Annotated in this window: 50 protein-coding genes and 2 rRNA genes (1 of these 52 only partly in view); 30 read left to right on the plus strand and 22 right to left on the minus strand. The window is 64.2% G+C overall.

All coding sequences use genetic code 11. From position 1 onward, the window contains the following. The 6 genes from PSELUDRAFT_RS08045 to ylqF all read left to right on the plus strand — a co-directional run. A 23S ribosomal RNA gene (locus PSELUDRAFT_RS08045) occupies window positions 1-2,701 on the plus strand (it extends 187 nt beyond the left edge of the window). Window positions 2,702-2,827: 126 nt separating this feature from the next. Beyond that, window positions 2,828-2,940 (plus strand): 5S ribosomal RNA (gene rrf / locus PSELUDRAFT_RS08050). A 392-nt stretch (window positions 2,941-3,332) separates the two neighbouring features. Next, window positions 3,333-3,860, plus strand: a complete 528-nt coding sequence (locus PSELUDRAFT_RS08055; RefSeq protein ID WP_088966353.1) for a hypothetical protein — start codon at window positions 3,333-3,335, stop codon at window positions 3,858-3,860. A 14-nt stretch (window positions 3,861-3,874) separates the two neighbouring features. Further along, window positions 3,875-4,225 carry a hypothetical protein gene (locus PSELUDRAFT_RS08060; RefSeq protein WP_179947577.1) on the plus strand — a complete coding sequence of 117 codons (351 nt, stop codon included), beginning with the start codon at window positions 3,875-3,877 and terminating at the stop codon, window positions 4,223-4,225. A 61-nt stretch (window positions 4,226-4,286) separates the two neighbouring features. Then, entirely contained in the window at window positions 4,287-4,499 is a 213-nt protein-coding gene (locus PSELUDRAFT_RS08065) for a DUF3820 family protein (protein WP_088966354.1), read from the plus strand. A gap of 3 nt (window positions 4,500-4,502) precedes the next feature. Next, the gene (gene ylqF / locus PSELUDRAFT_RS08070) at window positions 4,503-5,441 is read left to right on the plus strand and encodes a ribosome biogenesis GTPase YlqF (RefSeq protein WP_088966355.1); all 939 of its coding nucleotides are present in this window, start codon (window positions 4,503-4,505) and stop codon (window positions 5,439-5,441) included. 85 nt (window positions 5,442-5,526) lie between these two features. On the opposite strand, the gene ruvX is transcribed toward ylqF, so the two are convergent. Then, window positions 5,527-5,958: a Holliday junction resolvase RuvX gene (ruvX, locus tag PSELUDRAFT_RS08075; RefSeq protein WP_088966356.1), complete on the minus strand. Its 432-nt coding sequence runs from the start codon at window positions 5,956-5,958 to the stop codon at window positions 5,527-5,529. After that, the gene (locus PSELUDRAFT_RS08080) at window positions 5,951-6,511 is read right to left on the minus strand and encodes a YqgE/AlgH family protein (protein WP_088966357.1); all 561 of its coding nucleotides are present in this window, start codon (window positions 6,509-6,511) and stop codon (window positions 5,951-5,953) included. The genes ruvX and PSELUDRAFT_RS08080 overlap by 8 nt, the downstream gene beginning before the upstream one ends. 128 nt (window positions 6,512-6,639) lie before the next feature. Between PSELUDRAFT_RS08080 and smc the strand changes: the two genes are divergently transcribed. The 17 genes from smc to PSELUDRAFT_RS08165 all read left to right on the plus strand — a co-directional run bounded on the left by smc (window position 6,640) and on the right by PSELUDRAFT_RS08165 (window position 26,699). Next, complete coding sequence (gene smc / locus PSELUDRAFT_RS08085; RefSeq protein ID WP_088966358.1) at window positions 6,640-10,122, plus strand: chromosome segregation protein SMC; 3,483 nt, start codon at window positions 6,640-6,642, stop codon at window positions 10,120-10,122. After that, a complete protein-coding gene (locus tag PSELUDRAFT_RS08090) occupies window positions 10,122-10,985 on the plus strand; it encodes an energy transducer TonB (RefSeq protein ID WP_088966359.1) in 864 nt (287 codons plus the stop codon). Before smc ends, PSELUDRAFT_RS08090 begins: the two co-directional genes overlap by 1 nt. Window positions 10,986-11,081: 96 nt before the next feature. Continuing rightward, window positions 11,082-12,218 carry a cell division protein ZipA C-terminal FtsZ-binding domain-containing protein gene (locus tag PSELUDRAFT_RS08095; RefSeq protein ID WP_088966360.1) on the plus strand — a complete coding sequence of 379 codons (1,137 nt, stop codon included), beginning with the start codon at window positions 11,082-11,084 and terminating at the stop codon, window positions 12,216-12,218. A gap of 68 nt (window positions 12,219-12,286) precedes the next feature. Further along, complete coding sequence (gene ligA / locus PSELUDRAFT_RS08100) at window positions 12,287-14,722, plus strand: NAD-dependent DNA ligase LigA (RefSeq protein ID WP_088966361.1); 2,436 nt, start codon at window positions 12,287-12,289, stop codon at window positions 14,720-14,722. 198 nt (window positions 14,723-14,920) lie between these two features. After that, entirely contained in the window at window positions 14,921-15,793 is an 873-nt protein-coding gene (galU, locus tag PSELUDRAFT_RS08105; RefSeq protein ID WP_088966362.1) for a UTP--glucose-1-phosphate uridylyltransferase GalU, read from the plus strand. 213 nt (window positions 15,794-16,006) lie between these two features. After that, the gene (locus tag PSELUDRAFT_RS08110; RefSeq protein ID WP_088966363.1) at window positions 16,007-16,549 is read left to right on the plus strand and encodes a hypoxanthine-guanine phosphoribosyltransferase; all 543 of its coding nucleotides are present in this window, start codon (window positions 16,007-16,009) and stop codon (window positions 16,547-16,549) included. 104 nt (window positions 16,550-16,653) lie between these two features. Beyond that, window positions 16,654-17,889, plus strand: a complete 1,236-nt coding sequence (fliB, locus tag PSELUDRAFT_RS08115; RefSeq protein ID WP_088966364.1) for a flagellin lysine-N-methylase — start codon at window positions 16,654-16,656, stop codon at window positions 17,887-17,889. An 18-nt stretch (window positions 17,890-17,907) separates the two neighbouring features. Next, a complete protein-coding gene (locus PSELUDRAFT_RS08120) occupies window positions 17,908-18,642 on the plus strand; it encodes an S-methyl-5'-thioinosine phosphorylase (RefSeq protein ID WP_088966365.1) in 735 nt (244 codons plus the stop codon). Between the two features lie 258 nt (window positions 18,643-18,900). After that, window positions 18,901-20,388, plus strand: a complete 1,488-nt coding sequence (locus PSELUDRAFT_RS08125) for a flagellin (protein WP_088966366.1) — start codon at window positions 18,901-18,903, stop codon at window positions 20,386-20,388. Between the two features lie 71 nt (window positions 20,389-20,459). Next, window positions 20,460-20,867 carry a flagellar protein FlaG gene (locus PSELUDRAFT_RS08130; RefSeq protein WP_088966367.1) on the plus strand — a complete coding sequence of 136 codons (408 nt, stop codon included), beginning with the start codon at window positions 20,460-20,462 and terminating at the stop codon, window positions 20,865-20,867. Window positions 20,868-20,882: 15 nt separating this feature from the next. Next, entirely contained in the window at window positions 20,883-22,922 is a 2,040-nt protein-coding gene (gene fliD / locus PSELUDRAFT_RS08135) for a flagellar filament capping protein FliD (protein WP_088966368.1), read from the plus strand. 8 nt (window positions 22,923-22,930) lie between these two features. After that, window positions 22,931-23,371, plus strand: a complete 441-nt coding sequence (gene fliS / locus PSELUDRAFT_RS08140) for a flagellar export chaperone FliS (protein ID WP_088966369.1) — start codon at window positions 22,931-22,933, stop codon at window positions 23,369-23,371. A 22-nt stretch (window positions 23,372-23,393) separates the two neighbouring features. After that, the gene (locus PSELUDRAFT_RS08145) at window positions 23,394-23,681 is read left to right on the plus strand and encodes a hypothetical protein (protein WP_157725064.1); all 288 of its coding nucleotides are present in this window, start codon (window positions 23,394-23,396) and stop codon (window positions 23,679-23,681) included. A gap of 92 nt (window positions 23,682-23,773) precedes the next feature. Continuing rightward, window positions 23,774-24,148, plus strand: coding sequence for a DUF2802 domain-containing protein (locus PSELUDRAFT_RS08150; protein ID WP_088966371.1), 375 nt, complete (start codon window positions 23,774-23,776; stop codon window positions 24,146-24,148). Then, window positions 24,145-25,479, plus strand: coding sequence for a flagellar hook-length control protein FliK (locus PSELUDRAFT_RS08155; protein ID WP_157725065.1), 1,335 nt, complete (start codon window positions 24,145-24,147; stop codon window positions 25,477-25,479). Before PSELUDRAFT_RS08150 ends, PSELUDRAFT_RS08155 begins: the two co-directional genes overlap by 4 nt. Further along, window positions 25,460-25,798: an EscU/YscU/HrcU family type III secretion system export apparatus switch protein gene (locus PSELUDRAFT_RS08160; protein WP_088966373.1), complete on the plus strand. Its 339-nt coding sequence runs from the start codon at window positions 25,460-25,462 to the stop codon at window positions 25,796-25,798. The genes PSELUDRAFT_RS08155 and PSELUDRAFT_RS08160 overlap by 20 nt, the downstream gene beginning before the upstream one ends. A 31-nt stretch (window positions 25,799-25,829) precedes the next feature. Continuing rightward, on the plus strand, window positions 25,830-26,699 hold the full coding sequence (locus PSELUDRAFT_RS08165) for an NAD(P)-dependent oxidoreductase (RefSeq protein WP_088966374.1): 870 nt from the start codon (window positions 25,830-25,832) through the stop codon (window positions 26,697-26,699). A 200-nt stretch (window positions 26,700-26,899) separates the two neighbouring features. Here the strand turns inward: PSELUDRAFT_RS08165 and PSELUDRAFT_RS08170 are convergent, their stop codons facing one another. Beyond that, entirely contained in the window at window positions 26,900-27,430 is a 531-nt protein-coding gene (locus tag PSELUDRAFT_RS08170) for a hypothetical protein (RefSeq protein ID WP_088966375.1), read from the minus strand. Window positions 27,431-27,857: 427 nt separating this feature from the next. Here PSELUDRAFT_RS08170 and PSELUDRAFT_RS08175 point away from each other — a divergent pair, with 427 nt between their 5' ends. Next, window positions 27,858-28,205, plus strand: a complete 348-nt coding sequence (locus PSELUDRAFT_RS08175; RefSeq protein WP_088966376.1) for a hypothetical protein — start codon at window positions 27,858-27,860, stop codon at window positions 28,203-28,205. A gap of 140 nt (window positions 28,206-28,345) precedes the next feature. On the opposite strand, the gene PSELUDRAFT_RS08180 is transcribed toward PSELUDRAFT_RS08175, so the two are convergent. Next, complete coding sequence (locus PSELUDRAFT_RS08180; RefSeq protein WP_088966377.1) at window positions 28,346-29,212, minus strand: YicC/YloC family endoribonuclease; 867 nt, start codon at window positions 29,210-29,212, stop codon at window positions 28,346-28,348. A gap of 76 nt (window positions 29,213-29,288) precedes the next feature. On the opposite strand from PSELUDRAFT_RS08180, the gene PSELUDRAFT_RS08185 reads away from it, so the two are divergent. The 3 genes from PSELUDRAFT_RS08185 to rph are packed head-to-tail and all read left to right on the plus strand — an operon-like array spanning window position 29,289 to window position 31,832. After that, window positions 29,289-30,239 carry a serine/threonine-protein kinase gene (locus PSELUDRAFT_RS08185; RefSeq protein WP_088966378.1) on the plus strand — a complete coding sequence of 317 codons (951 nt, stop codon included), beginning with the start codon at window positions 29,289-29,291 and terminating at the stop codon, window positions 30,237-30,239. Then, complete coding sequence (locus tag PSELUDRAFT_RS08190) at window positions 30,236-31,069, plus strand: PP2C family serine/threonine-protein phosphatase (RefSeq protein ID WP_088966379.1); 834 nt, start codon at window positions 30,236-30,238, stop codon at window positions 31,067-31,069. Before PSELUDRAFT_RS08185 ends, PSELUDRAFT_RS08190 begins: the two co-directional genes overlap by 4 nt. A gap of 46 nt (window positions 31,070-31,115) precedes the next feature. Continuing rightward, on the plus strand, window positions 31,116-31,832 hold the full coding sequence (gene rph / locus PSELUDRAFT_RS08195; RefSeq protein ID WP_088966380.1) for a ribonuclease PH: 717 nt from the start codon (window positions 31,116-31,118) through the stop codon (window positions 31,830-31,832). Between the two features lie 96 nt (window positions 31,833-31,928). Here rph and PSELUDRAFT_RS19600 read toward each other — a convergent pair whose 3' ends face one another. The 6 genes from PSELUDRAFT_RS19600 to PSELUDRAFT_RS08220 form a co-directional block, all read right to left on the minus strand. Next, window positions 31,929-32,102, minus strand: coding sequence for a hypothetical protein (locus tag PSELUDRAFT_RS19600; protein WP_164497424.1), 174 nt, complete (start codon window positions 32,100-32,102; stop codon window positions 31,929-31,931). Between the two features lie 89 nt (window positions 32,103-32,191). Next, window positions 32,192-33,490, minus strand: a complete 1,299-nt coding sequence (gene rstB / locus PSELUDRAFT_RS08200; protein ID WP_088966381.1) for a two-component system sensor histidine kinase RstB — start codon at window positions 33,488-33,490, stop codon at window positions 32,192-32,194. A 3-nt stretch (window positions 33,491-33,493) separates the two neighbouring features. Next, a complete protein-coding gene (gene rstA, locus PSELUDRAFT_RS08205; protein WP_088966382.1) occupies window positions 33,494-34,198 on the minus strand; it encodes a two-component system response regulator RstA in 705 nt (234 codons plus the stop codon). A gap of 109 nt (window positions 34,199-34,307) precedes the next feature. Next, window positions 34,308-36,461 (minus strand): hypothetical protein, encoded by a 2,154-nt coding sequence (locus PSELUDRAFT_RS08210; protein ID WP_231895335.1) that lies wholly within the window; start codon window positions 36,459-36,461, stop codon window positions 34,308-34,310. Window positions 36,462-36,721: 260 nt separating this feature from the next. Further along, the gene (locus PSELUDRAFT_RS08215; RefSeq protein ID WP_088966383.1) at window positions 36,722-37,762 is read right to left on the minus strand and encodes an ABC transporter substrate-binding protein; all 1,041 of its coding nucleotides are present in this window, start codon (window positions 37,760-37,762) and stop codon (window positions 36,722-36,724) included. 152 nt (window positions 37,763-37,914) lie between these two features. Further along, complete coding sequence (locus PSELUDRAFT_RS08220; RefSeq protein ID WP_088966384.1) at window positions 37,915-38,517, minus strand: helix-turn-helix domain-containing protein; 603 nt, start codon at window positions 38,515-38,517, stop codon at window positions 37,915-37,917. Window positions 38,518-38,669: 152 nt separating this feature from the next. Between PSELUDRAFT_RS08220 and PSELUDRAFT_RS08225 the strand changes: the two genes are divergently transcribed. Beyond that, window positions 38,670-40,625, plus strand: coding sequence for an FAD-dependent oxidoreductase (locus tag PSELUDRAFT_RS08225; RefSeq protein WP_088966385.1), 1,956 nt, complete (start codon window positions 38,670-38,672; stop codon window positions 40,623-40,625). Between the two features lie 155 nt (window positions 40,626-40,780). Here the strand turns inward: PSELUDRAFT_RS08225 and PSELUDRAFT_RS08230 are convergent, their stop codons facing one another. The 12 genes from PSELUDRAFT_RS08230 to PSELUDRAFT_RS08285 form a co-directional block, all read right to left on the minus strand. After that, window positions 40,781-41,722, minus strand: a complete 942-nt coding sequence (locus PSELUDRAFT_RS08230) for a p-hydroxyphenylacetate 3-hydroxylase reductase component (protein WP_088966386.1) — start codon at window positions 41,720-41,722, stop codon at window positions 40,781-40,783. Window positions 41,723-41,870: 148 nt separating this feature from the next. Further along, window positions 41,871-43,040: a p-hydroxyphenylacetate 3-hydroxylase oxygenase component gene (locus tag PSELUDRAFT_RS08235; RefSeq protein WP_088966387.1), complete on the minus strand. Its 1,170-nt coding sequence runs from the start codon at window positions 43,038-43,040 to the stop codon at window positions 41,871-41,873. Between the two features lie 348 nt (window positions 43,041-43,388). Then, entirely contained in the window at window positions 43,389-44,726 is a 1,338-nt protein-coding gene (locus PSELUDRAFT_RS08240) for an MFS transporter (RefSeq protein ID WP_088966388.1), read from the minus strand. A gap of 328 nt (window positions 44,727-45,054) precedes the next feature. Further along, window positions 45,055-45,858 carry a 4-hydroxy-2-oxoheptanedioate aldolase gene (gene hpaI, locus PSELUDRAFT_RS08245; RefSeq protein WP_088966389.1) on the minus strand — a complete coding sequence of 268 codons (804 nt, stop codon included), beginning with the start codon at window positions 45,856-45,858 and terminating at the stop codon, window positions 45,055-45,057. A 10-nt stretch (window positions 45,859-45,868) separates the two neighbouring features. Beyond that, entirely contained in the window at window positions 45,869-46,672 is an 804-nt protein-coding gene (hpaH, locus tag PSELUDRAFT_RS08250; RefSeq protein WP_088966390.1) for a 2-oxo-hept-4-ene-1,7-dioate hydratase, read from the minus strand. 55 nt (window positions 46,673-46,727) lie between these two features. Further along, the gene (locus PSELUDRAFT_RS08255) at window positions 46,728-48,200 is read right to left on the minus strand and encodes an NAD-dependent succinate-semialdehyde dehydrogenase (RefSeq protein ID WP_088966391.1); all 1,473 of its coding nucleotides are present in this window, start codon (window positions 48,198-48,200) and stop codon (window positions 46,728-46,730) included. A gap of 10 nt (window positions 48,201-48,210) precedes the next feature. Beyond that, window positions 48,211-49,428: a Bcr/CflA family multidrug efflux MFS transporter gene (locus tag PSELUDRAFT_RS08260; RefSeq protein ID WP_088966392.1), complete on the minus strand. Its 1,218-nt coding sequence runs from the start codon at window positions 49,426-49,428 to the stop codon at window positions 48,211-48,213. Window positions 49,429-49,439: 11 nt separating this feature from the next. Further along, window positions 49,440-49,826 (minus strand): 5-carboxymethyl-2-hydroxymuconate Delta-isomerase, encoded by a 387-nt coding sequence (locus PSELUDRAFT_RS08265; protein ID WP_088968435.1) that lies wholly within the window; start codon window positions 49,824-49,826, stop codon window positions 49,440-49,442. 123 nt (window positions 49,827-49,949) lie between these two features. Then, window positions 49,950-50,798 (minus strand): 3,4-dihydroxyphenylacetate 2,3-dioxygenase, encoded by an 849-nt coding sequence (gene hpaD, locus PSELUDRAFT_RS08270; RefSeq protein ID WP_088966393.1) that lies wholly within the window; start codon window positions 50,796-50,798, stop codon window positions 49,950-49,952. 196 nt (window positions 50,799-50,994) lie between these two features. Beyond that, complete coding sequence (gene hpaE / locus PSELUDRAFT_RS08275) at window positions 50,995-52,455, minus strand: 5-carboxymethyl-2-hydroxymuconate semialdehyde dehydrogenase (protein ID WP_088966394.1); 1,461 nt, start codon at window positions 52,453-52,455, stop codon at window positions 50,995-50,997. A gap of 152 nt (window positions 52,456-52,607) precedes the next feature. Further along, complete coding sequence (locus tag PSELUDRAFT_RS08280; RefSeq protein ID WP_088966395.1) at window positions 52,608-53,375, minus strand: fumarylacetoacetate hydrolase family protein; 768 nt, start codon at window positions 53,373-53,375, stop codon at window positions 52,608-52,610. Then, window positions 53,372-54,136, minus strand: a complete 765-nt coding sequence (locus PSELUDRAFT_RS08285; protein WP_088966396.1) for a fumarylacetoacetate hydrolase family protein — start codon at window positions 54,134-54,136, stop codon at window positions 53,372-53,374. The genes PSELUDRAFT_RS08280 and PSELUDRAFT_RS08285 overlap by 4 nt, the downstream gene beginning before the upstream one ends. Window positions 54,137-54,395: 259 nt before the next feature. Here PSELUDRAFT_RS08285 and PSELUDRAFT_RS08290 point away from each other — a divergent pair, with 259 nt between their 5' ends. Then, a complete protein-coding gene (locus PSELUDRAFT_RS08290; protein WP_088966397.1) occupies window positions 54,396-54,830 on the plus strand; it encodes a heme-binding protein in 435 nt (144 codons plus the stop codon). Between the two features lie 3 nt (window positions 54,831-54,833). Beyond that, window positions 54,834-55,742, plus strand: a complete 909-nt coding sequence (hpaA, locus tag PSELUDRAFT_RS08295) for a 4-hydroxyphenylacetate catabolism regulatory protein HpaA (RefSeq protein WP_088966398.1) — start codon at window positions 54,834-54,836, stop codon at window positions 55,740-55,742. The last annotated feature ends 636 nt before the right edge of the window (window positions 55,743-56,378 follow it).

Below are 56,378 nucleotides of genomic sequence, written 5' to 3' on the forward strand. Positions count from 1 at the left end.
TGAAACATCTAAGTACCCCGAGGAAAAGAAATCAACCGAGATTCCGTCAGTAGTGGCGAGCGAACGCGGAAGAGCCTGTATGTGATAAGGATTGCGATAGTGGAACACTCTGGAAAGTGTGGCCATAGTGGGTGATAGCCCCGTACACGAAATTGCATTCCTGGTACTGAGCATACGAGAAGTAGGGCGGGACACGCGAAATCCTGTCTGAAGATGGGGGGACCATCCTCCAAGGCTAAATACTCGTGATCGACCGATAGTGAACCAGTACCGTGAGGGAAAGGCGAAAAGCACCGCGGGAGCGGAGTGAAATAGAACCTGAAACCGGATGCATACAAACAGTGGGAGCCCCTTCGTGGGGTGACTGCGTACCTTTTGTATAATGGGTCAGCGACTTACATTCAGTGGCAAGCTTAACCGAATAGGGGAGGCGTAGGGAAACCGAGTCCGAATAGGGCGTCTCAGTCGCTGGGTGTAGACCCGAAACCGAGTGATCTATCCATGGCCAGGATGAAGGTGCGGTAACACGCACTGGAGGTCCGAACCCACTAGTGTTGCAAAACTAGGGGATGAGCTGTGGATAGGGGTGAAAGGCTAAACAAACTCGGAGATAGCTGGTTCTCCCCGAAAACTATTTAGGTAGTGCCTCATGTATCACTTCCGGGGGTAAAGCACTGTTATGGCTAGGGGGTCATTGCGATTTACCAAACCATGGCAAACTCAGAATACCGGAAAGTGTGAGCATGGGAGACAGACGGTGGGTGCTAACGTCCATCGTCAAGAGGGAAACAACCCAGACCGCCAGCTAAGGTCCCAAATGATCAGTTAAGTGGTAAACGAGGTGGGAAGGCCTAGACAGCCAGGATGTTGGCTTAGAAGCAGCCATCATTTAAAGAAAGCGTAATAGCTCACTGGTCGAGTCGTCCTGCGCGGAAGATGTAACGGGGCTCAAACTGATAACCGAAGCTGCGGATGCGCCGTAAGGCGCGTGGTAGGGGAGCGTTCTGTAGGTCTGTGAAGGTGTGTCGAGAGGCATGCTGGAGATATCAGAAGTGCGAATGCTGACATGAGTAGCGATAAAGCGGGTGAAAAGCCCGCTCGCCGAAAGCCCAAGGTTTCCTACGCAACGTTCATCGGCGTAGGGTGAGTCGGCCCCTAAGGCGAGGCTGAAAAGCGTAGTCGATGGGAAACGGGTGAATATTCCCGTACTTTCGTATAGTGCGATGTGGGGACGGAGAAGGTTAGGTCAGCGGCCTGTTGGAATAGGTCGTTTAAGCCGGTAGGTGGTTAGGGTAGGCAAATCCGCCCTTTCATTCAACACCGAGAAGTGATGACGAGGGTCTACGGACCTGAAGTGACTGATACCACGCTTCCAGGAAAAGCCACTAAGCTTCAGCTATACGAAAACCGTACCGCAAACCGACACAGGTGGGCAGGATGAGAATTCTAAGGCGCTTGAGAGAACTCAGGAGAAGGAACTCGGCAAATTGACACCGTAACTTCGGGAGAAGGTGTGCCCCGGTAGCTTGTAGGAGAACATCCGAAGGGCGAAGGGGTCGCAGAGAATAGGTGGCTGCGACTGTTTAACAAAAACACAGCTCTGTGCCAACACGAAAGTGGACGTATACGGAGTGACGCCTGCCCGGTGCTGGAAGATTAAATGATGGGGTGCAAGCTCTTGATTGAAGTCCCAGTAAACGGCGGCCGTAACTATAACGGTCCTAAGGTAGCGAAATTCCTTGTCGGGTAAGTTCCGACCCGCACGAATGGCGTAACGATGGCCACACTGTCTCCTCCTGAGACTCAGCGAAGTTGAAATGTTTGTGAAGATGCAATCTACCCGCTGCTAGACGGAAAGACCCCGTGAACCTTTACTGTAGCTTTGCATTGGACTTTGAACAGGCTTGTGTAGGATAGGTGGGAGGCTATGAAGTACGGTCGCTAGATCGTATGGAGCCGTCCTTGAAATACCACCCTGGTGTGTTTGAGGTTCTAACCTTGGTCCGTGATCCGGATCGGGAACAGTGCATGGTAGGCAGTTTGACTGGGGCGGTCTCCTCCCAAAGTGTAACGGAGGAGTTCGAAGGTTACCTAGGTACGGTCGGAAATCGTGCTGATAGTGCAATGGCAAAAGGTAGCTTAACTGCGAGACCGACAAGTCGAGCAGGTGCGAAAGCAGGACATAGTGATCCGGTGGTTCTGAATGGAAGGGCCATCGCTCAACGGATAAAAGGTACTCCGGGGATAACAGGCTGATTCCGCCCAAGAGTTCACATCGACGGCGGAGTTTGGCACCTCGATGTCGGCTCATCACATCCTGGGGCTGTAGCCGGTCCCAAGGGTATGGCTGTTCGCCATTTAAAGTGGTACGTGAGCTGGGTTCAAAACGTCGTGAGACAGTTTGGTCCCTATCTGCAGTGGGCGTTGGAAGTTTGACGGGGGCTGCTCCTAGTACGAGAGGACCGGAGTGGACGAACCTCTGGTGTACCGGTTGTGACGCCAGTCGCATCGCCGGGTAGCTAAGTTCGGAAGAGATAACCGCTGAAAGCATCTAAGCGGGAAACTTGCCTGAAGATGAGACTTCCCTGGACCCTTGAGGTCCCTGAAGAGTCGTTCGAGACCAGGACGTTGATAGGTCGGGTGTGGAAGCGCTGTGAGGCGTGAAGCTAACCGATACTAATTGCTCGTGAGGCTTGACTCTATCATTTGAGGTGCTTTGCGCAGGCGAAGTGACAACAAATAGGGTGTGTGCGAGATACAAGATTCTACCGGCCGGGGAAACAAGAAATTCCCTGGTAAGGCTTCGACAGTTTGATGACAGTTTATGTCTGGTGGCCATAGCGAGGTGGTCCCACGCCTTCCCATTCCGAACAGGACCGTGAAACGCCTCAGCGCCGATGATAGTGCGGATACCCGTGTGAAAGTAGGACACCGCCAGACTCCCCCACAGAAAGCCCAGCTTGAGAGATCAAGCTGGGCTTTGTGCTTTGTGGCGTGTGCCAGCATCCACCCCGCTGCCCGCGCTTCCTGCCTGACAACACTCCCACCACTCTTGCGGCCAACGTTGGCCGCATGATTCGATAGCGTGCTGCGATTGCAGCGGCTCGCGCTGATTATTGTTGACGGTTGCGGCCGGATTGCCGCATGATAGCTATATGAATACGTTCAGCCGCATCGTTTCCGTTGCTTATTATTATGGCTACCGCACCTCACTGGCGGCGCCAGGAAACCCTGTGTCCTGAACACACCGAATTTCCAACAATGCCGCCGTAACTGGCGGCATTGGTCTTTGCAGGTTGGCTGATTTCCCGGTTGCGGCTCAAGGAGCGAACATGATGGAAAACAGCCGTACCTGGTCGAATGCCTTGCCTGCTCAATTGCCGGCCGTTAGCCTGAATATCTTCTGTGATGTGGAGCGCCTGGCCGCGCATGCCGCTGGCAGCGTACTGTCCACGCTGGCACAGTGGCAGCAGCGGCAGCTGCCCTGCATCATGGAGTCGCTGTTCCCGGAAGTGCGCACCCTGGCGCACCTGGCAGCCGGCAGCCAGCGCCCGTCGGCTGCCGACTGGTTGGCCGCACGCGTGGTGGTGTTCCAGCTGGAGCACCTGATGCTGGGTTGCAGCGAACTGCAGCTGATGGACGCGGTGAATGCCAGCCTGAAGCGGCTGGGCAAGCGCCTGGGGCTGGAGCTGGCGTCGCTGCAGTCGTTTGCGATCAGCGTGACCAACGGGCCGGCAGTGGCGGCTACCGGCCGCTTTGCCCTGCAGGCCAAGCTGCCATCGCCGGTGGCGCAATCGCTGCAACTGCGCCGCGACCTGGCGCCGCACCTGGCGCGCCTGCACACTATGTTGACTAGATAAATAAGGATGCCGTGATGCGTGATGGCTATATCGAGCGGATGCCGCGCGAAGAAGATTCGATCCGTACCCTGACCCAGGTGGTCTACATCCTGCAGGCCTGCAGCCTGCTGGTGGGGGTGACGGCCATCGTGGCCGTGATCATCAACTACGTGAAGCTCGACGATGCGCGCGGAACGCGCTGGGAGAGCCACTTCCGCTGGCAGATCCGCACTTTCTGGTGGGCGCTGCTGGGCTACATCATTTCCGGCCCGCTGTTCATTCTGTTCGGCCTCGGCGCGGTGCTGGCCTTCGGCGTCTGGGTATGGAGCATCTACCGGGTGGTGAAAGGCTACCTGGCGTTCAACGATGGCAAGGATTTGCCCTGATTCTGCTGCCAAGTCGATGATTTTTTGGCACAATGCGCGGCTTCACACGGAATGACCCGCCATGGATGCCGAACACCTGCAGCTATTGCTGACCCGCACCATGCCCTATGGCAAGTACAAGGGGCGGGTGATTGCCGATTTGCCCGGACACTACCTGAACTGGTTTGCGCGCGAAGGCTTCCCGCCCGGCGAGATCGGCCGCCTGCTGGCGCTGATGCATGAACTGGATCACAACGGGCTGAGCCATCTGCTCGACCCCCTCAGAAAGCGATAGCCAATGGCCATTCAATGGTTCCCTGGCCACATGAACAAAGCCAAGAAGGAGCTGGAAGAGCGCCTTGGCAGTATCGATGTGGTAATCGAAATGCTGGATGCCCGCCTGCCGGGTTCCAGCGCCAATCCGATGATTGCCCGCCTGGCGCGCGGCAAGCCGGCGTTGAAGGTGCTGAACAAGCAGGATCTGGCCGACCCGGCGGCAACCGAGCAGTGGCTGCAGTGGTATCGCAAGCAGCCGGGCACCCAGGCCATTGGCCTGGATGCCTCCGACAGTGCACCGGCGCAGAAGCTGGTGGCTGCCTGCCGCGAACTGGCGCCCAATCGCGGCGGCATCGACAAGCCCTTGCGCGTGGTGATCTGTGGCATCCCCAACGTGGGCAAGTCCACGTTGATCAACAGCCTGATGGGTAAGCGCATCGCCAAGACCGGCAACGAGCCGGGCATCACTAAGGGCCAGCAGCGCATCATGCTGGCCGACGATATCGAGCTGTTCGACACCCCCGGCATGCTGTGGCCGAAGATCATCGTGCCGCAGGGTGGCTTCAACCTGGCTGCCAGCGGCGCCGTTGGCCGCAACGCGCTGGATGAAGAAGAAGTGGTGCTGGAGCTGCTGCTGTACCTGATGAAGCGCTACGCCACCGAACTGGACGCGCGCTACAAGGTGGGCGAGATCGCCGACCTGCAGGACTGGCAGCTGCTGGAGCTGATCGGCAAGAAGCGCGGCGCGGTGCTGTCCGGCGGGCGCATCAATATCCAGAAGGCGGCCGAAATCGTGCTGACCGACTTCCGCGACGGCAATATCGGCCGCATCTCGCTGGAGCGCCCTGAAGAGTGGGCGGCGTGGGAAAAAGCCGCCAAGGAGCACGAGGTGCTGCGCGCGGCGCAAAAGGAAAACGCGCGGCTGGAGCGCGAGGAAAAGAAAAAGGGCGTGCGCAAATAAGGCCGCCCCAATAAAAAAAGGCGGAGCGATCCGCCTTTTTTCATTTGCCGCCGCCGCGAAGCGTGCGGCCAACCTTTACACCTGTTCAGGCAATCGGCTCGCCCGGCTGTTCGAACCAGCCCATCAGGATGGCCTGGGCCGCCACCTGGTCCAGCATCTCCTTCTGGCGGCGGCCGTAAACACCGGCCTCTTCCAGCAGGCCCTCGGCGATCACCGAGGTCAGTCGCTCGTCCACCAGCCACACCGGCAGCTTGTAACGGCCCTGCAGGCGCTGCGCGAACTTGCGCGACAAGGCGGTAAGCTGGTGCTCGCCGCCGTCCATGTGGCAGGGCAGACCCACCACGAAGCCGGTGACTTTCCATTCCGCCACCAGCTTGCCGATGGCGGCAAAGCGCACGTCGTTGACTTCGCTGCGTATGGTTTCCAGCGGGGTGGCGATGCCCACTTCCGGCTCGCCCAGTGCCACGCCGATGCGCTTCTCGCCGAAGTCCAGCCCCAGCACCGTGCCCTTATGCATGGCCGGAAACGGTGCTGAGCAGCGCCGGGTCGAAGCCCAGCAGTTTGATGGCGCAGCTGTAGCGGTCTTCCACCGGCGTGTCGAACATCACCCATTCTTCCGCCGGCACCGTCAGCCAGCCGTTGTTGGCGATTTCCTCTTCCAGCTGGCCTTTTTCCCAGCCGGCGTAGCCCAGGCTCATCAGCAGCTTGTCCGGGCCCTTGCCTTCCGATACCGCGGCCAGGATGTCCTTGGAGGTGGTCAGCGCCAGGTCGTCGGTGATGGTGAGCGTGGATTGCCAGTTGCCGATCGGATTGTGCAGCACGAAGCCGCGATCCGGCTGCACCGGGCCGCCGAAGAACACCGGCCAGGTGCTGGCGTCGCCCTCCGGCAGCGGCAGGTCGATCTGCTCCAGGAGCTGGGCGGCCACGATGCCGGACGGCTTGTTGATGATGATCCCCATTGCGCCCTGTTCGCCGTGCTCGCAGACATACACGATGCTTTTGGCAAACAGCGGGTCGGCCATGTCAGGCATGGCGATGAGGAAATGATGGGCAAGAGTAAGCGTTTCCATGGCTGCATTATGGCAACCAATGCCATGCCCGGCAAAGCCGCTTTGCGGCGCGGCAGCGAAAGGTTGGCCGCAGCGGGCGGCGGGCTTGCTAAAATGCCCGGCTGAATCAACCTTTTGCGGATCACGCCTTGCGCCTCACCCATATCAAGCTTGCCGGCTTCAAATCCTTTGTCGACCCCACCACCATCGCCGTGCCCGGCCAGCTGGTGGCGGTGATCGGCCCCAATGGCTGCGGCAAGTCCAATGTGATCGACGCCGTGCGCTGGGTGCTGGGCGAATCCTCCGCCAAGCAGCTGCGCGGCGAGTCGATGCAGGACGTGATCTTCAACGGCTCCTCCACCCGAAAACCGGTGTCGCGCGCCTCGGTGGAACTGGTGTTCGACAACGGCGACGGCCAGCTCACCGGGCCGTGGGGGCAGTACGCCGAAGTGGCGATCAAGCGCGTGCTCACCCGCCAGGGCGAATCCAGCTACTACATCAACAACCAGCAGGTGCGCCGCCGCGACATCACCGACCTGTTCCTGGGCACCGGCGTGGGCGCGCGCGGCTACGCGGTGATCGAGCAGGGCATGATCTCGCGCATCATCGAGGCGCGGCCGGAAGAGCTGCGCGCCTACCTGGAAGAAGCCGCCGGCGTATCGCGCTACAAGGAGCGCCGGCGCGAAACCGAAAACCGCCTGGCCGACACTCGCGACAACCTCACCCGCATCGAAGACCTCAAGCTGGAACTGTCGCGGCAGGTGGAAAAGCTCGCCGAGCAGGCCGAGGTGGCGGCCAACTACCAGGACATGCGCGGCGCGCTCACCTTCAAGCAGAATCTGCTGGCGCTGGCACGGCGCGAGGAAGCCGCGCGGCAGGAGGCCGCGGCGCGCGGCGAGCTGGCACGCATCGAAACCGAAGAAGCCGCGCTGGAAGCCGCCCACACCCATCTGGAAACCGAGCTGGAAACCGTGCGCGAGACGCACTACGCCGCCAGCGACGCGGTGCACGAGGCGCAGCAGGCGCTGTTCGAGGCCAATGCCGGCCTGGCGCGGCTGGAAGAACAGCAGCGCCACCAGCTGCAAAGCCGCGAGCGGCTGGAGCGCGAACTCGGCAACGCCCGCCAGGAGCGCCAGCTGCTGGCGGAAAGCCGCAGCCAGGTAGCCACCGAGCTGGACGACTGGCTGCCGCGGCGCGAAGAGGCCCAGCTGCGCATGGAAGAAGCGCAGATGGGGCTGGAGGACGGCGCTGACAGCCTGCCCTCCGCCGAGGCCGAGTTCCGCGTGGCCGACCAGCGCCTGACACAGATGACGGCACAGATTGCCAACCTCACCCGCGAACGCGATCTGGCGCGCCAGCAGGGCGAGCACCAGCGTCGCAGCATCGAACAGTTGGCCGCACGCGAACAGGCGCTGCGCCAGGAACTGTCGGCACTCAACCTGCCGGATGCCGCCGCGCTCGATACCGCGCAGCAGCAGATGGCGGCGGCGCAGAGCGCGCTGGACGCGGTACGCGCCCGGCTGGCGGCCGACGAGGCCAAGCAGGCCGATCTGTCATCCGAGCGCGAGCAACTGGACAAACAACTGGCGCAGCTGGGCGCCGACGCCGCCCGTGCCGAGGCCGAAGTCGCCGCGCTGGACGCCGTGCTGGCACGCGAGGCCGCCGGCGAGCAGCTGGCCGGCTGGCTGGAAGCGCAGCAACTGGCCAGCGCACCGGCGCTGTGGCAAAGCCTGCAGGTGGACGAACACTGGCGCGTGGCGCTGGAGGCACTGCTGGCCGATCGGCTGGCGGCACGCGCCGCCGCGCTGCCGGATGCCACACCACCGGCGCCGCTGACGCTGGTGGATGGCAATGCGCCGGCGGCTGTGGCCGCCAGCGTGCGGCCAACCTTGCTGGCGCAGGTGACGGTGGCAGCGCCATTCGCCGCCGCGCTGGCCGACTGGCTGCACGGCGTGTACTGCGCCGACAGCCTGCAGGCCGCCATCGCCCACCGCCAGGAACTGGCTGCCGGTGAATGCTGGATCACGCCGCAAGGCCACCGCGTTGGCCGCAACAGCATCAGCTACCACGCCGCCGGCAGCGGCGACGGCATGATGGCGCGCAAGGCGGCGCGCGATGCCGCCGCCGAGCGGCTGGAGGGCATCGAGCCGGAAATCGCCCAGCTGCAGCGTCGTCGCGATGGCGCCGTTGCCACGCTGGGCATGCTGGCCGAGGTAGTGCGCGCACAGAAAGGCGCACTGTCGCGGCTGGAGGGCGAGCTGAACGCTGCCACGCTGGAACACGTCAAACTGGACCAGGCCGCGCGCCAGGGCGCCGCCCGGCTGTCCGCCATTCATGGCGAGCAGGCGCGGCTGGCCGACGAGCGCAGCCTGGCGCAGGACAGCATCAGCGAAACCGAGCTGCAGGCCGAGGAAAACGCCATGCAGCTGGAAGAGCTGCAGGACACGCTGGAAGAAGCGCGGCTGGCGCGGCTGAATGCCGAAACCGGGCTGGAACTGGCGCGCAACCGCACCCGCGACGCCGAGCGCATGGTGCACGAGATCCGCCTGGCACTGAGCACGGCGGAACAGAAAGTGGCCGAGCTGGCGCGCCGCGCGCGCGAACTGGAAGAGCGCGATCTGCAGCTGGCCGAGCGGCTGGAAACGCTGGCCATCGAAGCCGACAGCGTGGAAGAAGCGGCGCCGGACGATGCGCTGCAGGAAGCGCTGGCTATGCGTGAAACGCGCGAGCAGGGCTTGGCCGCCGCGCGCGACGCGCTGAACGCGCTGACCGAAACCCTGCGCCAGCACAGCCAGCGGCAGCAGGAAGTGAACGCGGCCTTGCCGGCGCTGCGCGAAGCGCGTTCGGACTGGCTGCTCAAGCATCAGGAGGCGCGCCTCAACCTGGAGCGTTTCAACGAGGAACTGCAGACCGCCGGCGCCGACGAGGCCGAGCTGCTGCCGCACCTGAACGACAATGTGAAACCTAATGCGCTGGCGGCGGAGATCGCGCGGCTGGCGCGCGCCATCGAGGGCCTGGGCGCCGTCAACCTGGCGGCACTGCAGGAGCTGGAAGAAGCGCAGAAGCGCGGCGACTACCTGGCCAGCCAGACTGACGACCTGATGCAGGCGATGGCGACGCTGGAAGAGGCCATCGCCAAGATCGACGGCGAAACCCGCGACATGCTGCAGGCTACCTACGCGGCGGTAAACGCCAAGATGAGCGAATTCTTCCCCACGCTGTTCGGCGGCGGCCGCGCCGAGCTGGTGCTGACCGGTGAGGATCTGCTGTCCGCCGGCATCCAGATCATCGCCCAGCCGCCGGGCAAGAAGAACAGCACCATCCACCTGCTGTCCGGTGGTGAGAAGGCGCTGACCGCGATGAGCCTGGTGTTCTCGCTATTCAGCCTCAACCCGGCGCCGTTCTGCCTGCTGGACGAGGTGGATGCGCCGCTGGACGACGCCAATACCAGCCGTTTCTGCGACCTGGTGAAGCAGATGGCGGCCGGCACCCAGTTCCTGTACATCAGCCACAACCGCCTGACCATGGAAATGGCCGAGCAGCTGGTGGGGGTGACCATGCAGGAGCAGGGCGTGAGCCGCATCGTGGCGGTGGATATCGTGGCCGCGCTGAAAATGCGAGAGAGCAGCTGATGCTGCTCCGGCTGTTGGCAAAGCCCTTGCGCGGCGCGCGAGGGCTTTGTCGTGAAAAACCGGAAGGCTGCCGATTCTATGGCTTGGTTGGAGCGGCCCGGCTTTGCCGGGCCCGGCAGATGCTGGGCCCGGGACTGTGTACGCAGCCTGCGCAGCTGACGATGCGCAAGGCGCTGCTGCTGTCGTTGCTGCTGCACGTGCTGCTGCTGGCTGCACTGGCGGATAGCGGCAGCCTGCCACTGGCGCCACGGCTGCCGTTCATGCTGGAACTGCGCGTAGCACCGGCCGAAACGCGGGGGCCGGAAACTGCGGCAGAGGGCGGCAAGCCGGCAACGCCGCCCCGCGCCGCAGTAGCGCCCGCCACTGGCTTGCGGCCAACCCCGGTGGCGCCACGTCAGCCACCGCACGCCGCGACGGCAGCCACCGTACCCGCGCCGCCGTCTGCACCGACGCTGTCGTCAGACAAGGTGACGGCCCAGGGCCAGGCGGCAGCACTACCCTCGACCGCCCCGTCACCCGGTGCAGCCGCCACGGCGACGGGGGTTACCGGTGCTGCGGCCAATATCAATTCGCCGGCGGGGGAAACTCGCGCGCTACGCAAATTGTCAGTAAGCAGGCCAGACTACCCGCCGCTGGCTCGCCAGCTGGGGCAGGAAGGTACGGTGTGGTTGCGCTTGACGGTGAATGAGCAGGGGCGGGTGACGGCGGTCGCACTGCTGCACAGCAGTGGTTTTGTCCGCCTGGACAAAGCGGCAGAGGATGCAGTGCGGCAGTGGCGCTTTAGCCCGCAACTGGAAGCTGGCAAGGCGGTTGTCGCCGATACGGAACAACCGGTACGCTTCAGCTTGCAGGAAATTGAATAAAAAACAGGCATGACGGGCGGTTTCGGCCCGCGTGCCCGCGCCGGCATTTGTTATACTGCCGACCTATAGACTGGTTGCCGCTGTGGATAAAGCTCAATGAGCGAAATACAAATCGGATTGCTGTTGCTGGGCGCATTGGTGATTGCGCTGGTATACGGCCTCAATTTTTATCAGGAATGGCGCTTTCGCAAGAAAACGCGCCAGGCCTTTGCCCACCATGCAGACGTGCTGCTGGATGTGCCCAAGAACAATGTGCGCGACGGCCGTCATGAGCGTCTGGAGCCGGTATTGCTGGACGACGAGGATGACGACACGCCGGCCTACCTGAACGATGAACCGCCGCCGCCGACCTTCCAGCGCCACGAGCCCGAGCCGGTGCCGGCGGAAGAAGAGCCGGCAGCCGAGCTGGATGCCGCCGATCATCAGGCGCTGGTGGTGTCGCTGCAGGACCCGTCGCTGGATTTCATCGCCGAAGTGGTGTTCCAGCAGCCGCACCTGCTTACCACGCTGCCGCGCTTCAATGTGGCCAAGCGGGTGCAGACCCTGCTGCGCACCGAGCGCGGGCTGTGGAAGCCGGGCGAGATCGTGCCGGGCACCCGTTACAAGCAGGTGAATTTCGGTCTGCAACTGGTGGACCGCGGTGGCGCGGTGACCGAGCAGGAGCTGGCCAGTTTCTGCCAGCAGGTTGGCCACTACGCCGAGCAGCTGGGCGCACAGGTGAGCTTTCCGCAGCGCCAGCAGAAACTGGTGGCCGCGCGCGAACTGGACCGCTTCTGTGTCGATGTCGATGTGCTGATCGGCATCAGCATCGTGCCGACCTCGCCGATTGCCGGCGCGCGCCTGCGCAGCGTGGCCGAAGCCGGTGGCCTGCAGCTGGAGCCGGACGGCCAGTTCCACTACCTGTCGGATTCCGGCAATACCCTGTTCTCGCTGGCCTCCGCCGACCAGACACCGTTCACCATGCACACGCTGCTGGACAAGAATTTCCCGGCCCTGACGCTGCTGTTCGACGTGCCGCGCGTGGCCGGTGGCGTGGCGGTTTTCGACCGTGCCATGCAGTTTGCCCGCCACCTGGCGCAGGAATTCAATGCCCGGCTGATGGACGACAACCGCCGCGAACTCAGCGACAACGGTATTGCCCAGATCCGCGAGCAGCTGATCCGCATCTACGGCAGCATGGACGACCGCGGCATTGCACCGGGCAGTGTGGCCGCGCTGCGGTTGTTTGCCTGATCTATAACATTCATTAGTCTGCAGCCTGACACGCCGGCCATGCCGGCGTGCTGCATTTGGGGCCCACCATGACCATGCCTACCGCCGATATCCGGGCGCGCGCCAGCGAGTTGGCCGCCCTGCTGGAGCGCTACAACCACGAGTACTACGTGCAGGATGCGCCCACGGTGCCGGACGCCGAGTACGACCGGCTGTTCCGCGAGCTGCAGCAGCTGGAGGCGGACTACCCGGCGCTGCAGCACGACAGCTCGCCCACCCGCCGCGTGGGCGGCGCGCCGCTGCCGGCCTTCGACAGCGTGGTGCACACGGTGCCGATGCTGTCGCTGTCCAACGCCTTTTCCGACATGCAGCTGGCTGACTTTGCCAGCCGCCACGCCGAGCTGATCGCCTTCGACGAACGGGTGAGCAAGGATCTGGCTGCGGCCAAGGTTGAATATGCCACCGAGCCCAAGTTCGACGGTCTGGCGGTGAGCCTGTTATATCGCGACGGTGTGCTGGTGCAGGCCGCCACCCGTGGCGACGGCGCCAGTGGCGAGAACGTTACCGCCAATATCCGCACCGTGCGCTCGCTGCCGCTGCAGCTGCATGCGGCCAACCTTCCCACGCTGCTGGAAGTGCGTGGCGAGGTGCTGATGCTGAAGGCGGACTTCGACAAGCTCAATGCCGCGCAGCGCGAGCGTGGCGACAAGACTTTCGCCAACCCGCGCAATGCCGCCGCCGGCAGTCTGCGGCAGCTGGATTCGCGCATCACCGCGCAGCGCCGGCTGTCGTTCTTCGCCTATGCCATCGCCCAGGTGGAAGGCGCCGACTGGCCCGCCACCCACGCCGGCGAAATGGATTGGCTGGCGGCGCTGGGCTTCCCGGTGGTGGCGGCCGCGCTGCGCCCGGTGGTGCAGGGCGCCGCCGGCCTGGCCGGCTACTACGAAGGCGTGCTGGCGCAGCGCGCCGGCCTGCCGTTCGAGATCGACGGCGTGGTGTACAAGGTGAACAGCCGTGCACTGCAGGAGCGGCTGGGCTTCGTGTCGCGCGCGCCGCGCTGGGCGATTGCACACAAGTTTCCGGCCGAGGAAGCGCTGACCCGGGTGGAGGCGATCGAGGAACAGGTTGGCCGCACCGGGGCGATCACCCCGGTGGCGAGGCTGCAGCCGGTGTTCGTTGGCGGCGTCACAGTGACCAATGCCACGCTGCACAACGAGGACGAGGTGCGGCGCAAGGATGTGCGCGTCGGCGACACGGTGATCGTACGCCGAGCTGGCGACGTGATTCCGGAAGTGGTGTCGGTGGTGCTGGCCGAGCGGCCGATGCGCTCAACGTCCGGCGGCGATCTGTTCAGTGGCGGTGAGGAAGCGATGTACCCGGCCTACCGCCTGCCCACTGCCTGCCCGGTATGCGGCAGCCACGTGGTGCGCGAGGAAGGCGAAGCGATTGCGCGCTGCTCCGGCGGGCTGGTGTGCAAGGCGCAGCGTGTGCAGGCGATCCAGCACTTTGCCGGCCGCCGCATGATGGACATCGACGGCCTGGGCGAGCGCTACATCGAAAAACTGGTGGAGTTCGACTACGTGGCCAGCGTGGCCGACCTGTTCCGGCTACAGCTTGCCGATCTGCTGGAGATGAAGCGCCGCGCCGACGAGCAGGAGGGCATCACCCCGGAAACGGTGAAAGCCGGCAAGGTAGCCACCAAGTGGGCGGAAAACCTGATCGAGGCGATCACGCTGAGCAAGACCCCGCCGCTGGCGCGGCTGCTGTTTGCGCTGGGCATCCGCCATGTCGGCGAATCCACCGCCAAGACCCTGGCCGACTGGCTGGGCACCCTGGACAAGGTGCGCCGTGCGCCGCGTGCGGTGCTGGCGGCGCTGCCGGACATCGGCGGCGTGGTGGCCGATGCCATTGCCGAATTCTTTGCCGAAGCGCAGAACGAGCAGGTGATCGATGCGCTGCTGGCCGCCGGCGTGGCGCCGGCGGACGAGCATGCGCCCCGGGCGCAGCTGCACGACAAGCTGGCTGCGGCCAACCTTTACGCCCGCCTCGGCGTGCCGCGGCTCACCGAGGTGCGCGCGCAGCAGCTGGCGGCGCAGCAGGGCGAGCTGGCCACGTTGGCCGCATGCCCGCGGGTGGAGATCATCAAGCTCGACCTGCCGGCCGAGGTGGTCAATGCACTGGCCGACTGGCTGGACGAGGCCGGCAACCGCGCCGCGCTGCAGGCCATTGCCGATTACTGTCGCGACACCCTGGCGGCAGCGCCGCAGGCGGAGGCGAGCGCCGGCAACGCCGAGGTGGCCGGCAAGACCTTCGTGCTCACCGGCACCCTGCCCACCATGGGCCGCGACCAGGCCAAGGCGCTGATCGAGGCGGCCGGCGGCAAGGTATCCGGCAGCGTGTCGAAGAAGACCCACTACGTGGTGGCCGGCGCCGAGGCGGGCAGCAAGCTCGACAAGGCGCTGGAGCTGGGGGTGAGCGTGCTGGACGAGGCCGGCCTGCTGGCCTTGCTGGAGAGCGGCGGCTAAAACGCCTACAATGGCGGCCATTCGTTAGAGCGTGGACTACGATCTTGCGAGCTAGGGCGAGACAAGGCAAAAACAGCTGAGGAAGCGGAGTTGACATGAAGTCAATGAGCATTCCGAAGGTGTTTTTAACGCAGTATCGCCGACGCGCAGCTGATCGTAGCCAGGCTCTTAATGCTTGTATTGAAAAATCAGGTCATTATGCAAAAAATCACCAAAGCCGTTTTCCCGGTTGCCGGCATGGGCACCCGCTTTCTGCCGGCCACCAAGGCCAGCCCGAAGGAGATGCTGCCCATCGTCGACAAGCCGCTGATCCAGTACGCGGTGGAAGAGGCGGTGGCCGCCGGCATTACCGAACTGATCTTCATCACCGGCCGTAACAAGCGCAGCATCGAAGACCACTTCGACAAGGCTTACGAGCTGGAAACCGAGCTGGAAAACCGCAACAAGAAGAAGCTGCTGGAACTGGTGCAGGGCATCGTGCCGGACAACGTCAGCTGCATCTACATCCGCCAGACCGAGGCACTGGGCCTGGGCCACGCGGTGCTGTGCGCCAAGCCGGTGGTGGGTGACGAGCCGTTCGCGGTGATCCTGGCCGACGACCTGATCGACGGCGAGCCGGGCGCGGTGGAGCAGATGGTGCGCGTGTTCAACGAGACCCACAGCTCGGTGCTGGGCGTGGAAACCGTGGCGCGCGAGGAAACCGGCTCCTATGGCATCGTGGAAATCCAGCCGAACGGCCAGGGCCGCGAGCAGGTGACCAGCATCGTGGAAAAACCGCATCCGGACGTGGCCCCGTCCAACCTGGCGGTGGTGGGGCGCTACATCCTGACTCCGCGCATTTTCGACAAGCTGATCAACACCCCGGCCGGCGCCGGCGGCGAAATCCAGCTGACCGACGCCATTGCCGCGTTGCTGAAGGAAGAGCCGGTGCTGGCCTACGCCTTCGATGGTGTGCGCTATGACTGCGGCTCCAAGATCGGCTACCTGAAAGCCACGGTGGAGCTGGGCATGAAGCATCATGAGGTTGGCCGCGAGTTCGCCGCCTACCTGGCCAGCCTGCCGCAGAAGTAACCCTCGGGTAGCTCGAAAAACGCCAGCTTTCGTTGCGATACTGCGTTGCTTACAAAAAACTCCTCCTTACATATCAAACCTATGCTGCGTCGGAGTTTTTCATTCGCGCCTTGTCTCGCTTAGAAATCCTGATTTTTCGAGATACCCTCTAAACTGACTTTTTTTCGCCGCCTTGCCGACAAAGGCGGCGCTTGTATTTTGAAAGGAAACATCATGCCGAACGTCGCCGAAGCACGCGGTATTCTCAATAGCTCCGACATCCTGTTCTCCGCCCAGGAGGTGGATGCAGCGGTAGACCGTATGGCCGCCGACATCACACGCGAACTGGGTGAAACCTACCCGCTGGTGCTGTCCGTGATGGGTGGTGCGGTGGTGTTCACCGGCCAGCTGCTGCCGCGACTGATCTTCCCGCTGGACTTCGACTACGTGCACGTATCCCGCTACGGCGACAAGACCCAGGGCGGCGAGCTGGTGTGGAAAACCGCACCGAAGGAAGACGTACGCGACCGCGTGGTGCTGGTGCTGGACGACATTCTGGACGAAGGCCACACCATGGCCGCCATCCGCGACAAGGTACTGGCCATGGGCGCCAAGGCTTTCTACAGCGGCGTGTTCGCCAACAAGCTGATCAGCAAGGCAAAACCGATCGCTGCCGACTTCGTGGGCATCGACGTGCCGGATCGCTACGTGTTCGGCTACGGCATGGACGTGCGCGGCGCCTGGCGTAACCTGCCGGCGATCCACGCGCTGAAATAAGCCTGCCCTGTTGAAGACATGCCCGCGTTTGCGGGCATTTTCATTTTGATTTCCGGCCGGTTATGCCAAGCTGGAAGCAGGTACGCTCAATACAGGGGGATGTAATGTCGCACTCGAAAATGCTGGAAGTGGTAACGCCCGTCTATCTGGAGCACTTTTCCTGCCTTGGGCAGGCCTGCCCGGACGATTGCTGCCACGGTCTGGATGTGACGGTGGACCATGACATCTACTCACGCCTGCAGGGGCTGCCGGACAGGGAGCTCAAACCGGTGATCATGCACGCATTGCACCGTGGCCAGGGCAAGTCGGGTAGTGCCAGCTATGGCTATCTGTCCAGGCAGCAGGATGAGCGTGGCAACTGTGAGTTCCTGAGTGCGGAGCGGCTGTGCCGCTTGCAGCAGAAGTGTGGCGAGCAGATGCTGCCGGACGTGTGTTCTGCTTTTCCTCGCGTTACCAAGATGGCGGGTAACCAGGCTGAGCAATATGCCACGCTGGCTTGTCCGGAGATCGTGCGGCTGTTGCTGGCCAGCGAGGATGCACTGCAATTGCAGCTGCGACCAGTCTCGGTACGGGCGGGCACGATAGTGCAGGAAGCCCCGGCGATGGCCAGCCCGGCAGCACGCCAGGTGCGCGAGTTTTTCCTGACCCTGCTGGCGACGGTGGAGCTGCCTGCCTGGCAGTCACTGGCTGTGATGCTGCTGCTGGCGGAAGCCCTGCAGCCACTGTTTGGTGAGCATGGGGCCGATGAAGCGCAGGTGGCAAGGTTGCTGGCGGACTGGGAGCAGCAGTTGCTGGATGGCCGCTTGCTGTCCGAGCTGGATGCCTTGCGCCGCCATGATCTGCTGCATGTCAAGGTCATGGCTGCCGCCAGCCGGGTGCGGGCGAATATCGATTTCCGCTCACAGCGTTATCTGCAGCTGATCGAAGAAGCGCTGCACGGGTTTGCGACGGACTGTGCAGATGCCGCTGCGCTAGCGCACGGTTTTGCCGCTATTGATGGCATGGCGGCCATGGATGCCACCTTGCGGCGCGTGCTGTTCAATCATGCGGCAATGCGATATTTCCCGTCGGTGGGAAATTTGCTGGCCGATGTGGAAATGCTGTGCATCGAATATTTGAGCTTGCGCTTCTGGTTGGCAGGCCTGGCGCAGGCGCGCGGCGGGAACCTGCCGCAGGAGGCCGCGGCCGAACTCATTTACCTGTTCTACCGGGTCAACATCCATGTGCCCAGCTATCTGCTGCAGTGCTACCAGGCATTTCAGCAGGCCGGCATGACCAAGGTGGAACACTGGCTGTTGCTGCTGCCGCTGCTGGGCGGTCAGGAGCAGTTGCCAGACTGAACAATAAGGATAACAACCATGCTTGCAATTATCGGGGGCAGTCGCCTCGCCCAGCTTCCCATCCTGCAGATCACCCATCGCCAGGTGGTGCGTACTCCTTATGGCGACCCGTCCTGCGCGCTGACCTTCGGTCGCATCGGTACGCAGAACGTGGTGTTCATGGCGCGTCACGGCTATGGCAACTCGATCGCGCCGCACGAGATCAACGCGCGCGCCAATATCTGGGCGCTGCACAGCGTGGGGGTGAAGCGCATTCTGGCCATCGGCAGCGTGGGCGGCATCCGCCCGGACATGCAGCCCGGCATGCTGGTGGTGCCGGACGACATGATCGATTACACCTGGGGCCGGGCGCACACCTATTACGAGGGGCCGGATCGCCCGCCGGTACGGGTGGATTTCACCCGCCCGTACGACGAGCCCCTGCGCCAGCAGATCGTGGCAGCAGCCAGCGCCAGCGGCATTGCCTACCATGAAGGCGGCGTCTACGCGGTAACACAGGGGCCGCGGCTGGAAACCGCTGCGGAAGTGCGTCGCCTGCAGCGCGAGGGCTGCGATGTGGTGGGCATGACCGGTATGCCGGAGGCAGTGCTGGCACGGGAGCTGGGCGTGGCCTATGCCAATGTGTGCCTGGTGGCGAACTGGGCGGCAGGTAAGGGCGACTGCCAGCAGCACATCGTGTTTGCCGAGGATGCGCTGGCCAGCGGCATCGCCAAGGTGCAGCAGTTGCTGGCCACGCTTTGCGGCCAACCTTAGCCGGCAGGCAGGCCGCGACGCTTGCTGGCTGAGGCTATAACACAGGCAAGCGTCGCAATGGCCAGGGTCTTGGTTGTTGCTATCACAACTGGATGCTTCAAGACACAGCCGGTAAACACCGGGCGACTGGTGAAAAAACTTGTGAATCGCCCCTAAAGTAAGTGTGGGCAGCGACGATATACATCATGAAGGCGGTAGCATCGGCATGGGGCCGACAGCTCAAACGCCCCGATGAATGGAATATCAAGGAGCACTACCATGCTGACCATCAACACCAACGTTGCTTCGCTGAACGCACAACGCAACCTGTCCAGCTCGCAGAACACCCTGTCGACTACCCTGCAGCGCCTGTCCTCCGGCCTGCGCATCAACAGCGCCAAGGACGATGCAGCTGGTCTCGCGATTTCCGAGCGTATGAGCAGCCAGATCCGCGGTATGGATCAGGCGCGTCGCAATGCCAACGATGGTATCTCCATGGCGCAGACTGCTGAAGGCTCGCTGGCATCTTCCGGTGACGTGCTGCAGCGTATCCGTGAACTGGCCGTACAGTCGTCCAACTCCACCAACACCGCATCCGACCGTCAGGCCCTGCAGTCTGAAGTGGGCCAGCTGACTTCGGAACTCGACCGTATCGCCCAGACCACCCAGTTCAACGGCCAGAACCTGCTGGATGGTACCGGTGGCAGCCAGTCGTTCCAGGTTGGCGCCAACGCCGGCCAGACCATTACCACCACCGCGGCCAACTTCCGTACCAACAACTACGGTAACAACAACCTGTCCGTGAACGCCCCTGCAGCGGGTAACGCAACCGCCCTGGTTGCCGGTAAAGCCATTGCAGTGAGTGGTTCGCTGGGTTCCGCAACCTATACCACTGTTGCCGGTGATACTGCCAAGTCCATTGCGCAGAATATCAACAACCTGACCAGCCAGACCGGTGTGACTGCTACTGCCGAAACCGATGCCAACCTGTCGGGTCTGGTAGCCAACAGCTCCTATGTTGTGAGCGTGGTGTCGGACAACCCGGCAGCCAGCCCGGTAACCGTTTCCTTCTCCACCGGCGCGACCACTACCAGCTCCAGTGACCTGACCGAAGCGATCAATGCCTTTAACGCTCAGTCCAGTAAAACCGGCGTAACGGCTGCTTACGACAGCCAGTATGGCGGCATCAAGCTGACCAACGCCTCGGGTAACGATATCAGTCTGACCAACAACAGCACGCTGGCAGCTACTACATTCAATACTGCTGCCTACACCGCAGCGGGTCAGGACGGTACTGCAGCCAACGCGGCCGCCGCCTTGTCTGCAGCTGATGCAGCTGCCGGTGCTGGTGGTGTGTCGTATGTTAACGGTTCTGTACGCCTGAACTCCGACCACAGCTTCTCGGTGACCGATGCTGGCTCCGGCTTTGCTCTGGCAGGCTCCTCCTCGCTGCAGTCTGTTGCTTCGCTGGACGTGAGTTCGTTCTCTGGTGCACAAAAAGCGATCAAGATTGTGGATTCGGCTCTGTCGGCGATCAACGGTCAGCGCGCACAGTATGGTGCTCTGCAGTCCCGCTTCCAGAACACCATCTCCAACCTGCAGTCTTCGTCCGAGAACCTGAGCGCGTCGCGTAGCCGTATCCAGGATGCCGACTTCGCTTCCGAAACCGCCACCCTGACCAAGAGCCAGGTGCTGCAGCAGGCTGGTACTGCGATGCTGGCGCAGGCGAACCAGCTGCCGCAGGGCGTACTGTCCCTGCTGCGTTAAGCGGGCCGGTAGTAATGGTGTAATGAAACCCGGCAGCGCTGCTGCCGGGTTTTTGCCCATGGAGAGTGACGATGAATATTCTGGGTAATCTTGCTAACTCGGGTGTGCTGCCTACTGTCAGCGGTAATAATACCGACCAGGCATCGCGCGGTCAGGGCGCGGCTGCCGCGCACAATAGCGCTGCCGCGGTAGCCGTATCGCCACAGGCGGTGCAGGCGGCCAATGCTGCGGACAAGGGCCACAAGTCCGGGGCTTCCGATGAGGAGCTGCGCAAGGCGGTGGAGAAAGTCAGTGCCGCCATGCAGAGCTACGGCCGTTCGCTGAACTTTTCTATCGATAAAGACTCCGGCATGCAGGTGGTGAAGGTAATCGATACCCAAACCAACCAGGTAGTGCGGCAGATGCCATCGGAAGATATGCTGCGCATTGCCAAGAATCTGGACAAGGTATTGGGTGTGCTGGTGGAACAGCACGCTTGATGAAGGAGTATTGCAATGGCTAGTGTAAGCACGGGTACGCTGAACTCGGCGGGTATCGGTTCCAACCTGCCGGTTAACGACATGATCAGCAAGCTGATGGCAGTAGAAGCCCAGCCATTGCAACTGCTCGATGTCAAGGAAGGCAATCTGACTGCGCAGATATCTGCTTTTGGTCAGGTAAAGGGCGTGTTGTCGAATTTCCAGACATCGGTCCAGTCATTGGAAGACAGCAGCAAGTTCAACTCCATCCAGGCCTCCAGCTCGGCAACGGACTATGTGACCGTTTCCGGAGACAGCACCGCCGGGGTAGGTAGTTACCAGTTGCGAGTGGATCAGCTGGCGCAAAGCCAGAAGCTGGCCACTACTGCCTTTGCCAGTACGACCACGCCGATTGGCGGTGGTACCCTGACCTTCAGCTTTGGCACCACGACCACTGCTGGCACGCCGCCGGCTACCTCGTTTACGCTGAACCCGGACAAGGTTCCGCAGCAGGTCTCCATTCCTGCTGGCTCCACCATGAGCGGTATTCGTGATGCGGTGAACAAGGCCAATATCGGGGTGACGGCAACCATAGTGAACGATGGTACCGGCAACCGGCTGTTGTTCACGTCTGCCTCCGGCACCAAGAGCACGCTGAAAATCGAGAGCAGTGACAGCAGCCTGAATGCCATTACCAATGACCCGACCGGCGCTGGTAACCAGCTGACCCAGGTGCAGGCGGCGCAGGATGCCAAGTTCGAACTGGATGGCATGGCGATTACCAAGCAGAGCAATACGGTAACCGATGCGGTCAGCGGGCTGACCTTCAACCTGCTGAAGGTCAATCTTGCCACCGATACCCCGGCCAGCATCAACGTATCGCGCAGCAGCACTGGTGTGCAGAAGGCGATCCAGGCCTTTGTCAAAAGCTACAACGACCTGAACAAGGCCTTGAACGATGTCAGCAAGGTGGATACCAGTGTGGCGCCTACTGCCGGCCAGCAGCGCCAGGCACCGCCGCTGGCTGGCGATGCCACCATCCGCTCAATCCAGACTCGCCTGCACGAAGTGTTCTCGGCGATTCAGGATGTGGGGGGCGCGTATACCCGCCCGGCCGATATCGGTTTGACCTTCCAGAAGGACGGCACCCTGTCGCTGGACAGCAGCAAATTGTCGGCAGCTATCAGCAGCAACCCGGACGATGTGATGAAGCTGTTCGGTTCGGTAGGTACCCCGACCGATAGCAAGATCAAGTTCGGTGCGGCATCGGGTAGCACTCAGACCGGCAACTACGCCATCAACCTGAACGCGGTGCAGAATGGTACCTTGCTGGGGGCTAGCGTATTGAGTGGTACGATCAATGTGACGTCCGCAGCCAGCTTCAGTGTCAAGATCAATGGTCAGACCAGCGGTGCGCTATCGCTGCCTACCGGCAGTTATACGGCGGCAACCCTGGCCAGTACCTTGCAAAGTGCCATCAATGCCGATAGCACCCTGTCTGCCAATGGCGCAACCGTCAGCGTGTCGGTGGATGGCTCAGGCAAGCTGCTGCTGACATCCAGCAAGACGGGGACGACGTCCACGGTAGAGGTGCTGGGGGGGCTGGACAACGTGACTACCGCTGCTGGTAGCCTGAACCTGTTCAGTACCGGTGCTGGTGTCGCGGGGGCGGACAAGGTATCTGGCACCATTGGCGGCTACGCGGCGCTGGGGGATGGCAACAAGCTGACCGGCGCGGTGGGTACACCGGTGGAAGGGCTGTCAGTCACGGTAAATGGCGGTACTATTGGCGACCGCGGTACCGTGGATTTCACCAAGGGCTTTGCCTTTGCGCTGGACGGTGTGCTGAATAGTCTCTTAACCAGCCAGACCGGGGTTCTCGATACCAAGACCAAGGGTCTGAATGACTCGGTGACCTCGATCGAGAAGCGAAAAGACCAGCTGAATACCCAACTAACCGCTACAGAAGCGCGCTACCGGGCGCAATTCAATGCCATGGATACGGCGGTAGCGCAGCTGCAGAGTCTAGGCACCTATCTGACCCAGCAACTGGCGGGGTTGGCCAAATCAGGTTGATGTAATACATGAATAAACAAGCGCTGAAGGCATACGGCCAGAAAAGCCTGGAACTGGAAGTGGAGAGTGCGTCGCCGCACAAGCTGATCCTGTTGCTGTTCGATGGCGCCATCCAGGCGATCAAGCAGGCGCGCTTTCACATGGAAGGCGGCAACATTCCCGAGAAAGGGCGCCTGATCAGCAAGGCGATTGCGATCGTCGATCAGGGGCTGCTGGCCGCCTTGGACCGTCAGGCTGGCGGTGAATTGGCTGATAACCTGGCAACGCTGTATATCTATTGTTGCGAGCGCCTGTTTGCGGCCAACCTTCATAACGACCCAGCCGCGCTGGACGAGGTGGTGCGCTTGCTGGGCGAGATCAAGGGCGCCTGGGAGGAAATCGGCAAGCCGCAAGCAGGCAACGCCGCCGGTGACAGTGGCAAATCCGGGGTGAATTACGGTGCAGCCTGAGCAAGGTTCGCAACCCGCCACCGTGCAGCAAGCCATTGTCTTGTTGCAGGAGTTGCTTGAACTTGGCAAGCAAGAGCAGTGGGATGTTTTTGCCAGCCGGAGCAAGGCGCTGGCTGCTCTGGATTACCGCATCATCGCCGCAGGCGAATTGGGGGCCACGCAGGCCGCGCAGTTACAAGCGGATCTCCTGCAGGCTCAGCAGTTGTTGCAGCAGGTGAGCCAGCTGGCAGAAACGGAGCGCGAGCAGATTATCCGCCATCTGGTGATGATCAGTAACCAGACCAAGCTGAATGCCACCTACGGGCCGTAACCGTTTATCTGCCGTTACGTTTTCCCCCTGCCACGGCAAGATGGGGATGCTAGATTTCAGAGTGAGCCTAGTTCACTGTCCAGGGGTGTGAGATGGAATACATCGTTTGGGGTCTGGTCATCCTTGCCGGCGTGGCTGCCTACCTGCTGTTTCGCGCCTACCGCCGCATCGCTTATCTGGAGTTCAGCCTGCACCACCTGGAAGAGCTGCAACGCCAGGTCAGCCATCTGCAGCGCGGGCTGCAGGATGTTTCCATGATCGCGCAGCAGCAGCTGCAAACACCGCGCACCTTGCGCAATGGCCAGCCGGTTGCCGCAGGTGGCAGCGATGCGGCCAGTCCTTACAATCAGGCGATAGAGCTGTTCAAGCGCGGCTTCAGCCCCGCCGATGTCGCCGAGCGCTGCGGCATTTCGCGCAGCGAGGCCGAGTTGATCCTGTCGCTATATCGCAATAGTTCCACTTCATGATCTCTCCCCTGTTACCTGGTACCGGTACGTCGCGCGGTGTGACCGATGCCGGCACTGCGCAGTTTGCCCAGCAGGGGCGCGCGCAGGGCCGTGCGCTGATCGAAGTCAGCGCCACGCCAGCCAACATGCCGGCAATGAGTGTCGGTGAGCAACTGAGTGCCACCGTTGCCGAGCGCTTGCCCGATGGCAAGCTGTCTGCCCTGATCAAGGGTGAGCAGTTCCTGCTCACCCTGCCTGGTGACAACCAGCTCTCCCCCGGTAGCCAGCTTGCTCTGCGTGTTGCCAGTCAGCAGCCGTTGACGTTTGCACTGCTGGATGTACAGGAACAGGATGCCGCCGCCCGCCTGGCGCTCAGCCAGGAAGAAACCCCGCTGCAGACCCTGCAGCAACCTGCCAGCAAGCTGCCGTCGTTCCAGGCCGGTGAATGGGTGAATGCCAGGGTGGCGGAGCGCTTGCCGGATGGCTCGGCGGTGGTGTTGGCCAAGAACGCCGCCTTTACCCTGCAGGCGCCGCCAGGCTCCAAGGCGCTGAATGCCGACCCGCTGCTGCTGCGCGTACGCAGCACCGACCCGGTGGTCAGCTTTGTGCAGGTGGCGCTGGAGCATGAGCCGGACCTGAGCAAGTCGACCCCGGTATCGCTGAGCGATGCCACCCGCTATCTCAGCTCGCTGTTGCAGGCCGCCGGGCCGCAGCCGGGCAGCCGGCAGTCGGCGACCGCCGCGGCGGTGGCCAATGCCTACGCGCCCGATGGCAAGCAGGTGGCCGCCGGCAGCAAGGCGCTGCTGCAGGACCCGTCGCAACCGGGCCTGGCGCATACCGACTCCCTGCGCCAGACCGTGGAAAAAAGCGGGGTATTTTACGAAGCACATCAGAAGGCCTGGGTGGATGGCAGGCTGTCGCTGGAGGAGCTGCGGCAGGAGCCGCAGGCCAGAATCGGCGACAGCGCCGGCAGGCATGGCGAAGTAGGCCAGCTGGTGCAGCGCCAGCTGGACACGCTGGAGCAGCGCCAGTTTGTCTACAATGGCCTGGCTTGGCCCGGCCAGCAGGTGCAATGGCAGATCCAGGCCGACGACACACAGGAGCGCGAGGCCAGCGGCAAGGAGGAAATGCGCGCCTGGCACACCCAGCTCAATCTGCAGCTGCCGGCACTGGGCGGCTTGGCTGCAAGGCTGCGCATGGTGGGCAACCAGGTGCAGGTAGTGTTCAATACCGACAGTGATGCTACCGGCTCGCTGATCGACGCGAATCGGCAGCAATTGATCGATGCCATGGAAGCGGCTGGCCTGTCCCTGGCAAGCCTGCAGGTAAAGCATGAAACAACAGCATCCTGACAATCGCCGCTCGGCAGTGGCGCTGCGCTACCGCGAAGGCGACCGCGCGCCGCAGGTGGTGGCCAAGGGTTATGGCCAGATGGCCGAGCGCATCATCGAGCAGGCCAAGGACGCCGGCGTGTTCGTGCACGATTCGCCGGAGCTGGTGAACCTGCTGTTGCAGGTGGATCTGGACAGCCACATTCCCCCCGACCTGTATCGCGCGGTGGCGGAAGTGCTGGCCTTCATTTATTTTCTGGAACAACACGCCAAGGGCGAGCAGGTCAACTTTGCGCAATGGCTGCTCATGCGGCAGCAGCCGGCGGCAGTGCAGCCCTGAGCGCAGCAACAACATTACCCGAGGGGAAACAATGAAAGTCGGTTATATCGGTCTGGGCATCATGGGTGCCCCCTGCGTACGCAACCTGCTCAAGGCCGGGCATCAGGTAACGGTATGGGCACGCCGCCAGCCATCGGCGCAGTCGCTGCTGGATGCCGGCGCCGTCTGGGCGGACAGCCCGGCGGCGCTTGCGGCCAACGTTGACGTGGTGGTGACCAATGTTTCCGACACCGTCGATGTGGAACAGCTGCTGCTGGGCGAGCAGGGCGTGGCGCAAGGCGCCGCCGCCGGGCTGGTGTGCGTGGACATGAGCACCATCTCGCCGCTGGGCGCGCGCGCCATTGCCGCCCGGCTGGCCGAGCGCGGCATCGATTTTCTGGACTGCCCGGTGTCCGGCGGTGAAGTCGGCGCCATCAACGGCACGCTCACCATCATGGTGGGCGGCAAGGCCGAGGCGCTGGCCAGGGTGCGCCCGGCGCTGGAGGCGATGGGCAAGACCATCACCCACATCGGCGACAGCGGCGCCGGCCAGGTGGCCAAGGCCTGCAACCAGATCGCCGTTGGCGTCGGCATTGCCGCGGTAGCCGAGGTGATGAAGCTGGCCAAGGCATGCGGCGTGGATCCGGCGCCGGTGCGCGAGGCGCTGCTGGGTGGTTTTGCCGCCAGCCGCGTGCTGGACGTACACGGCCAGCGCATGATCGACGACAACTACGCGCCGGGCTTCAAGGCCAAGCTGCATCAGAAGGATATGGGCATCGTGCTGGATACCGCGCACTCGCTGGGCATCCGCCTGCCGGAGGCGGAGCGCGTCGCCAGGCTGATCGGCGAGCTGGTGCAGGAGGGCGAAGGCGAGCTGGATTCCTCGGCGATTGCCCGCCTGATCTGGGCTGATAACAGCTGAGCCGGCGCACCTCGCCGCACAAGGCCGCCCCCGGGCGGCTTTTTTCATGGCTGGCGTGAGTAAAGCAGGCAATCAGCCAGCCCCTGCAGCCATGAAGCAGCACGCTCACCGTGCTTGCTGGTGTTGCGCGGGATGACACCGGGCAGGAATGCCTGCGGCGCCTGATCTGGCGACGAAACTGTGATGCAGCAAAGGGGAGGCTAGGCGAGGGTGTTGACGATGCTGCCGTTGCTCATGTTCTGCACCGCCTCGCCGGCCAGCGCGGGGTTGCCTTGCAGCACACGGCTCCATTGGCTGTTCAACTGGGTGCCGGACACGCTGTTGTCCAGCAGCTGTGACAGCAGGCTGGCATCGCTCGACGAAGTGCTGCCGTCGCTACTGCTCGCCGCTGTTGCCGTGCTGGCATCGGCGGCGATGACGCCGCTATCCGTACTGTTTGCCGCCGTATCGGTGGCCTGGCCGGCGCTGGCACTGAGCAGGCCGCCTTGCAGATTGCCTGCCTGGGTGAAGCTGTCCAGCAGGCCGGCGGCGTTGTAGCTTGCCGCATCGGGGCTGATGCTGCCGCCGGTCAGCGTCACTACCGTGCTGGCATCTGCGGCCAACTGTACCGCCTGGTCTACCAGCGAGGTGGAGGCATTGGCGGAGGTCGGCACCGGCGAGGCCTGCACGCCGCCATTGGCATAGGCGCTGCTTGCCAGATTCAACTGGACCAGTTGCGAAACAGTAGCCATGGCGGCCGCCTCCGGATTCCCGACCCTCCGGATTATAGGTTTGCCACCGGCAAGCCATTGCTTTCAGTTGTTGCCATGTATGAAGCCGTGGCCAGGCCGCGGGTTTATGTACGCTTGCTGCTGCCTGGAGGCATGTAACGGGTCAGGGGCGCAAGGCTTGGCCGACAGGGCATCGAACAACGTGCTTGCGAGTACCGGCGAAACAGGGACTTTGTAACGTCAAGCAGGGAGACTGCCGGCCGGTCTGAACACGCGCCGCGCCAGGAGCCTTCGCCCGGCAAGGGCAGCAGGCCAAGTGTTAACAGAGCTTAAGCAGCAATTGGCTGCATATATTTGCAAACAACTCCAGGTGCTACGCACTTGGCGGCTCCTGTAGCTTGATCCCAGGCATCCGCCTCATCACTAGCTGACGACAGGAATAAGCAATATGAAAAAATCTGGCCGCATCACCTTTCTCTCCACCGGCGTGCTGCTGCTGTGCGGCGGCATGATCAGCGTTGCCCATGCCGAAGAAACGCAATGGCAGAAAACGCACCCGCGCCGCAACGAGGTGAACCAGCGTCTGCACAAGCAGAACACGCGCATCGACAAACTGGAAGCCAAGGACAAGATCAGCCCCGCCGAGGCGCGCAAGCTGCATCGCGAAGACAAGAACATCCGTCAGCAGGAACGGGACATGGCCAAACTGAATCATGGCCATCTCACCAAGCAGGAACAGAAAACCCTGAACCAGGAAGAAAATCAGGTTAACCAGCAGATCAAGAGCGGCAGCTGATACCTCGGGTGGAAGGATGGCATTGCTGCGAGGTAGCTCTGCAGCAGACGACGAGCCGTTAGCCGCCCCGACTGGTCACGTGCTTGCCAATAAATGCAAAAAGCCCCGGCTGGCGGGGCTTTTGCATACTTGCGCGGCGCTTATTCCACGTTCTGGATCTGCTCGCGCATCTGCTCGATCAGCACCTTCAGCTCGACGGAAGCCTGGGTGGTGTCGGTGGATACCGACTTGGAGCCCAGGGTGTTGGCTTCGCGGTTGAGTTCCTGCATCAGGAAGTCCAGGCGCTTGCCGACCTGGCCGCCGGTCTTCAGGATGCGACGCACTTCGGTCAGGTGGGTGGTGAGGCGTTCCAGTTCCTCGTCCACGTCGATCTTCTGTGCGAACAGTGCGAATTCCTGCTTCAGGCGGTCGTCGTCCACATTGCCCAGCGCTTCCTGCAGGCGTGCGGCCAACTTATTGCGATAGGCTTCCAGGATCTGCGGCAGCTTGGGCTTGACCGCGCCGACGATGGTTTCCATGGCGGCGATGCGGTCGAGCAGGATGTTGGACAGCTTGTGGCCTTCGCGGCCGCGGGTGGCGCGAAAATCCTCAAGTACCGCGCCAAGGCCGTCGATACACAGTTGCTGCAGCGCTTCCGGCGGCAGCGAATTGGACTTGAGCACGCCAGGCCAGCGCAGCACTTCGCCCATGCCCAGGTCGCGGATGCCCGGCGACAGGGTGCGGACTTCTTCGCACACCGCCAGCAGGCGTGTTACGGTGTCGCGGTTGAGTTCCAGCTGCGGGGTGTCGTCGGTAGTCTGGTTCAGACCGATGCGGCACTCGACCTTGCCGCGCGTCACGCGGCCGGCGATCAGTTCGCGCAATTGTGGTTCAATGATGCGCAGCTCTTCCGGCAGACGCATCTGCACGTCGAGGTAGCGGTGGTTCACCGCGCGCAGTTCGATGGACATCAGGCCGCCCGGGAACTCGCGGGAGGTGGAGGCAAAGCCTGTCATGCTGAGAATCATGGTGGGCTCCAGAATGGTAATCGGAAGGATAGGCCCCGAATCGCAATCGTGATCCCGGGGCGGGCACACTATAACAATGGACCGTACACAATCCAAGTCACGTTCTCTCGCGCCAGGCAGCCGGCTGGAGGGCTATACCATCGTGCGCGTACTCAGCTCCGGCGGCTTCAGCGAGGTCTACCTGGCGCTGGACGGGCATGACCGCAAGTACGCGATCAAGGAATACCTGCCGCGCGATATGGTTGGCCGCAGCGATGCCGGCGACGTCACCGTGCTCAACGAGCTGGACCGCGAGGTATTCAAGCTGGGGCTGAAGTGCTTTTTCGACGAGGCACGCGTGCTGGCCGACATCCGCCACCCCAACGTGGTGCGGGTGAGCAATTTCTTCCGCGCCAACCAGACGGTGTACATGGTGATGGATTATGCCGATGGCCGCTCGCTGTCGCGCGAGCTGGAGCTGACCGGCGGCAGCATGCCGGAGGCACGGCTGCGCGAGCTGTTTGCCGAGCTGATTGCCGGCCTGGAAGAAGTGCACAAGCAGCACCTGCTGCATCTGGACATCAAGCCCGGCAACATCTACCTGTGCCGCAACGGCGCGCCCATCCTGCTGGATTTCGGCACCGCGCGGCTGGTGAGTTCGCGCAGCAATGCCGCTGCCATGATCACCCCCGGCTACGCCGCGCCGGAGCAATACCAGGCCAAGGGCCAGCTGGGGCCGTGGACCGATATCTACGGCCTGGGCGCCAGCATGTATCTGGCCATGGGCGGTGGCCGCCTGGCCGCGGCCGACGAGCGCATGCGCAACGATACCCTGCCGCCAGCCAGCAAACTGCTGGCCGGGCTGTATTCCCCGCAACTGCTGCAATTGGTGGACCAGTGCCTGGCGCTGACGCCATCGGCCCGCCCGGCCAGCCTGGGCGAGGTGTGCACACGGCTGCGCAGCCCCTACCAGGCGGTGGCGCCGGCCACCCGCTCCGGGCGCTGGTGCCGCTGGCTGTCCGGCCTGTTCAGGAAGCATTCCGCATGAAGTTTGCCATTGCTGCCGAATCGCGCGTGGGTGCACGCGAGCACAACGAAGACCGCATGGGCGTGATCTGGTCCGAACAGTCGCTGCTGCTGGTGGTGGCCGACGGCATGGGCGGGCACGAATACGGCGAAATCGCGGCTCAGATCGCGGTGGATGTGTTCATGGAGAACTTCCGCCGCTCCGCCCGCCCGCACCTGATGCGGCCGGTACCCTTCCTGATGCGGGTCATACGCGAGGCGCACGAGGCGATTCAGGCGCAGGCCCTGCAGGGCCGGCTGCAGGACGTGCCCAGCACCACGCTGGTGGCGGCGCTGGTCCAGGACGACAAGCTGTACGCGGTGCATGCCGGCGATTCACGGCTGTACCTGCTGCAGGACAATCGCCTGCGTTTTCGCAGCCACGACCACAGCCAGGTGCAGCGGCTGGTGGACAGCGGCCAGATTACCGAAAAGGAAGCGCAGAGCTACCCGGGGCGCAACCGCATCTACAGTTGCCTGGGCGGCGTGCTCAATCCGGAATTCGACGTGGTGGAAGGCATCGTACTGACCGGCGGCGAGACCCTGCTGCTGTGTTCGGACGGCCTGTGGGGGCCGATGCTGGACGAGGAGATCAGCCGTATCTTCCTGGGGCGGGAGCCGCAGCTGGTGTTGCCGGCGCTGATGAACGTGGCGGAAAAGCGCGCCGGCCCCGGCTGCGACAATCTGACCGGCATCGCCGTGACGTTGCTGGCCGACCGTGACTTCATACCCGGCCGCGAAGGCTATATCGACAGCAGCCAGGTGCCACTGGCCGGCTTCGAGCAGCTGCCGGCGGCGCATCTGGAGCGGTAACACCCCCCATGCGCTAGAATGCCCCCTTTTTGTTTGGAGACGAGCCATGCGAGCAGACAATCGGGCAGCCGATGCCTTGCGCAACGTACGACTGACCCGTCATTACACCAAGCACGCCGAAGGTTCGGTGCTGGTGGAGTTTGGCGATACCAAGGTGATCTGCACGGCTTCGGTGGAAGAAAGCGTGCCGCCGTTCCTGAAAGGCAAGGGCCAGGGCTGGGTGACCGCCGAGTACGGCATGCTGCCGCGCTCCACCGGCAGCCGCATGCGCCGTGAAGCGGCCAGCGGCAAGCAGTCCGGCCGTACCCAGGAGATCCAGCGCCTGATCGGCCGCAGCCTGCGCGCGGTGATCGACCTGGAGAAACTCGGCGAGCGCCAGATCCAGATCGATTGCGATGTGATCCAGGCCGATGGCGGTACCCGTACCGCCAGTATCACCGGTGCTTACGTGGCACTGAGCGATGCCATCGACAAACTGCTGGCCGACGGCAAGCTTGCGGCCAACCCGCTGCGCGACCAGGTGGCGGCGGTGTCGGTAGGTATCGTGGACGGCGAGCCGTTGCTGGATCTGGACTACGTGGAGGATTCCGGCTGCGAAACCGATATGAACGTGGTGATGACCGGTGTCGGCCACTTCGTGGAAGTGCAGGGTACGGCGGAGGGTGTGGCGTTCAGCCGCGAGGAAATGAACCGCCTGCTGGATCTGGCGGAAAAGGGCATTGGCGAACTGCTGCACTTGCAGCGCCAGGCGCGCGCCGGCTGATTGTCATCATGTTTGCCGACTGCAAGTCGGCAAAAACGGTGCGGCAATAAAAAAACGGGCTCAAGAGCCCGTTTTTTCATACTTCAAGCTAGCTAATTACTTAGCAGCGGAAGCGGCTTTTTTAGCTTTCTTAGCTTTTACAACTTTCTTAGCAGCGTGCTTCTTTTCAGCTTTCTTAGCCGGGGCAGCAGCCGGAGCGGAAGCAGCGGTAGCAGCGAAACCGGAAGTAGCAGCAACGGCGAAAGCCAGACCAGCGATCAGTTTTTTCATGATATTCAATCCTGAGATAGAAGTTGGAGAGCAGGCGCCGTTAATCGACGACTAGGCGGCATCATATCGAACAATTGCGCGCTTGTCTGTTAGCTTTTGTTGGTAGATGTAACGTCTTGTTGCAATGGCCAGCATAAAGTAAATAAGGCACCGCCAAGCGGGCTTTCGCCAACTTCTACCCGTCCGTGATGCGCCAGCATGATCTGCTGCACGATGGCCAGGCCCAGGCCATGGCCGCCCTCGGCGCGATCGCGGCTGGGATCCAGCCGCACGAACGGTTCCATCACCCGCTGGCGTTCCGCCGGCGGAATGCCAGGGCCATCGTCACCCACGCTGAAATACTGCTCGCCGTCGATCTCGTACACGCGCACCAGCAGCTTTTTCCGCGCATAGCGCGCGGCATTGCCCAGCAGGTTGTCCATGGCGCGGGTCAGCAGCACGCTGTCGCCGTAGATGGCGCCAACCGTCTGCTGGATGTCCACCCGCAGGGCGGAATACTCCGTGGCCAGGTCCTCCTGGCGTTGCTGCAGCCAGCCCTGTATCTCCAGCCGCTGCCATTGCAGCGGCAGGTCCGGGCGCGACAGGCGCGCGTGCAGCAGCAGCTCGTCGATCAGCGCGCCGACATTGCCCAGGTCGCGCTCGATGCCGGCCTGGGTGGCGTCGTCCAGTTCGACATCCAGCAGCGCCAGCCGGTAGCGCAGCCGCGCCAGCGGCGTGCGCAGCTCGTGCGCCACGGCATTGATCAGCGTCTGCTTGCTTTCCAGCAGCCGCTCCACATTGCTGGCCATCTGGTTGAAGCCCTGCGCCAGCGGTTGCAGGCCGGAACGCGCCGGCAGCTGCACCCGTGCCGAGAACTCGCCTTCGCTCAGTGCCTTGGCGCCGCGCTCCAGCTGGGTCAGCTCGTTCCAGTGCGGCCGCATCCACAGCAGCACCGGAATCGCCAGCGACAGGCCGATCAGCGCCAGCAGCGCGTAGTCGAACCATTTAAGCTCGTGCAGGAACACCAGGTAGCTCATCGGCCCGGCCACCAGCGCGTACGGCGATTTGGCCATGCGCTGCAGGAACACGTCGTCGTCCTCCAGCATCACGATATTGCCGTCGCGCAGCGCACTCTGGGTGGCACTGTCGATGGGCAGGTCCTCCAGACGCTGCATGGAGACACTGAAGCCCAGGTCGCGCTCCAGGGTGTGCAGCATCTGCGGCCACTGTGCTTCCGGCGTATCGCGCAGTTCAAGCTCGATCAGGCTGAGCGAGGTTTTCAGCAGGTCGGCCAGCGCACGGTCGCCGGTCTTCTCCGCCACCTGCTTGTACACCAGGCCGGCCAGCACCACGGCCAGCAGGAAGCTGACGATCAACAGCAAATAGAACTGGATGAACAGTTTGCGCATGATTTACCAGCCGGCCGGAGAGAACAGGTAGCCCTTGTTGCGCACGGTCTTGATGCGCGACGGCGCGGTAGGGTCGTCGCCCAGCTTCTTGCGCAGCCGCGACACGGCAATGTCGATGCTGCGGTCCATGCCGTCGTAGCTCAGGCCGCGCATCACGCGCAGCAGGGTGTCGCGGTCCTGCACCTCGCCGGCGTGGCTGGCAAGCTGCCACAGCAGGTCGAAGTCGGTGGTGGACAGCGTGATGCGTTCGCCGCCCAGTTGCACTTCGCGGCTGCGGGCGTCGATGCGCAGCTGGCCGAAGACCAGCAGTTGCGAGCTGTCCGGCTCCGGTGTGCCGGCCCGGTGATCGTGCTGGCGCAGCTGCGCGCGCAGGCGTGCGGCCAACACCGCGGGCGGCGTGGTCTTCAGCACGTAATCGTTGGCGCCCAGCTCCAGGCCCAGGATCTGGTTGATGTCGCTATCCAGCGAGGTGAGGATCACGATGGGGCCGGCGAACTCCGGGCGGATTTCGCGGCATAGCGTCAGGCCGTCCTTGCCGGGCAGCATGATGTCCAGCAGCAGCAGGTCCGGCTTTTCGCGCTCCAGCGCCGCGTGAGCGGTATCGCCGCGCGGCTCGATCACCACTTCCAGATCGTGGCGGGCGAGGAAGCCCTGCATCAGGCCGGCCAGTTCGGCATCATCCTCGACAAACAGGATTTTGTGGGTCATGGCCTCTCTCCGACGGAAAACCCCGAGTATGGCGCTGCCATGTCATTCGCGGCAAGCCAGGCGGGGTTAGGAAGTAAAACGCCCCGCACGGGGCGGGGCGTTGTGGACACTAGTCGTGTGCCGGGTGGCCATGCCGGTCGGCATAGGCATTGAGCGATACCACCCGTGTCTTGCCGATGCGGTGACGGTAGATCTCGCGCAGGTAGCAGATGGCTTTCTGCACGTGCTGGCGCGTCAGGCGGATATCGTTGATGGACACGAATTTTTTCTGGTCGCGGATCAGCTCGCGGTACTTCTTCTCGTACATCGGCTTGATGGCGAACCAGTTGGTGTCCAGGATCTTGGCCGGGTTCTCGTACTCGTCCAGCAGCGCATCCAGCCGTGTCTCGTCGAAGCTCTCAGAGGTGATCAGTTCCAGGATGGCGTTATCCAGCGCGTCGTCGTAGCGGTAGTCGCCGCGGGCGAAGCAGCGCTTGATATAGGCCACGATCAGCGTCAGGAAGTCATCGCTCAGGCACGGGCTCTTGGCCACCAGCGTGGTCAGCGACAGGTTGGCCGAAGCGCCGATCACCAGTGCGTAGCGCTTGAGCGTGGTGCCGGGGAACAGGCCGTTCAGGTGCTGCTTCAGGCGGTTCAGGTCCATGTAGGACAGCTTGTAGCCCTTGGGCAGCGACAGGATGGCCACCACCGACGAACAGTTGCGGAAGAAGAACAGTTCGTTGAGCTTGGCCGGGTCGTAGTTGGACGCCTTGTACTCGGCCAGCGCGGCGCGGTAGCGGTCCGATTCGATCGGCAGCAGGCTGATGCCTTCGATGGCCTGGGTGATCGGGTTGAAGTGCGGCAGGTCGATGGAGCGGAAGAACAGGTCGTCGATATCGAACTTGCTGCTGCTGTTCACGTCCAGCGGGTCGCCCACTACCGATTCGGCGTAGGCCACCGCCACCGGGCCGGCCAGGCTCATGAACAGGTCGTTGGCGTCCAGGCGGATGGTCTCGCCGATGTCGATGCCGGCACGGTGGAAGTAGTTCTCGTCGTAGTCGGTGGTTACCGCCTGCGCCGTGAGAATGTTGAAGATCTGCTGCGAGATGTACTGGTTGGCGTGGCGCTCCATGGCGTTCACGTCCAGGTCCTCGATGCTGCCCTTATCGGTTTCTTCGGCGTAACGCATGATGTCGTTGGAGATCAGCATCATGGCGTTCCACGGGCGGATGCGGCGCATCACGCTTTCGGCGCCGGCTTCCTCGTTGTCGAAGTTGTAGGAGAAGTCCCACTCCTCGGACAGGTATTTGCACAGCAGGCGGCCGGCGTTGATGTGCAGCGCCTCCGAGCCTTCCACGTGGTGGCCGGAAATGTTCGGCAGGATGCAGATGCCGCTGGTGAAGATGGGCTCGAACACGAAGCCCTGCTCGTCGCCGCTGCCTTCGGCTTCGGTACGGGTCTCGAAGGTCTTGCTCATGTAGGCGTACTGCTGCGCCAGGCCGAATTCGCTGGCCATGCCGGAGCCGGTGCCGCCGCCGGCACTGAAGATGTAGAAGTACAGCCGCGACTGGTTGGCGCGAATGCCGCAGGAGTCGATCAGGTAGGCGTGGATCAGCTTCCAGTCTTCGTCGGAGAAGCTCTGGGTATCCTTGTTGAGGATGATCTTGGCCAGGTACTGGCCCAGGATGGGCGCGTTACCGGCACCGCCGGCATGCACCTCGGCCAGGTCCATGATGCGCATCTTGCTGTAGTCGTTCAGGAAGCCGCCGCCCTGTTCGCCACGGCGCGAGTAGCGGATGCGGCCCTTGATGTCCTTGTCCAGGTCGCCCAGCATCACCATCGGCTCGATCAGGAAGGCCGGCTTCTGTTCTTTCTGCTGCGACAGCAAGGTGCGCTTGATCCAGCGGCGCGGGCGGAAATCCTGCTCCACGCTGGGCTTTTCATCGCTGTTGAATTCGTTCAGGTAGAACTTGCGCGCGTTGTACACCAGGGTGGCCACGTCCAGCGCGATATTGGAACCGCAACGGCCCAGGCCGATCAGGCACACCGACGGGAACGGGCGGTCGTAGCTGTCCAGCCCCTCGTCCTGGCTGGCGGCGAAGGCTTCGCGGCGCAGTGTGTCCAGGTGGGTGAGGATGCGGGTCATGTCGCGCTCGGTGTAGTACTGGTAGCGCTGCCCGTTGGGGCGGTCCGGCACCGGGTGCAGGAGGCGTGGCGCCGCGGCTTGTGGCTGCGGGCCGATGTCGGTGGAATTATCGGGCGCTTGATCTGGCGTGGTTTGCATGGAATCCCCTACAGGGCTTAGTTCAGCCATCAGGATTTAATACAGCAATATTGAAAGTGATATTTATACCATCACTAGACCCAACTGCTGCTTGACCGGGGGTGACATTTTTTAACAAACCCTGGGTAGCTTGTGGTTTTTCAGGCATGCCGCCGTGTTGCGATGCTTGTCGCCATGCCTGGCAAGCGGGCTGCCGAAGGTTGGCCGCAAGCAAAAATGCGCCCGGGTGGGCGCATGGAAACGACGGTTGCGGGGGAGATTCAGCGGCTAGCCCAGGCGTTGAAGCGCTGCTCCAGGTCCTCGCCGTGTTCGATCCAGAAGTTGGCATCCAGCGGCATGGCGCCTTCCAGGTTGCGGGTGGCGGTGGGCAGCTCCGCCACGGTGGCCGGTGCCAGCTGTTTCAGGGTCTTGCGGTTGGTGGGGCCGTAGGGAATGGCGTCGGAGAACACTTTCTGGTTCTCCGGGCGGGTGGCAAAGGAGATGAAGCGCAGCGCTTCGTCCTTGCGGGCATTGCCTTTCGGAATCGCCCAGTAGTCCATTTCATAGATGCCGCTGTCCCAGACCAGCTTCAGGTCCTTGCCTTCCTTGCGGGCATTGGTGATGCGGCCGTTGTAGGCCGAGGTCATCACCACGTCGCCCGCCAGCAGGTACTGTGGCGCCTGCGAACCGCTTTCCCACCACTGGATGTAGGGCTTGATCTGATCGAGCTTGCGGAATGCACGGTCGGTTCCGGCCGGGGTGGCCAGCACCTTGTACACATCCTTCTGCGCCACGCCGTCGGCCAGCAGGGCGATTTCCAGTGTGTAGAGGGCACCCTTGCGCAGCCCGCGCTTGCCCGGGTACTTCTTGATATCCCAGAAGTCCTTCCAGCCGGTGGGCGTGCCTTTCAGGCGGGAGGGGCTGTAGGCCAGCGCAGTGGAGGAGACGAACATGCCCACGGCGCAGGGCAGCAGCGCCCCCGGCATCATGTCGGCGCGGCTGTCGATTTTTGCCGGGTTGATCGGTTCCAGAATGCCTTCTTCACAGCCGCGGCCCGCCAGCTGGGAGTCGATTTCCACCACGTCCCAGCTCACGGTGCGGGTATCCACCATGGATTTGAGCTTGGCCGCCTCGCCATTCCATTCCGCACCGATAACGTTGACGCCATGCGCCTTGGCATAGGGCTGGTAGTAGGCCTGGGTCTGGGCATTCTTGTTGGCACCGCCGTAGGACACCACCACCAGGTCGCCCGCCATGGCTGTGGTGCTGAGCAGGGTGGCGATGGCCAGCGACAGTTGCAGCGGGCTGCGTTGTAGCTTCATTTTTGTCTCCTCCGTCTCTCTATGGGATGGAGGGCAAACCGGCAGCCATTGCGCGCGCCATCTACAGACCCCTGTCGTACAGGCGCGAGCCGACCTTGAATTTGCCTCCTGTAAAAAAGCTAAGGCAAATTTTTAATATGGTCAAAGAAATTTTAGTAAGTCGCCGGCGTGATCACCCAGATCACCACGGCTTCGCTCTTGCCCGGGTTGCGGTAGCGGTGCGGCTCGCGGCTGGAGAAGCTGAAGCTGTCGCCTTCGTCCAGCTGGAAGTGGCGCTCGCCCACCCACAGCTCCAGCCTGCCTTTCAGCAACAGCCCGGCCTCGGCGCCTTCATGGGTGTAGGTTTCCTCGCTGGAGGCGCCAGGGGCGATGCGGCAGTGGAGCATCTCCAGCTGGCGGTTGCTGCGCGGGGTCAGCAGCTGGTCGGTGAAGCCGCCTTCGTACTCGATGCTGGTGCGCTGTGGCTTGCGCACAATGAAATCGGCCTCGTCGGCTACCTGCTGCTGATCCGGGCCGAAGAACCACTGCACGGTGACATCCAGGCTCTGCGCCAGCGCAACCAGCGCATTGATGGACGGCTGCGCCAGGTTGCGTTCGATCAGGCTGATGTGGGCGATGGACAGCCCGCAGCGCTCCGCCAGCGCGGCCAGGGTCAGGCCGTTGCGCTTGCGCAGCAGGCGCAGCTTCTCGCCGATCTGCGCCTGCGGCTTGTCGGCGGCCGGGGTTGTGGTTTGGGAGGGGAGGGAGGAATGCATGCCGTGATTATAACGACACTTTGTCAGCTGGTTGTGCGTGGGAAGGCATCAGTTCTTGCGTCATTAAAATTTTGCCAATAATTTTAATAATTACAAAATTTTGCGGTGGTCAACGTGCACCGCCGCCACCCCGGTCATTACCAGGAGCCACCATGCAGCCCACCTTTCCCCAGCTGTTTTCCCCGCTGCGCATCGGCGGCGTCACCCTGCGCAACCGCATCATGTCCACCGGGCACGACACCGTGCTGCCCACCGAAAGCAAGGTCAATGACGCGCTGATCGCCTACCACCAGGCGCGGGCGCGCGGCGGCGCCGGGCTGATCGTGCTGCAGGTGTCCGGCGTGCACGAAACCGCGCGCTACACCTCGCACGCGCTGATGGCCACCGACGACGACTGCATGGACGGCTACCGCCGGCTGGCCACGGCGCTGCATGCCGACGGCTGCGCCGTGTTCGCGCAGCTGTTCCACCCCGGGCGCGAGATCATGGAAACCGCCGATGGCCTGCTGGCGGTGGCTTATGCGCCGTCGGCGGTGCCCAACGAGCGCTTTCACGTGATGCCGCGCGCGCTGCACCGCGCGCTGATTGCCGACATCGTGGCCGGCTACGCCGCCGCAGCGCGGCGCATGGCCGAGGCCGGCATCGATGGCGTGGAAGTGGTGGCCAGCCACGGCTACCTGCCGTCGCAGTTCCTCAACCCGCGCGTCAACCTGCGCCAGGACGACTATGGCGGCGATGCGGCCAACCGTCTGCGCTTTTTGCAGGAAGTGCTGGTGGCGATCCGCGCCGCCACGCCGGCTGGCTTCGTTGTGGGGCTGCGCATCTCCGGCGGTGAAATGGACGCCGAGGGCCTTACCGAGGACGAGGCGATTGCCGCCAGCGTGGCGCTGGAGCCGCTGCTCGACTACGTGAACGTGATTGCCGGCAACTCGGCCTCGCTGGGTGGCGCGGTGCATATCGTGCCGCCGATGGCGATAGCCAGCGGCTACCTGGCGCCGGTGGCGGCACGCTTCAAGGCGCGGCTGCGCATACCGGTGCTGGTGGCCGGGCGCATCAACCAGCCGCAGGAGGCGGAGCAGATCATTGCCAGCGGCCAGGCCGACGTGTGCGGCATGACGCGGGCGCTGATCTGCGACCCGGAAATGCCGCAGAAGGCGGGCCAGGGGCGGGTGGACGACATCCGCGCCTGCATTGCCTGCAACCAGGCCTGCATCGGCCGCTTCCACCGCGGGCTGCCGATCTCCTGCATCCAGCACCCGCAGAGCGGGCGCGAGCTGCAGTTCGGCCAGCTGCCGGTGGCGACGCAGCGCAAGCGGGTGCTGGTGGTGGGCGGCGGCCCGGCCGGCATGAAGGCGGCAGTGATCGCCGCGCAGCGCGGCCACGAAGTGGAGCTGCACGAGGCCGGCGGCCAGCTGGGCGGCCAGGCGCTGCTGGCGCAGCAGCTGCCGGGGCGGGCCGAGTTCGGCGGGCTGGTAACCAATCTGCTGCGCGAAATCGCGCTGGCGGGTGTGACGGTGCACAAACACAGCCGGGTGGATGCCGCCCTGGTGGCGGCACGGCAGCCGGACGCCGTCATCGTGGCCACCGGCGCCACGCCACGGCTGCCGGCGCTGGAGGGCGATGGCTCGGTGATGCTGTTCGACCCGTGGCAGGTACTGCGCCAACCGCAGCAGGTTGGCCGCAGCGTGGTGGTGGTGGACTGGCGCAGCGACTGGATCGGCCCCGGCGTGGCACTGCTGCTGGCACAGCAGGGCTGCCAGGTGCGGCTGGCGGTGAACGGCACCCACGTTGGCGAGCAGCTGCCGCTGTACGTGCGCGACGAACTGGTGGCGCGGCTGCACAAGGCCGGCATCGAGGTACTGAACTATATGCGGCCCTACGGCGCCGACAGCGGCAGCGTCTACCTGCAGCACACCGCCAGCGAGGAGGCGGTGATCATCGACGCGGTGGACAGCCTGGTGCTGTGCAGCGGCCACACCGCCGACGATGCGCTATGGCAGCAGCTGGCCGACAGCGGCGTGGCGGTGCATGCCATCGGCGACTGCCTGGCGCCGCGTAGCGCCGAGGAGGCGATCTACGAGGGCCTGCGCGTGGCGTGGCAGCTGTAGGCGGGCAAGGTTGGCCGCAAGCGATGCGGCCGGGCTGAAAGCAGGGCGGAAGCCCGGTTGTACCGGGCGTTCCGCCTGCCGGGCACACGCTGGCTGAAAGGTGGCGGAACGCCCCTGCGGGGCTTCCGCCCTGCGGTGGCCGGGTCAAGCCGCCATTAACGCAGTGCAATGATGCCGCGCAGCACCTTCTTGAACGCCTCTACCTCGGCCGCGCTATAGCCTTCCAGCACCTGCTCCTGCTGCCGTGCGGCGATATCCCACAGCATTTCCGCCTGCGCCACGCCGGCCTCGCTCAGCCGGTAGCCGTTGCTGCCATTGCTCACCAGGCCCTTGCGGCACAGGATCTCCTCGGCCTGCTCGATCTCGCGCACCGGCATCGCCACCTCGCGCAGCAGGCCGGCCATATCCATGTCGGCATCGCTTTCCAGCACCATCAGCATGCGCGCCTCGCTGGTGCGCAGCCCGGTGGACAGCTGCCGCGGCTGGTAATTGGCCTGGTAGCTGCGCACCGCCTGGGTCAGCAGGTAGTAGATATTGTTGCTCAGCCGGCCCTGGAAGGCGCTGGACGGCGCGGCGCCTTCCTCGCGTTTCTGCATGCGCGCATGCGGCAGCACCATGGAATAGGTGCCCTGGTGGTAGACCAGCGGCGAGCGGCCCAGGTCGTCGAAGGCGACTACCTTGCCGATCAGGATCCAGTGGTCGCCACCGTCCAGCTGCTGGTACTTCTCGCACTGGAAGCGCGCGGCGCAGTCGGCGAACAGCGGGGCGCCGCCGGCGCCGGTTTCCACCGCGATGCCGGCGAACTTGTCATCCCTGGGGCGGGCGAACTGGTTGGACAGCTCGATCTGGTCCGCCGCCAGGATGTTGACGGCGAAGTGCGTCGCCTCCTCGAACACCGCGTAGCTGCCGGAGCGCTTGTCTATGCTCCACAGCACCAGCGGCGGGTCCAGCGATACCGAGTTGAAGCTGTTGGCGGTCACGCCGACCCTGGCGCCGGACGGCGTGGCGGCGGTGACGATGGTGACGCCGGTGGCGAAATTGCCCAGCGCGCGGCGGAACACGCGCGGGTCGAAGTCGGGGGTGGTGGGGGTGGTCATGGGGTACTCCTGATGTAAGCGGCAGAAGCTGGTAAAAGAAACCGTCGCGAGCGGCCCAAGGCCGATTCGAGAAGCGCAGCCATACTCCGGGTACGGCGAGCATCACAGGATCGGGATTGGGACGCGCAGTAGATTTATTTACCAGCAGTTAAACCATGCTCGGATCCGGCTCCAGCCCCATCAGCTCGCGGCCGAGGATCTGCGCGCAGACATCGTAGTCGGTGTAGGCGTGGGCACCGGTCATGTGCGAATCGCGGAACAGGCGCTGCAGTTCGTTGCCTTCCATCCAGCTGGTGGCGCCGGAAGCGCCGAACAGGCGGTCCACTGCCTCGATGCACATCTTCACCGCGTAAGCCTGATTGGTGCGCCAGTAGGCCAGCGTCTCGCGGCTGGGGTACTGGTGGCGGCGGCCGTGCTCGGCGTGGTCCTGCCAGGTTTTTTCCAGGAAGGCGCGTGCGGCGGCGACCTGGTGGGTGGATTCCGCCAGCCGCATCAGCGCCGGGGTGGCGGTGCCCACGCTGGCGCCGGTGTAGGCGCGCACGCGGTTCTGGGTTTTTTCCTTGAACGCCTGCAGCATGCGCTCGGCCACGCCCAGGCTGATCGAGGCGAAGCCGCTGGCAAAGTAGGGGCGGTACGGGGTGTAGAAGATGTCGCTGTCCGGGTAGAGGTCGAAGCCGCTGGAGCGGCCTTCCATCATGTCTTTGGCGGCTTCGATGCGGTGGTTGGGAATGAAGGCGTTGTTGATCACCAGGGTCTTGGAGCCGCTGCCCTTCATGCCCATGGCGAACCAGTTGTCGCGAATCTCGTAGTCGCAGCGCGGAATCACGCCAAAGCTGTAGATCGGCTCGCCATCTGCATTCTTGCGGCGCATGCCGACAATCGCCCATTCGGCGTGGTCGCAGCCGCTGCTCCAGCCCATTTCGCCGCTCAGGTACACGCCGCCTTCGGCCTCCTCGATCTGGCTGAACGGCGCAATGCTGCTGCTGGCGGTGGCATCCGGGTTGGCGGCCCAGATGTCGTCCTGCAGTTTTGGCGAGAACATCGCCAGCTGGTGGCTGTGGGTGCACAGCAGGCTGAACGCCCAGGCGGTGCCGCCACAGGCGCCGGCCAGCGCCGCCACGCAGTCGGCAAATTCCGGCAGCGAGATTTCCAGACCGCCGTATTTCTTCGGCTGGAACGCACGATGCATGCCAATGCCCTTGAGCAGGGCGATGTTTTCATCTGGTACTTTACGTTCTTCCTCGGCGCGCTGGGCGTTGGCCGCAATGGCGGGCAGGACGGTGCGCAGTCTTTCCAGCAGCGGGTTGTGCTTGTTCATCGCTCTATGTCTCCGTGATGTGTCTTGATCAGGCTGCCGGCCTTGCTTTATCGATATCCGGCCGGGCCGCGGTGCAGGCTGCACGGCGGCAGCTGTCAGGCCATTATGCGGAGCACAAGTGGTAGTTGAAATGTAACTTTCAGGCAGAAGATTGTACTTTTCATGGCTGATTTGCCATCGGCAATACCTGGCGTGAAAAGTGCAGAAATCCCCGCTGCGCAGGGGTGCGCAGCGGGGTTGCAAGGGGGCGGCAGAACGCCCCCTTGCCCGTGTGCCGGGCGTAGCGGGGCCTGTCTGGATGGCGGAACGCCCGGTTTTACCGGGCTTCCGCCCTGCCAATGAACACGCTCAGTGTTGTGCCGGCTTGCCCACCGGTATCGCCAGCATCACCAGCGCGCCGATCACCAGCACCGCCACCGCAAACAGCATGCCGCTGGTGAAGCTGTGGCTGATGTCCTTCAGCCAGCCCACCACCACCGAGCTGAGCGCCGAGCCGACGTTGCCGGTGGCGTTGATCAGCGCAATGCCGATGGCCTTGGCGCGGGTGGACAGCACCGCGTCCGGCGTGGTCCAGAAGATGGTCATGGCGGTGAAGGCGCCAGCGGAGGCGATGACGATGCCGGCCAGGCGCATGCTGGCGCCATCGGCATAGGCGCACAGCAACCAGCCGCCGGCGGCAGCCAGCATCGGCAGCACGGTGTGCCAGCGGCGCTCCTGCTTGCGGTCGGAGCGCGCGCCCCACCACAGCATGGCGACGATGGTGGCCAGCTGCGGAATGGCGGCGAGGATGCCGATGGTGGCGTTGCTGCTGCCGCTGTTGAAGCTCTTCACGATCTGCGGCACCCAGATATTGACCATGCTCAGGGTGTTCACCAGGCAGAAGTAGGCCAGCGCGAACTTGAGCACGCTGGGCGACAGCAGCTCGCGCCAGATGCCGACCTCGCGGCCAACGCTGGCCGCAGGTTGCTGCTCGGCCTGCAGCATGTGTTGCAGGCGGGCCTTCTCCTCGCTGCTCAGCCAGCTGGCCTGCGCCGGGCTGTCATCCAGGTAGCACCACACCGTGATGCCCAGCAGCGCCGCCGGCAGACCTTCCACCATGAACAGCCACTGCCAGCCGGCCAGGCCCCAGTGGCCGTCCAGCTCCAGCAGGTAGCCGGACACCACCGAACCGGCGGCGGCGGTTACCGGCATGGCGATCATGAACAGCGCATTGGCGCGGGCGCGGTAGGCGCGCGGAAACCAGAAGGTGAGGTAGAGCAGCATGCCGGGCAGGAAGCCGGCTTCGGTCACGCCCACCAGTGCGCGCAGGATATACAGGCTGGTGGCGTCGTGCGCGAACATGGTGGCGGTGGAGGCGAGGCCCCAGGCCACCATGATGATGGCGATCCAGCGCCGCGCGCCCATGCGGCTGAGCACCATATTGCTGGGGATGCCGCAGGCCACGTAGGCAACGTAGAAGAGGGTGGTGGCCAGCCCGAACATGGTGGCCGACAGGTTCAGGCTCTGCGACATGGTCAACCCGGCGAAGCCGATGTTGATGCGGTCCAGGAACGAGAACACGAACAGGATGAACAGGAACCAGATCAGCCGTCCGGATACCTTGTTTATCACCTGCTGGTCCAGTTGCTGACTGTGGGGTGCGCTGGCCGCCCCGACGGGACGGGCCTCGGTTTTCTCCATTTGCATGCTTTTTCTCCTGCACGGGCGGCTAGTGCCCATGCACTCTCGGTGGTTGAAGGCGGCGCTCTTGTGGCGCCTGCCGTGCTGGCAATGCAGTGCTGGCTGCCGGCGGCCTCCTGCCCGCTGGCTGATTGTTATGAATATGTTAACTATTGATGGCCTGACGGCGCAGGGCGGTAACAGCCGGCCACGGCGCGGGGACGGCGCCGAAAAAACGGTACCGGCACCAGGGCCGGTACCCAGCCGGGGAAACACCTGCCTGCAACGGCCACCCGCTGCCAGGTCTACCGCCACGGGGCGGCCAGTGTGCCGGCCTGTCGGCCGGCGCACGGGTTCAGTACACGCCGCCGCCGGTGGCGACTGGCGCCGCGGCATCGCGATACCTTGCGGCCAACGTTTCGGCGCTGCGTGCCAGCAGGGTGGTATCCACCCCCACTGCCACGAACTGCGCACCCAGCGCGATGTAATGCCGCGCCAGTTTCTCGTCCGCCATCAGGATGCCCGGCGCCTTGCCGTGGGCGCGGATGCGGCGGATGGCGTCCTCGATGGCCGCCTGCACCTCGGGGTGCGTCGGCTGGCCGAGATAGCCCATGTCGGCGGACAGGTCGGCCGGGCCGATGAACACGCCATCCACGCCGTCGGTGGCGGCGATGGCGTCAAGATTGGCCAGGCCGGCGCGGGTTTCGATCTGCACCAGCACGCAGATTTCCTGCTCGCAGGCGTGCAGGTAGTCCGGAATGCGGTTCCAGCGCGAGGCGCGCGCCAGCGCACTGCCCACGCCACGGATGCCGTGTGGCGGGTAGCGGGTGGCGGCCACCGCCTGCGCCGCTTCCTCGCCGCTTTGCACCATGGGCAGCAGCAGGGTTTGCGCGCCGATGTCCAGGATCTGCTTGATGCGCACCGGGTCGTTCCACACCGGGCGCACGATGGGGTGAGACGGGTAGGGGGCGATGGCCTGCAGCTGCGCCAGCATGCTCTGCAGCTCGTTGGGCGCGTGTTCGCCGTCGATCAGCAGCCAGTCGAAGCCGGCGCCGGCCAGCAGTTCGGCGCAGTAGGCATCGGCCAGGCCCAGCCACAGGCCGATCTGCACCTGGCCGGCCTTGAGCGCGGCCTTGAAGGGGTTGCTAGGGTTTTGCATGGTCAACTCCTTACACAAAGCGGCAGCTGATGGCACCCAGCGGGCCGTAATCGACATGGAAGGTATCGCCGGGGCGCGCCGCCACCGGGCGGGTGAAGGAGCCGCCGAGGATCACCTGGCCCGGCTGCAGGCTCACGTCGAACGGCGCCAGCTTGTTGGCCAGCCAGGCCACGCCGTTGGCCGGGTGGTTCAGCACCGCAGCGGCCACGCCGGATTCCTCGATCACGCCGTTGCGGTACATCAGCGCCGACACCCAGCGCAGGTCCAGCTCCGACGGCTTCACCGGGCGGCCGCCCATCACCACGCCGGCGTTGGCCGCATTGTCGGAAATGGTGTCGAACACCTTGCGCGGGCGGCCGCTTTCCGGGTCGATGGACTGGCTGCGCGCGTCGATGATCTCCAGCGCCGGAATCACGTACTCGGTGGCGTTGTACACGTCGAACAGGGTGATGTTCGGCCCTTTCAGCGGCTTGCCCAGGATGAAGGCCAGCTCCACCTCCACCCGCGGCACGATGAAGCGGCTGGCGGGAATGTCGGAGCCGTCGGCAAAGAACATGTCGTCCAGCAGCGTGCCGTAGTCCGGCTCGTCGATCTGCGACGACATCTGCATGGCGCGCGAGGTGAGGCCGATCTTGTGGCCCTTCACCACCCGGCCTTCGGCCAGCTTCATCTCCACCCAGCGGCGCTGGATGGCGTAGGCGTCCTCGATGGTGATTTCCGGGTAGTCCAGCGAAATCTGGCGGATCTGCTGGCGCGCCTGCTCCGCCTGGTGCAGGCGGTGGGCGGTCTGTTCGATGATGTCGTAGCTGAGCATGGTGTCTCTCCTCATGGTGTGTAATCGGTAAACAATGCGGCCGGGGCCCGTTTCCTCAGCTGCTCAGGCCACCAAAGCACAGGTATTTGATTTCCATAAAGTCCTCGAGGCCGTACCTGGAACCTTCACGGCCGAGGCCGGATTGCTTGATACCGCCGAACGGCGCCACCTCGGTGGAGATCAGCCCTTCGTTGATGCCCACCATGCCGGCCTCGATGGCCTCGGCCACGCGCCAGATGCGGCCAACGTCGCGGCTGTAGAAATAGGCGGCCAGGCCGAACTCGGTGGCGTTGGCCAGGCGGATGGCGTCGGCTTCGTCCTTGAAGCGGAACAGCGGCGCCAGCGGGCCGAAGGTTTCCTCGTGCGCCACCAGCATGTGCTCGCTGACTTCGGTCAGCACCGTGGGCTGGTAGAAGTTGCCGCCCAGCGGGTGCGGCGCGCCGCCGGTGAGTACTTTCGCGCCCTGGCTTACCGCGTCGGCCACGTGCTCGGCCACCTTGGCCACGGCTTTTTCGTTGATCAGCGGGCCTTGCTGCACGTCACCGCTGTGCGCGGCGCCCACCTGCATCTTGCGCACCGCGGCGGCCAGCTTGTCGGCAAAGGCGTCGTACACGCCGTCCTGCACCAGCAGGCGGTTGGCGCACACGCAGGTCTGGCCGGTGTTGCGGAACTTGCTGGCCAGCGCGCCCTGCACCGCGGCGTCCAGGTCGGCATCGTCGAACACGATGAAGGGCGCATTGCCGCCCAGTTCCAGCCCCAGCTTCTTCACCGTGCCGGCGCACTGCTCCATCAGCAGCTTGCCGATGCGGGTGGAGCCGGTGAACGACAGCTTGCGCACCGCTGGGTGGCGGGTAAGCTCGCCGCCGATCTCGCTGGCGCGCTCACCGGTAACGATGTTGAGCACGCCGCGCGGCACGCCGGCGCGCTCGGCCAGCACCGCCAGCGCCAGCGCCGACAGCGGGGTCTCGGCGGCGGGCTTCACCACCACGGTGCAGCCGGCGGCCAGCGCCGGGCCCACCTTGCGGGTGATCATGGCATTGGGGAAATTCCACGGCGTGATGGCGGCCACCACGCCGATGGGCTGCTTGATGGTCACCAGCCGGCGGTCGGCGAAGGGGCTGGGAATCACGTCGCCGTAGGCGCGCTTGGCCTCCTCGGCAAACCATTCGATGAAGCTGGCGCCGTAGGCGATCTCGCCGCGGCTTTCCGGCAGCGGCTTGCCCTGTTCCAGGCTCAGGATCTGCGCCAGGTCTTCCTGGTGCTGCAGCAGCAGCTCGAACCAGCGGCGCAGGATCTGCGCGCGGTGCTTGGCCGGCAGCGCGCGCCAGCTGGGCAGCGCTGCCTCGGCGGCCTCGATGGCGCGGCGGGTGTCGGCGGCGTTGCAGGATGCCACCTCGGCGATGCTGTCGCCGCTGGCCGGGTTGCGCACTGCAAAGTTGGCCGCAGCCTCGCCCGCCACCCACTCGCCATCGATATAGGCGCGGGTCTGCAGCAGGGCGGAGTCGTTCAGCAGGGTCGTGATAGTCATGATGGGGTGCTCAAGAGGGGGTGGACGTGGCCCGCAGCCGGGCGGCGGGAACGCGGGTCAGCTGCAGGCCCAGCCAGGCGCCGGCGCCGAACAGCGCGATCACCAGGCACATGGCGCGCGGGCTGCCGTCGTGCAGCCAGGCCACCAGCGCGCTGGCCAGCATGCCCAGTGCGAACTGGCCGCTGGCGGCCAGCGCCATGGCGGCGCCGGCGAGGTCTGGATGCAGCTGCAGCAGCCGCGCCATGCAGTTGGGGCCGATGGAGCCGGTAAGGCCGACGCTGACCAGCAGCGGCAGCACCACCGCCGGCAGCGAGCCGGCGCCGGCCAGCCACAGCGCGATGCCGGCCAGCGCCACCGCGGCGGTCTGCCACTGCAACAGGCTGTCCGGGCGGTGGCGCTGCGCCAGGCGTTTGTTCAGCAGCGTCAGCACGATCACCGCGGCGATGTTGAGGCCGAACAGCCAGCCGTAATGCTGTGGCGCCACGCCGAAGTAGCCGATGTAGACGAAGGGCGAGCCGGTGATGTAGGCGAACATGGCGCCAAAGGTCAGCCCCAGCGCCAGCAGGTAGCCCAGCGACGGCACATCGCCCAGCACCCGGCCGTAGGCGCGGAACGCCGCCCCCAGGCTTTGCGTGCTGCGATTTTCCGGCGGATGGGTTTCCGGCAGCCGCAGCGCCACCAGCGCCAGGATGGCGGCGCCGAACAGCGCCAGTGCCAGGAACAGCGCGCGCCAGCCGGCGGCCAGCAGCAGCCAGCCGCCCAGCAGTGGCGCCAGCAGCGGCGCGATCATGGTCACCAGGTGCAGCAGCGACAGCACCTGCGCGGCGCGATCGAGCGCGAACAGGTCGCGCACCATCGCCCGGCCCAGCACGCTGCCGGCGCCGCCGCCCACCGCCTGCAGCACGCGCAGCGCGATCAGCTGCTCGGCCGACTGCGCCAGCACGCAGGCCAGGCTGGCCAGCAGGTACAGCGCGATGCCGCCCAGCAGCACCGGGCGGCGGCCGTAGCGGTCGGACAGCGGGCCGTACAGCAGCATGCCCAGGCAGAAGCCGGCCAGGAAACCGCCGATGGTGAACTGCACCAGCCCCACCGGTGCCGCCAGGCTGGCGGCGATGGCGGGCAGCGCCGGCAGGTACAGGTCGATCGACAGCGGGCCGAAGGCCACCAGCGCCCCCAGCAGCCAGATCAGGCGGCCGTGGGGCAGGGCGGTGTGGTGGTGCGGGTTCATGCTGCCGTGCCTCAAGCTTTGCTAAAACGCTGATGCACGTTGTTGTGCTTGTAGCTCAGCTGCTGCGGCATCTCGCTCAGCTCGAAAGTCAGTGCCAGGTAGCGGACATCGAACAGCGGCTGGAAGTGCGCCTTGATGATCTCGAACAGCCCCTGTGCGGTGCGCTCGCGCTCCTCGAAGCTGCGGCCGTGGCCTATCTTCAGCGACATGTGCACGAAGGCGTAATCGGCTTCGCCATCGGCCATGCGCCAGGTGTCCAGCCAGTGCACGCGGCTGCGGATGCCGGCCACCGGGTAGAGGCCGGTGCCGATCAGGAAGGCGTGCGCCTTTTCGAACAGTGCCGGCAGTTCGGCCTGTTCGCGGATGTTGTCGGTACATTCCAGGATGAAGTGCGGCATGGCGGGCTCCATAAGTTGGCCGCAGGTGGGGTGCGGCCAACGTTGTTGGCATCCGGTGACGATCTTGCGAGCCAGGGCGAAGCGGGTGTTAACGCCGTATCGCCGACGCGCAACAGATCGTCCCTAGACGGGGAGGATGACGTTGATCTGGCCGGTGCCGGAGCTGCCGAAATACGGCGTCACCACCTCGGCCTTGCCGGCGTATTCATCCCAGCCCAGCGCGCCCAGCAGCATGGCGGTGTCGTGCATGAAGCCTTCGCCATGGCACTTGTCGGCGTACTCCGGCAGCAGCGCGCAGAAGGTTTTCCAGTCGCCGCGCTGCCACATGTCCACTACTTCGTGGTCCATGGTTTCCAGGAACGGGCTCCATACCTTGTGCAGGTACTGCTCGGCCACGCCGTTCTGCGCGAAGCGGTGCGACAGCGAGCCGCTGGCGAAAATGGCCACGGTGCCGTCGTACTGTTCCTCGATGGCGCGGCGGAAGGCGGCGCCTAGCGTGGCGCTGTCCTGCAGGTTGTGCACGGTGCACAGCGCCGATACCGATACCACCTTGAAATGCTGGTCGGCGTTCATATAGCGCATCGGCACCAGCGTGCCGTACTCCAGCGCCAGGGTGGTGGCGTCGTGGGCGCGGGTGTGCACGCCGGCGGCGGTGGCGGCCTCGGCCAGCAGGCGGCCAAGCTGCGGGTTGCCGTGGTACTCGTACGGCATGTTCTTGATGAAGTGCGGCAGCTCGTTGCTGGTGTACACGCCTTCGAAGTGCGGCGCGGAGTTGATGTGGTAGCCGGAATTCACCAGCCAGTGGGTGTCGAACACCACGATGGTGTCCACGCCCAGCTCGCGGCAGCGGCGGCCAATCTCCTTGTGGCCGTCGATGGCGGCCTGGCGGCAGCCCTTGTGCGGCCCGTCCAGTTCGGACAGGTACATCGACGGTACGTGGGTGATCTTGGCGGCAAGCGCAAGTTTGCCCATGGTTGTCTCCTCGATTCTGTTTTACGGTGGCGGTGGGGTGGTTGTTATGTGCGGCCAACCTTCAGGGTTGGCTGCCGAGTTACTGCGTCGCTGTCCAAACCGTGTAACGGACCTGAGCCAAGGCGCGCCGACGCAGACAGTACAAGTCGTACGGCAAGGAGGCGCAACGCAGGATCAGGGGTTTGGCCAGTGACGCTTACACGCCCCAGCGCGGGATGTGGTGACTGCCCATCGACACGCACACGTTCTTGATCTCGGTGAATACCTCGAAGCTGTAGGCGCCGCCTTCGCGGCCGGTGCCGGAGGCCTTCACCCCGCCGAACGGCTGGCGCAGGTCGCGCACGTTCTGGCTGTTGATGAACACCATGCCGGCCTCGATGCCGCGTGCCAGGCGATGCGCCTTGCCGATGTCCTGGGTCCAGATATAGGACGCCAGGCCGTATTCCACATCATTGGCCAGGCGCAGTGCCTCGGCCTCGTCCTTGAATTTCAGCAGACACACCACCGGGCCGAAGATTTCTTCCTGCGCGATGCGCATGCGGTTGTCCACGTCGGCAAACACCGTCGGCTGGATGAAGTTGCCGTTCTGCAGCTGCGCCGGCAGGTTCGCCGGGCGCTCCAGGCCGCCGGCCAGCAGGTTGGCGCCTTCTTCCAGGCCGATGCGGATGTAGCCGGTAACCTTGTCGTAGTGCGCCTTGGTGATCATGGAGCCGACCTGGGTTTTCGGGTCTTGCGGGTCGCCGACGATCAGGTTCTTCGCGCGGCGGGCGAACTCGGCCACGAACTGGTCGTAGACGCCTTCCTGGATGAAGATGCGGCTGCCGGCGGTGCAGCGCTCGCCGTTGAGCGAGAAGATGGTGAACAGCGCGGCATCCAGCGCGCGCTCAAGATCGGCATCGTTGAAGATCAGCACCGGGCTCTTGCCGCCCAGCTCCATCGAGTATTTCTTGATGCCGGCGCTCTGCATGATGCGGCGGCCGGTGGCGGTGCCGCCGGTAAAGGACACCGCGCGCACGTCCGGGTGGCGCACCAGCGCGTCGCCGGCGGTGGCACCGTAGCCCTGCACCACGTTGAACACGCCTTCCGGGATGCCGGCTTCCATCGCCAGGCGGCCCAGCTCATTGGCGGTGAGCGGCGACAGCTCGGACATCTTCAGCACCGCGGTGTTGCCCAGCGCCAGGCACGGCGCGGTCTTCCAGGTGGCAGTCATGAACGGCACGTTCCACGGCGACACCAGGCCGCACACGCCTACCGGCTGGTACAGCGTGTAGTTGAGCATGCTGTCGTCCACCGGGTAGGTGTGGCCGTCCATGCGGGTGCACACCTCGGCGAAGAAGTCGAAGTTGTGCGAGGCGCGCGGAATCAGCACGTTCCTGGTCTGGTGGATGGGCAGGCCGGTGTCCTGGGTTTCCAGCTCGGCCAGCTGCGGCACGTTCTTGTCGATCAGCTCGCCCAGTTTGCGCATCAGCCGCGCGCGTTCCTTGGCCGGGGTGTTGGCCCATTTCGGAAACGCGGCCTTGGCGGCAGCCACCGCGGCGTTGATCTCGTCGGCGCCACCGCTGGCCACTTCGCCGATGGCTTCGCCGGTGGCCGGGTTGTAGTTGGTGAAGGTGTCGCGGCTTTCGACTTCGCGGCCGTTGATCCAGTGCTTGATCATGGTTTGGTCCTTTGCTGTGCGGCGCTGCCGCAGCGATGAATCTGTAAGTCGTTTCAGAGGTGGGGACCGCTGGAAAAACGTTTTCTGCTAGGCGCGCCGCCGCAGACAGTACAAGTAGTACGGCAAGGCGGCGCAACAACGCAGAAAGCGTGTTAACTGCGGTTCCGGCTGGCTTCGTACTGAGCTTCGCTGACGATCCTGTTCACCAGCCGGCCCACGCCTTCCACCTCCACCACCACCTCGTCGCCCGGCACCACATCGGCCAGGCCTTCCGGGGTGCCGGTGGCGATCATGTCGCCCGGCGACAGCGTCATGAAGCTGCTCAGGTATTCAATGAGGAAGGGGATGTCGAACACCATGTCGCGGGTGTTGCCCTCTTGCGTGAGCTTGCCGTTCACCCAGGTGCGCAGGGTGAGGTTGGCCGGGTCGGCCACGTCGGCCTTGTCCACCCACCACGGGCCGATCGGGGTCAGCGTGTCGCGGTTCTTCACCCGCAGGTTGGGGCGGTAGTAGTTCTCCAGGAAGTCGCGCACCGCGTAGTCGTTGCACACGCTGTAGCCGGCCACGTAGTCCATGGCCTGTTCGCGGCTGACATTGCGCGCGGTCTTGCCGATGATCACCACCAGCTCGCACTCGTAGTGCATGTAGGCCACGTTGTCCGGGCGCACAGACACCGCGTTGTGGCCGGTGAGGGTGGATGGCGACTTGAGAAAGACCAGCGGCTCGGTGGGGGCCTTGAATGCCAGCTCGGCGGCGTGGTCGGCGTAGTTCAGCCCCAGCGCGAACACGGTGCCCTGTGCCGGCGGCAGCCATTCCACCGTGTCTGCGGCCAACGTCTGGCCGGCCACGCTCACGCTGTGGTCGTCGTTCACCAGTACGTGGTGGATGTTGCCCTGGTAGCGGATGCGGGCGTGTTTCATCGTGCGGCCTCCTCGGCGATGACGGGGTTTTCCAGGCGGCCGATGCCGGCGATGGCGACGGTCACCACATCACCGGGCTGCAGGTCCACGCTGCGCAGCGGGGTGCCGGCGATCAGCAGATCGCCCGGCTCCAGCGTCATGAAGGCGGATACGTCGGCAATCAGCTGCGGCACGCTGCGCAGCAGGTCGGCACAGCGGTTGGTCTCGCGCAGCGCGCCGTTGACATAAGTTTCCACTTCCAGCTCCGCCGGGTTGATGCCGGCGGCCGGCACCAGCCACGGGCCGATCGGGCAGAAGCCGTCGCGGCATTTGGCCCTCACCGCCGGGCGGTAGAAGCTGTCTTCCGGCAGGCTCACCTCGTTCACCACGGTGTAGCCTTCCACGTATTGCAGCGCCTCGGCAGCGGCTACCTTGCGCGCCTGCTTGCCGATCACCACGCCCAGCGCGCCGCCGGCCTGGATGCGCGCCACGCCGGCGGGGAAGGGAATCGCCGCGCCGTGGCCGATCTGGGTATTGCTGGTCTTGATGAACAGCACCGGGGCCCTGGGGGCGGTCTTGTACGGTGCGTCCTCGAAGGCGGCGGCCAGCGACTCGGCAAGCGAGCGGTGGTTGAGCGCCGCGCCGTAAACCGTGCCGGTCACCGGCGCCAGCCATTGCGGCTCATCCAGCAGCGGGTTGCCGTTGTCCAGCAGCAGCGAACCATCCGCCTGCAGCGTCACGCCGCGTGCCTGCCGGTTCAGCAGAATGCGTCCTCGCGCCATGCTTGCTCCTCTACTCAGTGATGCGCAGGCTTGCGGCCAACCCCGGCCGCCTGCTGCTGCAAATTAGTTAACATGTTAAATTTATACGGCGCGGCGGACGGCATTGTCAACACCACCCGCCGCATGACCGGGCACATGGCTGCCACTATGCCGCCAGACGGCGTGTACTTTCACCGGGGAAAACGGTACTTTCCGCAGCAAACCGGGGCGCCATCTGCCATGGTCAAAAAAACCACAACCCAGCATCCAGGAGACAGACATGAACCCGCTAGCCCACAGCTGCCAGTCCATTACCACCCAGGCCGCCATGCGCGCGGCGGAAGCCGCGGTGGCGCACGGCCGCCATCTCGGCGTGACGGTCAATGCCGCGGTGGTGGACCACAGCGGCGTGCTGATGGCCTTCCTGCGCTGCGAAGGCGCGCCGCTGCATTCGGTGGACATCGCCATCGACAAGGCCTACACCGCGGTGAGCTTCGGCCTGCCCACCGCCGCCTGGGACGCACGGCTGGCGGAGCGCAGCGAGGCGGTGCGCGCCGGGCTGTACGGCCGGCCGCGCTTTGCCGGCTTCGGCGGCGGGCTGCCCATCATGCTGCACGGCCAGCGTATCGGGGCGATCGGCATCTCCGGCGCCAGCGAGGCGCAGGACATCGCCTGTGCCGAGGCCGGCCTCGCCGCCATCCTGCCGCAGGGCTAGTGCATGGCCCGCGAGCGCACGCCGATTCCCAATATCGACATCGGCAAGGAGTACGACAGCCGCTACGCCGCGGCCGAGGTGTCCTACGAGCGCTTCGGCAAGCTGGCGGAGTTCTTCGGCCGCAACATGCCGGTGCACCGCCACGACCGCTTTTTCCAGGTGCACTACCTGGACAGCGGCCAGATCCGCCTGTACCTGGAGGAGCAGCAGTACATCGCCGACGCGCCGCTGTTCTTCCTCACCCCGCCCACCGTGCCGCACGCCTTCATCACCGAGGAGGACGCCGACGGCCACGTGCTCACCGTGCGCCAGGAGCTGGTGTGGCAACTGCTGGCCGGCCTGCCGCGCCACGAGACCGAGGCGCGGCTGATGACGCCGTTCTGCGTGGAGCTGGGCAAGGTGCCGCCGCAGCTGCAACGCGAAGCCGAGCGCCTGCCGCAGCTGTTCACCCTGCTGGGCGAGGAATACATGGCGGAAGGCGAGGGCCGCGACGCCGCGCTGCACGGCATCACCCAGCTGCTGCTGGTGAGCCTGCTGCGCTTGTCGAGCGAAGCCGGCAGCAACCAGCACTTCCGCCGCGAAGACCTGCACATCTACCACCGCTTCAACGCGCTGATCGAGCAGCACTACCGCGAGCACTGGGCGCTGTGGCGCTACGCCGAGCAGATCGGCGTTACCGAGGCGCGGCTGAACGACATCTGCCGCCGGCTGGCCGACCTGCCATCCAAACGGCTGGTGCACGACCGCCTGCTGCAGGAGGCGAAGCGGCTGCTGATCTTCTCGGCGTCCTCCATCAACGAGATCGCCTACCACCTGGGCTTCAAGGACCCGGCCTACTTCTCGCGCTTCTTCCTGCGCGACACCCGCCACAGCCCCAGCGATTACCGGGCGGCCAACCGGCAGGGGGAGTAGGGCGTTCCGCTGCGCAGCGCTGCGCTTTGGCGAGGCTGTCGGGTGGGTTGGCCGTAGGCCATACCCGCGAGAGGTGGCTGGTTGTGCGCGGGTATGAACCGCTGGTTCAACCCGCCCTACGTACTGAATGGTTGGCCGCATCAGCCGCGTAGGTTGGGTTGAGCGCAGCGAAGCCCAATGTTTACCGCGTTGCTGTTGTGGCTTGGCTTGGCTTGTTTGGTTGGGTGTGGAATCCGCTGCGCGGATGTTGATTTGAAGTCGCCGGTTCCGCCCGGCGCACGGGGTACTTTCTTTTGCTTCGCCAAAAGAAAGTACCCAAAGAAAAGGCGACCCGGGGCTGCTCGAAACCCCGTGCAAAAAGGCACGCCCCAGGCGCCGCCGAACTCGTCCCTCGCTAACGGCTCGGGACTCAGACAGATCGGCGTCTTAAAACCTGGGGCGCACCATTTTGCCCGGCTCGCGCCAACGGGATTGGGGCAAGTCGGTTCGGTCCTGCTGTTTGTTTTGTGGGCGTGATTGTCGGGTGGGGGGAAGGTCGTAGGGCGGGTTGGCCGCAGGCCATACCCGCGTGAGATGGCTGGATGTACGCGGGTATGAACCGTTGGTTCAACCCGCCCTACCGTTGGCGGCGCCACC

The organism is Vogesella sp. LIG4, from assembly GCF_900090205.1.
In the GTDB taxonomy this organism is placed as follows: domain Bacteria; phylum Pseudomonadota; class Gammaproteobacteria; order Burkholderiales; family Chromobacteriaceae; genus Vogesella.

Bases quoted from the DNA above. Each gene is read 5' to 3' on its own strand.
- PSELUDRAFT_RS08230 (WP_088966386.1), bottom strand. From the start codon at position 41,722: ATGACCACCCCCACCACCCCCGACTTCGACCCGCGCGTGTTCCGCCGC.
- PSELUDRAFT_RS08285 (WP_088966396.1), bottom strand. From the start codon at position 54,136: ATGGCGCGAGGACGCATTCTGCTGAACCGGCAGGCACGCGGCGTGACG.
- PSELUDRAFT_RS08255 (WP_088966391.1), bottom strand. From the start codon at position 48,200: ATGACTATCACGACCCTGCTGAACGACTCCGCCCTGCTGCAGACCCGC.
- rstB (WP_088966381.1), bottom strand. From the start codon at position 33,490: ATGCGCAAACTGTTCATCCAGTTCTATTTGCTGTTGATCGTCAGCTTC.
- fliB (WP_088966364.1), top strand. From the start codon at position 16,654: ATGTCGCACTCGAAAATGCTGGAAGTGGTAACGCCCGTCTATCTGGAG.
- PSELUDRAFT_RS08180 (WP_088966377.1), bottom strand. From the start codon at position 29,212: ATGATTCTCAGCATGACAGGCTTTGCCTCCACCTCCCGCGAGTTCCCG.
- PSELUDRAFT_RS08220 (WP_088966384.1), bottom strand. From the start codon at position 38,517: ATGCATTCCTCCCTCCCCTCCCAAACCACAACCCCGGCCGCCGACAAG.
- galU (WP_088966362.1), top strand. From the start codon at position 14,921: ATGCAAAAAATCACCAAAGCCGTTTTCCCGGTTGCCGGCATGGGCACC.
- hpaD (WP_088966393.1), bottom strand. From the start codon at position 50,798: ATGGGCAAACTTGCGCTTGCCGCCAAGATCACCCACGTACCGTCGATG.
- fliS (WP_088966369.1), top strand. From the start codon at position 22,931: ATGAATAAACAAGCGCTGAAGGCATACGGCCAGAAAAGCCTGGAACTG.
- PSELUDRAFT_RS08280 (WP_088966395.1), bottom strand. From the start codon at position 53,375: ATGAAACACGCCCGCATCCGCTACCAGGGCAACATCCACCACGTACTG.
- PSELUDRAFT_RS08150 (WP_088966371.1), top strand. From the start codon at position 23,774: ATGGAATACATCGTTTGGGGTCTGGTCATCCTTGCCGGCGTGGCTGCC.
- PSELUDRAFT_RS08225 (WP_088966385.1), top strand. From the start codon at position 38,670: ATGCAGCCCACCTTTCCCCAGCTGTTTTCCCCGCTGCGCATCGGCGGC.
- PSELUDRAFT_RS08165 (WP_088966374.1), top strand. From the start codon at position 25,830: ATGAAAGTCGGTTATATCGGTCTGGGCATCATGGGTGCCCCCTGCGTA.
- PSELUDRAFT_RS08265 (WP_088968435.1), bottom strand. From the start codon at position 49,826: ATGCCGCACTTCATCCTGGAATGTACCGACAACATCCGCGAACAGGCC.
- PSELUDRAFT_RS08240 (WP_088966388.1), bottom strand. From the start codon at position 44,726: ATGCAAATGGAGAAAACCGAGGCCCGTCCCGTCGGGGCGGCCAGCGCA.
- ligA (WP_088966361.1), top strand. From the start codon at position 12,287: ATGACCATGCCTACCGCCGATATCCGGGCGCGCGCCAGCGAGTTGGCC.
- PSELUDRAFT_RS08190 (WP_088966379.1), top strand. From the start codon at position 30,236: ATGAAGTTTGCCATTGCTGCCGAATCGCGCGTGGGTGCACGCGAGCAC.
- hpaE (WP_088966394.1), bottom strand. From the start codon at position 52,455: ATGATCAAGCACTGGATCAACGGCCGCGAAGTCGAAAGCCGCGACACC.
- hpaH (WP_088966390.1), bottom strand. From the start codon at position 46,672: ATGCTCAGCTACGACATCATCGAACAGACCGCCCACCGCCTGCACCAG.
- PSELUDRAFT_RS08120 (WP_088966365.1), top strand. From the start codon at position 17,908: ATGCTTGCAATTATCGGGGGCAGTCGCCTCGCCCAGCTTCCCATCCTG.
- hpaI (WP_088966389.1), bottom strand. From the start codon at position 45,858: ATGCAAAACCCTAGCAACCCCTTCAAGGCCGCGCTCAAGGCCGGCCAG.
- PSELUDRAFT_RS08210 (WP_231895335.1), bottom strand. From the start codon at position 36,461: ATGCAAACCACGCCAGATCAAGCGCCCGATAATTCCACCGACATCGGC.
- PSELUDRAFT_RS08185 (WP_088966378.1), top strand. From the start codon at position 29,289: ATGGACCGTACACAATCCAAGTCACGTTCTCTCGCGCCAGGCAGCCGG.
- hpaA (WP_088966398.1), top strand. From the start codon at position 54,834: ATGGCCCGCGAGCGCACGCCGATTCCCAATATCGACATCGGCAAGGAG.
- PSELUDRAFT_RS08125 (WP_088966366.1), top strand. From the start codon at position 18,901: ATGCTGACCATCAACACCAACGTTGCTTCGCTGAACGCACAACGCAAC.
- PSELUDRAFT_RS08235 (WP_088966387.1), bottom strand. From the start codon at position 43,040: ATGAACAAGCACAACCCGCTGCTGGAAAGACTGCGCACCGTCCTGCCC.
- ylqF (WP_088966355.1), top strand. From the start codon at position 4,503: ATGGCCATTCAATGGTTCCCTGGCCACATGAACAAAGCCAAGAAGGAG.
- PSELUDRAFT_RS08215 (WP_088966383.1), bottom strand. From the start codon at position 37,762: ATGAAGCTACAACGCAGCCCGCTGCAACTGTCGCTGGCCATCGCCACC.
- PSELUDRAFT_RS08155 (WP_157725065.1), top strand. From the start codon at position 24,145: ATGATCTCTCCCCTGTTACCTGGTACCGGTACGTCGCGCGGTGTGACC.
- PSELUDRAFT_RS08055 (WP_088966353.1), top strand. From the start codon at position 3,333: ATGATGGAAAACAGCCGTACCTGGTCGAATGCCTTGCCTGCTCAATTG.
- PSELUDRAFT_RS08260 (WP_088966392.1), bottom strand. From the start codon at position 49,428: ATGAACCCGCACCACCACACCGCCCTGCCCCACGGCCGCCTGATCTGG.
- rstA (WP_088966382.1), bottom strand. From the start codon at position 34,198: ATGACCCACAAAATCCTGTTTGTCGAGGATGATGCCGAACTGGCCGGC.
- PSELUDRAFT_RS08290 (WP_088966397.1), top strand. From the start codon at position 54,396: ATGAACCCGCTAGCCCACAGCTGCCAGTCCATTACCACCCAGGCCGCC.
- PSELUDRAFT_RS08160 (WP_088966373.1), top strand. From the start codon at position 25,460: ATGAAACAACAGCATCCTGACAATCGCCGCTCGGCAGTGGCGCTGCGC.
- PSELUDRAFT_RS08130 (WP_088966367.1), top strand. From the start codon at position 20,460: ATGAATATTCTGGGTAATCTTGCTAACTCGGGTGTGCTGCCTACTGTC.
- PSELUDRAFT_RS19600 (WP_164497424.1), bottom strand. From the start codon at position 32,102: ATGAAAAAACTGATCGCTGGTCTGGCTTTCGCCGTTGCTGCTACTTCC.
- PSELUDRAFT_RS08060 (WP_179947577.1), top strand. From the start codon at position 3,875: ATGCGTGATGGCTATATCGAGCGGATGCCGCGCGAAGAAGATTCGATC.
- PSELUDRAFT_RS08090 (WP_088966359.1), top strand. From the start codon at position 10,122: ATGCTGCTCCGGCTGTTGGCAAAGCCCTTGCGCGGCGCGCGAGGGCTT.
- PSELUDRAFT_RS08095 (WP_088966360.1), top strand. From the start codon at position 11,082: ATGAGCGAAATACAAATCGGATTGCTGTTGCTGGGCGCATTGGTGATT.
- ruvX (WP_088966356.1), bottom strand. From the start codon at position 5,958: ATGCATAAGGGCACGGTGCTGGGGCTGGACTTCGGCGAGAAGCGCATC.
- PSELUDRAFT_RS08175 (WP_088966376.1), top strand. From the start codon at position 27,858: ATGAAAAAATCTGGCCGCATCACCTTTCTCTCCACCGGCGTGCTGCTG.
- PSELUDRAFT_RS08065 (WP_088966354.1), top strand. From the start codon at position 4,287: ATGGATGCCGAACACCTGCAGCTATTGCTGACCCGCACCATGCCCTAT.
- PSELUDRAFT_RS08170 (WP_088966375.1), bottom strand. From the start codon at position 27,430: ATGGCTACTGTTTCGCAACTGGTCCAGTTGAATCTGGCAAGCAGCGCC.
- rph (WP_088966380.1), top strand. From the start codon at position 31,116: ATGCGAGCAGACAATCGGGCAGCCGATGCCTTGCGCAACGTACGACTG.
- PSELUDRAFT_RS08080 (WP_088966357.1), bottom strand. From the start codon at position 6,511: ATGGAAACGCTTACTCTTGCCCATCATTTCCTCATCGCCATGCCTGAC.
- PSELUDRAFT_RS08110 (WP_088966363.1), top strand. From the start codon at position 16,007: ATGCCGAACGTCGCCGAAGCACGCGGTATTCTCAATAGCTCCGACATC.
- fliD (WP_088966368.1), top strand. From the start codon at position 20,883: ATGGCTAGTGTAAGCACGGGTACGCTGAACTCGGCGGGTATCGGTTCC.